The organism is Pararhizobium sp. DWP3-4 (genome assembly GCF_049898205.1).
Taxonomy (GTDB): Bacteria; Pseudomonadota; Alphaproteobacteria; order Rhizobiales; family Rhizobiaceae; genus Pararhizobium.
In genome coordinates this window covers 55,355-111,382 of record NZ_JAFCXF010000007.1, presented here as the reverse complement: position 1 = coordinate 111,382, position 56,028 = coordinate 55,355, and the positions used below count along the sequence as shown (strand labels likewise).

Here is a 56,028-nt window from a genome sequence, read left to right as displayed (position 1 = left end):
GCGCGGCGGCGTCAAGATGGGCGATTTCAAGATGGTCGATACCATGATCAAGGACGGCCTGACCGACGCTTTCTACGGCTATCATATGGGAACGACCGCCGAGAACGTCGCCAAGAAGTGGCAGCTTTCGCGTGAGGATCAGGACGTGTTTGCGCTGGGGTCGCAGAACAAGGCCGAGGCTGCTCAGAAGGCCGGACGTTTTGCCGACGAGATCATTCCCTTCATCGTCAAGGGCCGCAAGGGCGACGTCACCGTCGATCAGGACGAGTATATCCGTCATGGCGCAACGCTGGAATCGATGACGAAGCTTCGTCCGGCCTTCGACAAGGAAGGCACGGTCACCGCTGCCAACGCCTCGGGCTTGAACGACGGCGCCGCCGCAACGCTTTTGATGACCGAAGCGGAAGCCGGACGCCGTGGCATCCAGCCGCTTGCCCGCATCGTCTCCTGGGCAACGGCCGGTGTCGATCCGCAGATCATGGGTACCGGGCCGATCCCGGCTTCGCGCAAGGCGCTCGAAAAGGCCGGCTGGTCCGTTGCCGATCTCGAGCTTGTCGAGGCCAATGAGGCTTTCGCTGCCCAGGCCTGCGCCGTCAACAAGGATCTCGGCTGGGATACTTCCATCGTCAACGTCAATGGCGGCGCCATCGCCATCGGTCATCCGATCGGCGCTTCGGGCGCACGCGTGCTGAATACGCTTCTGTTCGAAATGAAGCGCCGCGGTGTCTCCAAGGGGCTGGCAACACTTTGCATCGGTGGCGGCATGGGGGTCGCCATGTGCGTCGAACGGCTATGACAATCAAACGTTAGTCGATCGCTCCGGCCCTCGGGCCGGAGCAAAATCCACGGCAAGAGCCTAAGCTGGGTTTGCGTCTCAAGGTGCATGCGCAAATACAAAACGAAAAACGGGGGGAAACCATGAGCAGAGTAGCATTGGTCACCGGTGGTTCACGCGGTATTGGCGCCGCGATATCCATCGCCTTGAAGGCAGCTGGATACAAGGTCGCTGCAAACTACGCCGGCAATGACGAAAAGGCCAAGGCCTTCACCGAGGTTACCGGGATTCCGACCTACAAATGGGACGTTTCCGACTACTCCGAATGCACCAAGGGTATTGCCCGGGTGGTGGATGAACTTGGCCCCGTTGAGGTTCTGGTCAACAATGCCGGCATCACCCGCGACGCCATGTTCCATAAGATGACGGCGGAAAGTTGGAATGCGGTTATCGACACCAACCTCACGGGCCTTTTCAATATGACTCATCCCATCTGGACCGGCATGCGTGACCGTAATTTCGGCCGCGTGATCAACATTTCTTCGATCAATGGGCAGAAAGGCCAGATGGGGCAGGTCAATTACTCCGCAGCAAAAGCTGGCGATCTCGGCTTCACCAAGGCTTTGGCCCAGGAAGGTGCGGCCAAGGGCATCACCGTCAACGCGATATGCCCCGGCTATATCGGTACGGAAATGGTGCGGGCCATCCCGGAGAAAGTGCTGACCGAGCGGATCATTCCCCAGATTCCCGTCGGCCGCCTTGGCGAACCGGAGGAGATTGCTCGTTGCGTCGTATTTTTGGCATCGGATGACGCCGGCTTCATCACTGGCTCGACCATTTCGGCCAATGGCGGTCAGTTTGTCGTCTGACGGAGGGGACTTCTTATTGCCAACGGCGCCGTCGATGGCGCCGTTTTCTTCTGCGGCAAAGGTTAACACGCGAGGCGAGAGCGGATGACGAAAGCACAGTTATCCACCATTCTGTATGGTTAACAATTTGATTTAACACGATATATCGCTGTGAACAAATGGGGAAACAGGTTGTGTCCGTGATTCGTCTCCGGTTTGTTCCCGCTTTGGCTGAGGTGTTAATGATGGTGCGTGACATCGCCTGAAACGGCTGCTCGCGCCGCCGGTCTCCGATGCTGTGAATGTGAGCAAAGCGAGAGTGCGCGGAGGATTTTTTCCGGGTTTCGAACCTGATCGGAATCTGGCGAACAAAGTGGCATCGTGCCCGGGCGGTTTTGTCTCTGCTTTGCCGTTCCTTGTGCTGAGGATACAGGCGGCAATGGAACGATCACTATTTGTATCTGTTTTGTTCTGGTGTCTATTTTAAAAACTACTAATATTTAGGGGTGTTTTGTTCTCATCGGGGCATGGACAATTTTTCCCGAAATTTCAGCTATCCGGATTCCGAATCTCAGATTCGTTCTGCTTGGCGCATGGCGTGCAATGTTCGTTTTTCGAGGGATTTGGCACTGAAAGTGTCGATTCAGCATCTGGTGCGAATCCGGCTTACGAAATCAACATTTAGCGGTGAACAAACCCTGAATCCGTTCGAGTCTTCCTTTCGTCGCTGATTCGTTCCACCGCTGTTCCAAATTCGGCACGCAAGGGGTGGAAATGCCGGTCAAAGGCCCCATTTGAATGTTTCATGGCCTCATGCCCCTTGCGTTTCTATTTTGGCGTGGGCATGTGTTCCGCGCCGGTTGAAACGGCTTTGAAACGCTGTGAATGGCCTTCGCAGATTGAAAGTGCGCAGGATCGATATAGTGCCTGACCAACCGATGATCTTGAGTGGCCGCGGCGTGATCGCGGTGCTCGGCCCCACCAATACTGGCAAGACGCATTACGCGATCGAGCGCATGGTTGCGCACGAAAGCGGCGTCATCGGCCTGCCGCTGCGCCTTTTGGCGCGCGAGGTCTATACGCGTGTCGTCGAAAAGGTTGGCGCCCACAATGTCGCGCTGATCACCGGCGAGGAAAAGATCACCCCGCATATGGCGCGCTTCTCGGTTTGCACCGTCGAAGCCATGCCGCGCGAGACCAAGGCCGCCTTTGTCGCTATCGACGAAGTGCAGCTGGCCGGAGATCTGGAGCGTGGTCATATCTTCACCGACCGGCTGATGCATCTACGCGGCCGCGTCGAGACGTTGCTGCTGGGTGCCGCGACCATGCGGCCTATCCTCGAACGTCTGCTCCCCGGCATCACCGTTGTCGAGCGCCCGCGCCTGTCGCAGCTTCTCTATGCCGGCTCCAAGAAGATCACCCGCCTGCCACAACGCACGGCGATCGTGGCGTTTTCGGCTGAAGAGGTCTATGCGATCGCCGAATTGATCCGCCGCCAGCGCGGCGGTGCGGCCGTCGTGCTCGGCGCCCTGTCGCCCCGGACGCGCAATGCACAGGTGGCGCTCTATCAGGCCGGCGATGTCGAATATCTGGTGGCGACCGATGCGATCGGCATGGGGCTCAACCTCGATGTCGATCACGTCGCCTTCGCGCAGGGACGCAAATATGACGGCTACCAGTTCCGCGATCTCAATCCCGGCGAACTGGCGCAGATTGCCGGACGCGCAGGCCGTCACCTGCGCGACGGGACGTTCGGGGTCACCTCGCGGGTCGAGCCGTTCGACAACGAACTGGTCCACCGGATCGAATCACATCAGTTCGATCCTGTTCGCGTGCTGCAATGGCGCTCCAAGTCGCTGAATTATGCCTCGATCCCCGCTCTCAAGAAGAGTTTGGATGCCGCTCCTGCCATCCATGGCCTCACGCGGGCCTTGCCGGCGGTCGATCAACAGGCTTTGGACTATCTTTCGCGCTATCCGGAGGTTACCAGTGTCGCAACCACACCGGAGCGTGTAGAGAAACTGTGGGAAGCCTGCGCGCTTCCCGACTACCGGCGTATTACGCCGGCGCAACATGCCGATCTGATTTCGACGATCTATGCCGATCTCGTCCGGCGTGGCACAGTGAATGAAGATTTCATGGCCGAACAGGTCCGCCGGGCGGACCATACGGATGGTGAAATCGACACATTGTCCGCGAGAATTGCACAAATAAGGACGTGGACCTATGTGTCCAACCGTCCAGGATGGCTTGCCGATCCGACACACTGGCAAGAAAAGACGCGGGAAATCGAAGATCGATTGTCTGACGCGTTACATGAAAGGTTGACGAAACGCTTTGTTGATCGCAGGACATCTGTGCTCATGAAGCGCCTGAGAGAGAATGCGATGTTGGAAGCTGAAATCAGTGTAAATGGCGATGTCTTCGTTGAAGGTCATCATGTGGGACAATTGGCCGGGTTCCGTTTCACGCTGGCGACAGTGGCCGATGGTCTTGACGCGCGCGCCGCTCAAGGGGCAGCCCAAAAGGCGTTGGCTCTTGAGTTTGAAGCGCGTGCCGCACGATTGCATGCGGCGGGCAATGCCGATCTGGCCTTGTCGTCGGATGGTCTCGTGCGCTGGCTCGGCGATCCCGTGGCCAAGCTGACAGCCAGCGACCATATCATGCGTCCGCGCGTGCTGTTGCTCGCCGACGAGCAGTTGCAGGGCAATGCCCGCGAGCATGTGCTCGCCCGCATCGAGCGCTTCGTCAATCATCACATCTCGACCGTGCTGAAGCCGCTCGACGATCTGTCGCGTGCCGAAGACCTCGAAGGTCTGGCCAAGGGTCTGGCTTTCCAGCTGGTGGAAAACCTTGGCGTGATGTTCCGTCGCGATGTCGCCGATGACGTCAAGTCGCTGGATCAGGAAGCGCGTGCCTCCATCCGCCGCCACGGCATCCGCTTCGGCGCCTATCACATTTTCATGCCGGCCCTTTTGAAGCCCGCTCCGGCGGAGCTCATCACACTGCTCTGGGCGCTGAAGAACGACGGTCTCGACAAGCCAGGCTATGGCGATTTGATCCCGGTTCTGGCCGCAGGCCGCACCTCGGTGGTTACCGACCCGACCTATGAACGTACTTTCTACAAGCTGGCCGGTTTCCGGTTCCTTGGAAAACGTGCTGTCCGCATCGACATCCTTGAGCGTCTGGCCGACCTAATCCGTCCGCTATTGCAGTGGAAGCCGGGTACGACGGCGCGTCCGGACGGTGCCTATGACGGCCGCCGCTTTACTGCGACGACGGCCATGCTGTCGATTCTGGGCGCGACACCGGATGATATGGAAGAGATCCTCAAGGGTCTTGGTTACCGTGCCGACGCCGTCAAGGTCGAGGAAGCCGCTGCTTTCCTCGCCGCACAGTCCGGATCTGCCGCACCGGCAACCGACGCTGCAGCGTCCGACGCACCGGCTGAAACCGCCGATCACGATGATGCGGACGCAGCGGCCGAAGAGCCTCATGCTGCTGAAGCGGCACCGGAGCAGGCAGCAGAGCCTGTTGCCGTTGTTGCGGAAGCCGATGCTCCCACAGAAACCGATGCGACAGCGACCGAACAGGTCGTCATTGCCGAGCAGGCTGGCGAGCTGGCCGAGCCGGTCGAAGCCAAGCCTGTTCTTCTGTGGCGCCCGGGCAGCCGCAACGACAACCAGCGTTCGGGTGGACGCCCGCAGGGTGATCGCCGTTCAGGCAACAATCGTGCGCCGCAGGGTGAAGCCCGCCGCGAAGGTGGCGAGCCGCGCCGCGAGGGCGAAGGCCGTCGCGAAGGCCGCGATGACAATCGCAAGCCGGGTGGCGGTGGCAGGCCTGACCGCAATCGCGGCCGTGACGGTGGCAAGCCCCAGGGCGGCCAGAGGAATGAGAAGGGCGACCGTCAGGATCGTCCCGATCGCAACGACCGCGGCGGAAAGCCGCAGGCCGCCAAGTTCGAAGCTCGTCCTCCGCGCAAGGAAAAGCCGATGGATCCGGATTCGCCTTTCGCCAAGCTCGCTGCTCTGAAGGAGCAGATGAAAAAATAAGGGCAGGTGACGGTATGGGTGGAAAACAGCCTCAGTCCCTGCCGGTTCTGCGCCAGCGTCTCGACAAATGGCTGTTCTTCACGCGCCTGCAAAAGTCTCGCTCGATCGCCCAGAAGGCGATCGAGTCCGGCGATATCCGGGTCAACGGCTCCCGCATCACCCAGCCATCCCATGCATTGAAAGCCGGCGATGTCGTCATCGTCTCGCTTGACCGGCACGACACCGTCGTGCGTGTTTTGCTTCCCGGTGTCCGGCGCGGACCCTATGAGGAGGCGCGGCTACTTTACGACGACCTGACGCCTGCGATCGTTCCCGGCGAAAAGCCGAATGCCTTCGAGCAGGCAACGCGGGAGCGTGGCAGCGGACGGCCGACCAAGAAGCAGCGCCGCGATGTCGATAGGCTGAAGCAGGATTGGCATCAGGAATAGCAAACAGGATTAGAAAACTGTCCCGCCGGGCGCCGGTTTCGCGCATGGATTATTCTTGCAAAGCCCCCGCAAAGCCTTTACCTCACGGGGTAAATGAGCAGCCGTGTTGCGTCACGAGAGACGTTGGCGGGCTGGGATCCCCGAACGGATGCGGATAAGCGGACCTCGCTTTTGGTTCCTGTCTGCTGCAACGTGAGAAATCGCTGGAGTACCTCATGACGTATGTCGTGACAGACAATTGCATACGCTGCAAATATACCGATTGCGTCGAAGTGTGCCCGGTGGACTGCTTCTATGAAGGCGAGAACTTTCTGGTCATTCATCCTGACGAGTGCATCGATTGCGGCGTCTGCGAGCCGGAATGTCCGGCGGGCGCCATCAAGCCGGATACCGAGCCGGGCCTGGACATGTGGCTGAAGGTCAACGCAGACTTCGCCACACAATGGCCCAATCTCACCGTCAAGCGTGATGAGATGCCGGAAGCCAAGGAAATGGACGGCGAAGAAGGCAAGTACGAAAAATACTTTTCGCCGAAGCCTGGTCAGGGCGACTGACGTCATAGGTTCCGGGTGGCCGGTTGATTCCCGGTTGCAAAAGATGGCGAAATTTGGGGAATCATGGCTTAACCATGTCCGTGACGGGCTGGTTGGCCTTGATGGCCGTTGTAAAGCAAATTATTGATTTCCGCAGTTTTTTATGATAGGGTCTAAAAACTGATCCACATCGTGGCACTTGCGTGTGCCCGAAAAACCATCACGAAAGCAAAAAAATCCCACTGCGCGGCTGACCCCAAATACGCAACTGCAGTTGCTTGTGTGTGATCGCCCCGCAGAAGATCGATTTGATGACCGTTGGAACGGATCAGCATGGAGTCACCCGACGGTGCCCCCGTCCATCCCGGGCCTGACTGACCCGGCCCCGGCTTATTGCCGGGAGCGTAACAGGGAGTTTTTGAAACGAATGACGACCCAGCAGAAAAAATCTTCAACACGCCATGGATTCAAGACCGGTGAATCGATCGTTTACCCAGCCCACGGCGTTGGACAAATTGTAGCAATTGAAGAACAGGTGGTTGCGGGCATGTCCCTCGAACTGTTTGTCATCGATTTCGAAAAGGACAAGATGCGTCTCAAGGTGCCGGTAGCAAAGGCCGTCTCCATTGGCATGCGCAAGCTCTCGGAGACCGATTTCGTCGAACGTGCATTGAAGGTCGTCCAGGGCAGGGCACGCGTCAAGCGGACCATGTGGTCCCGGCGTGCGCAGGAATATGATGCAAAGATCAATTCCGGTGACCTGATCTCGATCGCCGAAGTGGTTCGCGACCTCTATCGTGCTGAAAACCAGCCGGAGCAGTCCTATTCCGAACGTCAGCTTTACGAAGCTGCGCTTGACCGCATGGCGCGCGAAATCGCAGCCGTGAACAAGATGTCGGAAACCGAAGCTGTCCGTCTTGTCGAAACGAACCTCAACAAGGGTCCGAAGCGCGGCAAGGCCATCGAAGAAGACGAAGCGCAGGAAGAAGCCGCGTAAGCATTCTTCAAGCACTGCTTCCATCTCAAAAGCCCTGTCAGCAATGACGGGGCTTTTTTGTGTCTGCTGTCCGGCTCTTTGGCTACGCCCGGATAAGGCGGGTCCGAGGAGACTCTTTCCGTCGTCGTGATATGCTACCGCTTGAGGCGCCTTGCCGCGATCTGCCGGCACGGGAGGCGAAGGAGATGAACCGGCACGGGAGGAGAACATGCCTGCTACCGTTTCTCTACATCCATTGCTCGACAAGGGTGCGCTCAAGGGGGCGCCGGGCTTCACTGGCGGCGTTCTGGTCTGTGCGTGTACCGACAGGCCTGTAAGGGTCAAGGTCGAGGGCGACGTCGCCCACAATCACGCCTGTGGCTGTACCAAATGCTGGAAACCGGCCGGAGCGACCTTTTCGATCGTCGCCGTTGCCGCGCATGACAAGATTACCGTGCTTGAGAACGGCGACAAACTCGAAGTCGTCGACAAGACTGCGTTGATCCAGCGCCATGGCTGCAAGGGCTGTGGCGTCCATATGTACGGCCCTGTGGAGCGGGAACATCCTTTTCAGGGGCTGGACTTCATTCATCCCGAACGTTTTGAGAGCGATGGCTGGTCACCGCCCGGTTTCGCCGCCTTCGTCTCCTCTATCATCGAGTCCGGCACCGATCCTGCGGATATGCCCGCTATCCGCGCACGGCTGACCGAGCTGGGGCTCACGCCATCCGATTGCTTGAATAATGCCTTGATGGATTATATCGCCACCTGGACGGCGAAGAAGAGCGGCGTGCTCAAATCTTGATCCGCAAATGAAAAGGGCGCAGCGATCGATATCGCTGCGCCCTCTTTTATTTCGCTGGGAAGCGTCTGCTTATGCAGCGCCGCGCGACTTTTCGAAACGCTTGCGGTCGTTGCTATCGAGGTACATCTTGCGCAGGCGGATGTTCTTCGGCGTCACTTCTACCAGTTCGTCGTCCTGGATCCAGGACAGCGCGCGGTCGAGCGTCATGCGGATCGGCGGGGTCAGCTTGACAGCTTCGTCCTTGCCGGAGGCGCGCATATTGGTGAGCTTCTTGCCCTTCAGCACGTTGACTTCGAGATCGTTGTCACGCGTGTGGATACCGATGATCATGCCGGCATAGACCTTCTCGCCGACGTCGATGATCATCGGGCCGCGGTCTTCCAGGTTGAACATGGCGTAGGCGACGGATTCGCCAGCATCGTTGGAGAGCAGAACGCCCTGAACGCGGCCGCCGATATCGCCCTTGTAAGGCTGATATTCGTGGAACAGACGGTTCATGATGGCCGTGCCGCGCGTGTCTGTCATCAGTTCCGACTGGTAGCCGATCAGGCCACGGGTCGGAGCAAAAAACTTCAGACGAACGCGGTTGCCGCCGGAGGGACGCAGTTCGGCCATTTCAGCCTTGCGCTCGGACATCTTCTGGACGACGACGCCGGAATATTCCTCATCGACGTCGATGACGACTTCTTCGACCGGTTCCAGCATCTGGCCGGTGGCTTCGTCCTTGTGCATGACGACGCGCGGACGCGAAACGGCAAGCTCAAAACCTTCGCGGCGCATGGTTTCGATGAGAACGGCGAGCTGCAATTCGCCACGGCCGGAGACGTAGAACGAATCCTTGCCTTCGGCTTCCTCGATCTTCAGCGCGACGTTGCCTTCGGCTTCCTTGAGCAGGCGGTCACGAATGACGCGGCTCGTTACCTTGTCGCCTTCGGTGCCGGCAAGCGGGCTGTCGTTGACGATGAAGGACATGGTGACGGTCGGCGGATCGATCGGCTGGGCATGCAGCGCCTCGGTGACCGAGGGATCGCAGAACGTGTCGGCGACCGTGCCCTTGGACAGGCCGGCGATGGCGACGATGTCGCCCGCATGCGCTTCCTCGATCGGCGTACGCTCGATACCGCGGAAAGCGAGAATCTTCGAGATACGGCCGTTCTCAATCAGCTTGCCGTCCTGGCCAATAACCTTGACGGCCTGGTTTGGCTTGATCGAGCCGGAATGGATACGGCCGGTGATGATGCGGCCGAGGAAGGGGTTGGCTTCCAGGATCGTGCCGATCATGCGGAATGCGCCGTCTTCTTCGCCGACGCTCGGCTCTGGAACGTGCTTGAGAACGAGGTCGAGAAGCGGTGCGAGACCCTCTTCCTTCGGACCTTCCGGATTGAGGTTCATCCAGCCATTGCGGCCAGAACCGTAGAGGATCGGGAAGTCGAGCTGCTCGTCGGTTGCATCGAGATTGGCAAACAGGTCGAAGACTTCGTTGATGACTTCCTCGTGGCGGCCGTCCGGACGGTCGATCTTGTTGATCGCGACGATCGGGCGAAGGCCGACCTTCAGCGCCTTGGAGACGACGAACTTGGTCTGTGGCATCGGGCCTTCCGAGCTATCGACCAGAACGATCGCGCCGTCCACCATCGACAGGATACGCTCGACTTCACCGCCGAAGTCGGCGTGGCCGGGGGTGTCGACGATATTGATGCGAACGCCCTTCCACTCGATCGAGGTGGCCTTGGCCAGAATGGTGATGCCACGCTCTTTTTCGAGGTCGTTCGAATCCATCATGCGCTCGGTCGTGCGCTGGTTGTCGCGGAAGGAACCCGACTGCTTCAGAAGTTCGTCGACAAGCGTGGTTTTCCCATGGTCAACGTGTGCGATGATCGCGATGTTGCGCATTTTCATGTGTGAATACTCGGAGGTTTCGGGGCGTATGTGATGAACGCCGCATCTTCAATTGCGCGGCTCATACAGGTTTTTTTGCATTTGCGAAAGGGGGGAGGGCGGCAAAGTCTTGAGAGAGAGTGAATCCGGTGGTCGTTTCATACGGAATTGCCGATTGGGTCGAGCGTGATCTGCCAGAGTTCCTGATCGTCGCGATCCATCAGCCGGACCGTCATCTGCTCGGTCTGGCCGTTGATATCGACAAGGCCGAAGAACTGCAGGCCGGCAGACGGCGGCAGGTTCTGGTCTATGCCGCTGCCGGCCGCCTTGATGAAACGAACGTCCGGACCGAACGTCATATCCAGTTCCTTCGGTCCATAGGTGCCGGAATGCAGCGGACCGGAAACGAATTCCCAGAACGGCAGGAAGTCCTTGAAGGCGGCGCGGGAGGGGTCGTAGTGGTGGGCGGCAGTGTAATGCACATCCGCCGTCAGCCAGACGGTGTTCTGGATGGCATTGTCGCGGATGAAGGTGAGGATATCGGCGAATTCCTTTTCCCGGCCGGTGGGCTGGCCGTTGTCGCCATTGGCGATCGCATCGGAGCCCTGCCTGTTGGCGAAATCGTCCCAGACGACGAGCCCGATCGGCATGTCGCAGGCAATCACCTTCCACGTGGCTGTCGAGGCCGCCAGTTCCCGCTTCAGCCAGTCCGCCTGCCGCCAGCCGAACAGTTCGTTGCCGCCGCCCTGATTGGCTTCACGGTAGGAACGCAGATCGACGAAGAAAACATCGAGCAGCCGGCCATAGGGGATCTTGCGGAAGATGCGGCCGGGCTGGGCGGGAATGGCGCGGATCGGCGTCATCTCCTGAAAAGCCTGCATGGCGCGGGCCGCATAAACCGAGACGTCCTTGTCCGGATAGCGGTGATCGTCACGCAGATCGGTCGAGGGCGACCAGTTGTTCAAAACCTCATGATCATCCCACTGGTAGAAGGTCGGACACGTGGCATTCAGGGCGCGAACATGATCGTCGAGTAGATTGTATTTCCACTGGCCGCGATATTCCTCGAGCGTGCGCGCCACCTCGCGTTTTTCCGGCGTGACGATGCGGTTCTTCCAGATCGTGCCGTCGCGCAGCGGAATTTCGTCGGGGATGGGGTTGTCGGCATAGATCGTGTCGCCGGAATGGATGAAGAAATCCGGCTCGTGCAGCTGCATGGTCGAATAGGTCTTCATGCCGGTATCGTCGATGCCCCAGCCTTGGCCGGCGGTATCGCCCGACCAGACGAAACGCACCGAGCGGCGGCGCAAGGGTGCTGTGCGAAACCGGCCGATGACCGGTTCGGAAACGCTGTTGCTGTCGTAGAGATCGGTTGCGGTGAAGCGGTAGAAGATGTCCTGGTCCGGCAGCAGGTTGTTCAGCGCACATTTTACGGCGTAGTCGCTGCCCGGCAGCGCATCGATCAACGGCAAACGCACCGGAGAAGAAAAGCTCTCGGTCGTCGAATATTCGACAGCGATGCGCGACGGCCGGTCGGCCCGTGTCCAGATCATCCCGGATTTCGTATCGACATCACCGGACTGGACACCATGCGTGAAGGACGGCCTGCCGTAGCTTCGGGAATAAAAGGGCGTGGCGAGAACGGATGTGGCGGCAAACCCGGCGGCGCCTGCAGACAGCAGGAAGGAACGGCGGGTCAGCGTATCCTGTATATCGACCAAATCGGCCTCCGGTACCATCTCGGGAATCACGTGAAACCCGAGGCGGACCTTTGGCGAAAGCGATGTCAGTTCGTTTACAGTTGGATGAATCTATTCCAACGGTTTGGCGACAGTTCCGTGACGTGATGACATTCCGTGCTGTTTATTGACAATATTCAGCACAAGTATCATCCTGACGGCTGTAATTGTGAGATCAGCATGGCGTCGGAAAGCATTCATGTCCGGGTCACAGGCCCCTTGCAGGACCATGTCCAGCAGCAGATCGGCCAGGATGGCCTCTACGAAAACGCCAGCGAGTACATCCGCGCTCTGATCCGCCGTGATCTGCAAAGCCGGACAGAGGCCTGGGACTGGCTGCAAAAGAAACTGGAACCTGGCTTGAGGGCTGACGAAAACGAGTTTGTCGCCGTTTCGGCAGAAGACGTCATTCGCCGCAACACAAGCCGATAGGATGGCCGGATATCTGTTTTATCCTCCAGCCGATGCCGCACAGGATCGGATTTGGAGGGATACCGTCGTGCAGTGGGGTGAAGCGCAGGCGGTTACCTATATTACAGGCCTTCACACTCATCTGCAGACCCTGTCTGAGACCAAAGCCCTGTGGCGCCGTTTGCCAAGCGCTCTCGCAGTCCCGGCCGGTCTGAAAGTCCAGGCCTTCTTCAGCCGCTCCGAACGGCACTATCTGTTTTTCGCGAACTCCCGAGCGGCAAGATTGGGGTCATGGCCATCCTGCACGACCGGATGGATATCCCCGTGCGGCTGCACGAGGATATGAGCGGTATTGCCGACAAGTTCGAAGACCCGTAGCCGTTCAGGCGTCGGAGCCCGATAGTTCTTCCGTGACCGCCAGCCCCTTCTTCGCCAGCATCGCATCCGGACTTGGCAGTTTGCCGCGAAAAGCCTTGTAGGCATCTTCCGGATCGAGCGAGCCGCCGGTGGAATAGATGTGGTCCTTCAGCTTCTTGGCCATCGCCGTATCGAACGCATCGCCGGTTTCCTCAAACGCAGCGAAGGCATCGGCGTCGAGCACTTCCGACCACATGTAGGAATAGTAGCCGGCCGAATAGCCGCCGGCGAAGATGTGCTGGAAGTGCGGCGAGGCATGGCGCATGACCAGCGACTTCGGGATGCCGAGTTCGGCCAGGATTTCCGCTTGAACCGCCATCGGGTCGTCGATCGGGCCGCGGGTGTGGAATTCCATATCGACGATCGCCGATGAGGTGAATTCCACCGTGTTGAACCCGGCGTTGAAGGTGCGGGCGGCCAGAACCTTGTCGAGCAGCGCTTGCGGCATCGGCTCGCCGGTTTCGACATGCACGGCATATTGCTTGAGGATATCAGGCACCGTCAGCCAGTGTTCGTAGAGTTGCGAGGGCAGTTCGACGAAATCGCGGGAGACTGCAGTGCCGGAAACGGACGGGTAGGTGACATCCGACAGCATGCCATGCAGCGCGTGGCCGAATTCGTGGAACAACGTGCGGGCATCGTCGAGCGACAACAGAGCCGGCTTTCCTTCCGCCGGTTTTGCAAAGTTGCAGACATTGTAGATGATCGGCAGCTCGCCGGTCTTGCCGTTCTTCATCGGCAGCTTGTGCTGCGACTGGAACGCGCTCATCCAGGCGCCGGAGCGTTTCGAGCTGCGGGCAAAATAGTCGCCGAGGAAAAGGGCAACAAGCTTGTCGTTCGCATCGCGGATTTCAAAGACGCGGACGTCCGGGTGATAGGCGGCAATGCCCTTCTTCTCGACCGCACGAATGCCGAACAGCCGGTTGGCGACATCGAAGCAGGCCTCGATGATCTTTTCGAGCTGCAGATAGGGCTTCAGTTCGGCTTCGGAGAAGTTGAATTTTTGCGCGCGGATGCGCTCGGAGTAGAAGCGCCAGTCCCAGGGCATCACGTCGTGGTTCTTGCCATCCTCGGCGATCATTCTTGCGATATCGGCTTCTTCCTCGCGGGCGCGCTTCACGGCTTTTTCCCAGACAGCGCGCAAGAGATCGTTCACCGCAGCCGGTGTCTTTGCCATGGTGTTGTCGAGCTTCATTTCGGCGAAGTTGCCGTAGCCGAGCAGCTTGGCAACCTGGCTGCGTAGCGCCAGCGTTTCGCGGATGATGCCGCGATTGTCGGTTTCGCCGGGATTTTCGCCACGGGCAACCCAGGCCTTGAAGGCCTGTTCGCGCAGATCGCGGCGTTCCGAGAAGGTCAGGAAGGGCTCGATGATCGAGCGCGACAGGGTAACGGCATATTTGCCGTCTTCGCCGCGTTCGCGGGCGGCTGATGCCATGGCGTCCCTGAGGAAATCCGGCAGCCCTTCGAGTTCCGGGTCGTCCGTGAGAATCAGCGACCATTCCTTCTCATCGGCAAGGACGTTCTGGCCGAACTGGGTGCTGAGGCCGGCGAGCTTTTCGTTGATCCCGGCAAGGGTTTCCTGCTCGGGCTTCGGCAGCTTGGCACCGGATTTCACAAAACCCTTCCAATGGCGTTCCAGCACGCGCAATTGTTCGAGCGAGAGGCCGAGAGCCTCGCGCTTCTCCCACAGCTGATCGATCCGCTGAAACAGCGCTGCATTCATGCCGATCTTCGAATAGTGCCGCGACATTTTGGGCGAGATGTCCCGCTCCAGTGCCTGGATGGCGTCATTGGTATGCGCACCAGCCCGGTTCCAGAACAGCGACGAAACCCGTGACAATGCGTCACCGGCGGTCTCAAGGGTGACGATGGTGTTTTCGAAGGTGGCAGGCTGCGGATTATTGGCAATGGCGTCGATTTCGGTTTCGTGTCCGGCAAGGGCCGCCTCGAAGGACGCTGCAAAATCGTTATCGCTGACCGCCTCGAAGCGCGGCAGCCCATCCGGGCCGTTCCAATCGGTGATGGCAGGATTCAGCGCGGGGTTCGACGTCATAAGGCAGTCCTTTCGCATTCCGGTATGTCCCGCTTAAAGCAGGTACTGCCAAGCGTTGTCGGCAGCGATTGTGGAAATATCAAGATTGTCAGGTGGGCGCTGGCGGGCGGCCGGTCAAGGCTTGCGCAGTCCCAAAAGTCCAGGTGCCGCATGCCAGACGGCCTGCACGGCAAAGCCCATGAACAGCACGCCGGACAGGCGCACGATCGCCAGTTCGTGGCGGCGGTAGAAGCGCCGCACCACCGAGGCGCCGATGATGCCGATCAAAATGATATCTGCGACCAGGAATCCGAGGAAGGAAACGGCGAGCAGCGCCGGAAGTGCATGAAAATCGAGCGCGTTGGAGGAGCCGGCAAGAAGCGCCGTAAAGGTCGCCAGTGCAACCGGATAACCCTTCGGGTTGGTGAGGCCGAAGATCAGGCCGCGCCGGTAAGGACGCTCAACGGTTATCAGCGGCTGGTTTTCGCCACGCGGCTTGGCCCGCAGCGCGTTCCAGCCGATCCAGGCAAGGTAGAAGCCGCAGAGCATGCCGAGAATGTCGAACACCGTGCTGCCGATCGTCTTTGCGCCGACGATCGCGATGAGCGCCAGTGCCGACCACAGCAGGTCACCGGCCAGATGGCCGCCCATGAACATCGCGCCTGCCTTGCGGCCTTGTCCGGCTCCGATGCCGAGAAGGGCAAGAAAGGCAGGGCCGGGGATGAGAACGTAGAGAAGGGCGGCCAGAAAGGCGCCAAAAAGCAGGGTCTGCGTCATGGAATCTCCTCGCGCGTGAAAATCCATTCGACCTTGCGACGCTGATTCCGTCAAGATGCAGTTGGGCGGATGCGGACAGGGCCAGGCGGAGCCCTGCCGCGCGGAACAGAAAAGCTTATTTCGCTTCGGTTGCCTTCATGGCGTTGTCGAGATGCATGGAGCAGTCGTCGGTCTTGCCGTCTTTCATTGCCATCTTGGCGCTATCGACTTCCTTCATCGCCATCATCATGGAATCCTTCTTCATCGGATCGGTCATGCCCTTGGCCATTGCTTCTGTCTTCATGATCGACGCGTCATCGCAAGTCATCATGCCGGCGGCGAAAGTTGGAGCCGAAAGGCTGGCAATGATGGCTGTGGCGGCGAAAATTGTCTTAAGCATGGTCTCTCTCCCAGTGAGGCGGGAGCATGATTGCTCCCGCCGCGAACTCTGCTCCCAGGTTATGAACACGTTCAATTCACGCATGCGCGATGCACGGCGTTGTCATAACGCGTGCTTTTCATTGTTACTTTCGTGATCGATTTATTACCGACTGCGTATGGTTTACCGAAAATTTTCTTGAAACTTGCCGGTCTACCTTCCGCTTGATAAGTAAAGCTTACGATTAACCCGAAGGCGAATCCCCATGCCGGTCAGATTGGAAACCGATACGATCGGCATGCTGCTGACCGATGTGTCACGGTTGCTGCGCGGCGCGTTCGATCGCCGCATTACCGCGTCGGCTCTGGGGGTGACGCCGGGAGAGGCCCGGGCGCTGATCCAGGTGGCGGCGACAGAGGGCATCAAGCAGGCCGAGATCGCCATCAGGATGGGCATCGAGCCGATGACGCTCTCCACCTATCTCGACCGTCTCGAAGGACTAGGGCTTGTCGAGCGTGTTCCCGATCCTTGCGACCGCCGGGCGAAAAATGTCGTGGTGACCGACAAGGCGGATACGTTGCTTCTCGACATTCGCAGGGAGGTTCGTGACCTGATGGATCAGGTCACGCTCGGCCTCGATGCGGAGGGCCTTGAGGCGCTCAGGGCAAGCTTGAAGGGCCTGCGCGACAATCTCCAACAACTGGATCGCTGCGCGTCCTCTGACAAGAAAAGTGTCTCCGAATGAACCTGCGGATGAGCGAACGCCGGACCAGCGTGCTGGGCGCTTTGCTGGCGACCCTTGGGCCGATCTCCATGTCGATCTACACGCCGGCCATGCCCGAACTGGTTCAGGCTTTTGCCACCACGGAATCGATGATCAAGCTGACGCTGTCGGTTTATTTCGGCGGTTTCTCGGTGGCGCAGTTGATCGCAGGTCCGATGTCGGACGCGTTCGGCCGGAGGAAGGCAACACTTGCCTTCGTCGGCATCAATCTTCTGGGCAGCCTCGTCTGCGCCTTTGCGCCCACGGTTGATTGGCTGCTGGCCGGGCGGCTGATCCAGGGGATTGGCGCTTCCGTCGGGATCACCGTGGCGCGGGCCATCGTGCGGGATCAGTTCACCGGTGCCGAGGCATCCCGGATCATGAACCTGATCGGCATCATGCTGGCCATCGGCCCGGCCATGGCGCCGACAATCGGCGGGCTGGCGCTGGCGGCCTTCGGCTGGCAGGCGATCTTCTTCCTGCTGGTCGGTTTCGGGCTCATCGCCATTGCTGCCGTCATCGTCTTCATGCGCGAAACCACGGTGCCGGACCCGCGCCGCGCCCGGCCGGGTCCGCTTCTGTCGGCCTATGGCGAACTTATCCGCGATTCCCGCTTCGTCGCCGCTGCCATCGTGCTCGGCGGCTCGGTCGGCGCGCTCTATGCGCAGTCGACCATGCTGTCCTTCATTCTGATCGACAGGGTCGGGATGACACCGACGGGTTTCGGGATCGGTATGCTGATGCAGAGCGGTTGCTATTTTTCAGGTTCGGTCTGCCTCAAGCTGACGGCGGCAAAACTTGGCGGCGAATGTTCGGTTCGCGCCGGGCTTGCCCTTTGTGCGATCGGCGGGCTGCTGATCGCCCTGTCCGTCCATTTCATCGCGCCGACCTATCTGTCGGTGATGCTGCCGATTGCCTTTTCCGCCTTCGGCACCGCCTTCCTGACACCGCATATGACCACGGCGGCGCTGCATTCCTTCCCGCATATTGCCGGTTCGGCGTCGGCGATGATGGGGTTCATCCAGATGGCCGGCGGTTTTCTCGGCGGTCTTGCCGCTGCCCTTCTCGGCACGCCCTTCACTGCCTTCGGCATGATCATCCCGATGATGCTGTTTGCCTCGGTGGCCAGCTATGTCTGGTTTCTGCGTTCGACGCGGAGACTGGTGCTGGATACCGCGAAGCCGCCGGGCGAATAGGCAGAGTCTTGTTGCTTTAAGGCTGGACTTAGGCCGCTGACGAACGTCGCAAGCCGGCTCATCCTCGGGCTTGCCCCGAGGATCCAGGCTCCAGCACGCGCTTTGGAATCTGCAATTACGCAGGCCTGCGGCTGGATGCTCGGGTCAAGCCCGAGCATGACGGAGCGTGGGGTAACGGATACCCAAATGGACTTTGCCAGCGGACAGAGCCTGTCACAAGAAACAGGCTCTGTCGTCTCACAGGCTCTGCGGTCTACTTGTCGCGGTTGCGGGCGGCGAGCGTGCGCAGGCGCAGAGCGTTCAGCTTGATGAAGCCGGCGGCGTCCTTCTGGTCGTAGGCGCCTTGGTCGTCCTCGAAGGTGACCAGCTTGTCGGAATAGAGCGACTTGTTGCTTTCGCGGCCGGTGACCATGACATTGCCCTTGTAGAGCTTCAGCGTCACTTCGCCTTCGACATGCTCCTGGCTCTTGTCGATCAGCGCTTGCAGCATCTCGCGTTCCGGCGAGAACCAGAAGCCGTAATAGATCAGCTCGGCGTAGCGCGGCATGATGTCGTCCTTGAGGTGCGCTGCACCCCGGTCGAGCGTGATCGATTCGATGGCGCGGTGAGCAGCCAGAAGAATGGTGCCGCCCGGGGTCTCGTAGACGCCGCGCGACTTCATGCCGACGAAGCGGTTTTCGACGAGATCGAGCCGGCCGATGCCGTTGTCGCGGCCGAGCGCGTTGAGCGCGGTCAGGATCGAGGCCGGGCTCATTTCCTTGCCGTCGATCGAAACGGCGTCACCCTTGCGGAAGCCGACCTTGACGGTGGTTGCCACATCCGGTGCTTCTTCCGGCGAAATCGTGCGCATGTAGACATAGTTCGGGGCTTCGACGGCCGGATCTTCGAGAACCTTGCCCTCGGACGACGAGTGCAGCAGGTTGGCGTCGACCGAGAACGGCGCTTCGCCCATCTTGTCCTTGGCAACCGGGATCTGGTGCTGTTCGGCAAAGGCGAGCAGGTCGGTGCGGCTCTTGAACGACCAGTCGCGCCAGGGCGCAATGATCTTGATGTCGGGGTTCAGCGCATAGGCCGAGAGCTCGAAGCGAACCTGGTCGTTGCCCTTGCCGGTGGCGCCATGGGCGATGGCGTCAGCGCCGGTTTCGCGGGCGATGTCGATCAGGTGCTTGGAAATCAGCGGGCGGGCGATCGAGGTTCCGAGCAGGTAGACGCCTTCATAGACGGCATTGGCGCGGAACATCGGGAAAACAAAATCCTTGACGAACTCTTCGCGCACATCGCGGATGTAGATATCCTTGATGCCCATCATCTCGGCCTTCTTGCGGGCCGGCTCGAGCTCTTCGCCCTGGCCGAGATCGGCGGTGAAGGTGACGACTTCAGCGCCGAGTTCGGTCTGCAGCCATTTCAGGATGATCGACGTATCGAGACCGCCGGAATAGGCGAGAACGACCTTTTTCACTTGCTTTGCCATGTTTGTCTGTCCGTCTTGTCAGAGAAAACGCGGGCTTGCCCGAGAAAATGCGGGATCGCGCCCAAGAAAAATTCTGCGGCACTTTTAGCGAGATTGCCGTGCCACGCAACCCTTTCGGCCAGAGAATAGCGCACTTGTCGCCTCGTTGAGGTTTGAGGCTCGGGCAATTCGGCGTCGCCTTTCGACCACAAAGCAAAAAGCCCGCCGACCTCATGGGCAGCGGGCTTGATGGCGTTATAGCGGCGTCGAACAGCTATTGCCTAGTTGCACTGGCGGCGCGGTCCGTAATTCGGCTGGTATGTGTTGTCGGACGCCCGGTACGAGCGATACCGCGCATAGCAGGCCTGAGTGTGGGAGTTGCCATTGGAATAACGCGGCTGCGATGCGATTGCACCGCCGATAATCGCTCCGGCAGCCAAGCCGCCGATGATTGCAGCGGCATTGTTGTTCCGGTCGCGGCGGCGATAATCGTCCCGGTAATAGCCACGGCGATCGTCGCGGTGGATGCGATCCCATCTGTTATTCCGGTCACGGTCCCAGCCGTTGCCCTGGTGGCTCCTGCGAATGATCGTAGGTCCGCGATGGTCACCCACCTCGAGGATATCGGACTGCGCGGTCTGAGTTTTCATAGGCGTGCCTGGAAAGGCATTTGCGGGAGCGAAACTGGTCAGCGCTGTTACGGCTGAAATGAAGAGGACGGCTATTTTTCTCATGAATTCTTCCTTTTGTCGTGGCGGAAACGGCGGAGGCGAACATTCGTTCCGGTTGTATGCCATCACCATTTGGTGATGCGTGTATTCGGATGTCTTTCGACACCCGGTGGCTGGCGAAATGCCGAATTGCTTTCAGCCGCCATTTGGGACATTCAATAAGCGTGCATCGAACGAATGCGCGGCTTCACCGTCCCATAGGATTGAAAGATGGATTTCCTGCCGAGCCTGCCGACACTTCTGGCTTTCACTGCAGCGACGCTGCTTTTGGCGGCGACGCCGGGTCCCGACATGACGCTGTCGATCAGCCGGGCGCTGTCGCAGGGCAAGGCCGCTGCCTTTTTCATCGTGGTTGGAACCAGCCTTGGCTGCGTTGTACACACGCTACTCGTCGCTTTCGGCATCTCGGCGCTGATCACCGCCTCGCCGACAGCCTTCATGATCCTGAAGACCGGCGGTGCCGCCTATCTGTTCTGGTTGGCCGTGCAGGCGATCCGCTATGGATCGACGCTGACAGTCAAGAAGGTCGATGATACCGGCGCCTCGCCGCTGGCCAACATTTCCACCGGGCTCTGGGTCAACCTGCTTAATCCGAAGGTCATCATCTTCTTCATGACCTTCCTGCCGCAGTTCGTTACTGCGAATGATCCGGCCGTGACGCAGAAGCTCCTGTTCCTCGGCTTCTTCTTCATCGTCGCGGCCATGCCGGTCAATGTTCTGGTCATCCTGACCGCCGACGGCCTGTCTGGCTGGCTGCAGCGCCGCAAGAGCGTCATGCGCGGCATCGACTACACGTTTGCCGGTGTGTTCTCGATCTTCGCGGTAAAAATCCTGTTCACGCAGACGCGCTGACCAGAATCACCCGATCAGCAGCGCGTCATCATCCAGCGTCTGGCCGCGAATCTTGCGGAACATGGCGATGAGGTCTTCGACCTGCAGCGTCTTGCGGCTATCGCCGGAAACGTCGAGCACGACCTCGCCGCCATGCAGCATGATGGTGCGATGACCGAAATCGAGCGCCTGGCGCATCGAGTGAGTGACCATCAGCGCCGTCAGCTTGCGCTCGGACACGATCTTCTGGGTCAGGTTCATGATGAACTCGGCCATGCCGGGATCGAGTGCTGCCGTATGCTCGTCGAGCAGCAGCACTTCCGAGCCTGCAAGCGTTGCCATCACCAGCGAGACAGCTTGCCGCTGGCCGCCCGAAAGCAGGTCCATGCGGTCCCGCATGCGGTTTTCGAGGCCGAGGTTGAGTTCGGCGATGCGTTCGCGAAAATGTTCGCGGCGCTTGGGGCCAAGCGCCGGCGTCAGGCCCCGGCTTTCGCCGCGCCGCGCGGCAAGCGACAGGTTTTCCTCGATCGACAGGGCGCCACAGCTGCCCGCCAGCGGATCCTGAAAGACGCGGGCGACGAGGCCGGCACGGGCGGCGGTGCCCTTGCGGGTGACGTCGGTGTTGCCGATGGTTACCTGGCCTGCGGTCGGGATGACATCGCCGGCGAGCACGCCGAGTACGGTGGATTTTCCGGCACCATTGGAGCCGATGACGGTGACGAAGGTGCCTTCCTCGATGGTCAGGCTGACGCCGTTGAGCGCCTGCTTCTGCAGCGGCGTTCCCTTGCCGAAGATGACCTGGATATTGTCGAGCTTGATCATGCGGCACCTCCGCGGCGCAGGCGGGGAAGGACGAGGGCGACGGTGACGAGAGCCGCGGTGACCAGATTGAGGTCAGAGGCCTGCAGGCCGAGCATATCGGTGGAGAGCGCCAGCTGGATGGCGATACGGTAGAGGATCGAGCCCAGCACGCAGCCGATCAGCGCAATCAGGATGCCGCGCGCTCCAAGCAGGGTTTCGCCGATGATGACGGCAGCGAGACCGACGACGATTGTGCCGACGCCGGAGGTGACGTCGGCAAAGCCGTTGGTCTGAGCAAACAGCGCGCCGCCAAGCGCGACCAGCGCGTTGGACAGCGCCATGCCGAGGTAGATCTGGCGGCTGGTATCCACCCCTTGCGCCCTTGCCATGCGCGCATTGGCGCCGGTGGCCCGCATTGCCAGTCCGGCGTCGCTCTCAAGGAAGCGCCAGACGGCGATAACCGCGACAACGACGAGAAGCCCAATGAACAGCGGGCGAAGGTAAAAATCCCGAAGACCAAGGCCATAGAAGGGCGACAGCATCGTATCTGCATTGATCAGCGCGACATTCGGCTTGCCCATGACGCGCAGGTTGACCGAGAACAGCGCAATCATCGTCAGGATCGATGCGAGAAGATTGAGAATGCGGAAGCGGACGTTGAGGATGGCGGTGACGATGCCGGCGGCGGCGCCTGCGATCATGGCGACGCCCGAGGCGATCCATGGATTGACGCCGGCAATGATCAGCACGGCGGCAACGGCAGCACCCAGCGGAAACGAGCCGTCGACGGTCAGATCCGGAAAATCGAGCACGCGGAAGGCGAGGAAGACGCCGATGGCGACGAAGGCATAGACGAGCCCAAGCTCGACTGCTCCCCAGAAGGCAATTTGGCTCACCGCTGTCGGTCCTCTCTCAACGTCGTCAAGCCCGGTCCGGTAGCCGGGGCTTATTTTACAAATGAACCGCCCCCGTATGGAAGGAGGGCGGCTCAAAATCAATCAGATTGTGCAAATATAGGCGGCTTGGTCTTATTCGATGACGCGGGTGGCGCGGCTGAGAACGCTTTCAGGGAAGGTGACGCCCATCTTGACGGCAGAGCCCTTGTTGATGACCAGATCGGTACCGGCGGCAACCTTGACGGCGATGTCGCCCGGGTTTTCACCCTTCAGGATGCGAACGACGATGTCGCCGGTCTGCTTGCCGACATCATGATAGTTGAAGCCGAGGGCAGCAACGGCGCCACGCGAGACGGAGTCCGTGTCGGCGGTGAACAGCGGCAGCTTGGCTTCGACGGCCACGGCAACAGCGCCTTCAAGCGCCGAGATGATCGTGTTGTCGGTGGGCACGTAGATAACGTCGGCGCGGCCGACCAGCGCGCGGGCTGCGCCCTGGACTTCGGCCGACTTGGTGGCGGCCGATTCAACCACCGTCAGGCCAGCCTTTTCGGCTTCGGTCTTCAAGACGGCGAGCAGCGATACGGAGTTTGCCTCGCCGGAATTGTAGAGATAACCGATCGACTTCACGTTGGGCAGGATTTCCTTGATCAGCGCGACATGCTCGGCAACTGGCGACAGGTCGGAAAGACCGGTGACGTTGCCGCCTGGCTTGTCCATGTCCTTGATCAGCTGGGCGCCGAGCGGATCGGAAACAGCGGTGAAAACAATCGGAATGTCACGCGTCGAGGATACGACGGCCTGGGCCGACGGTGTCGAGATCGGCACGATAACATTCGGGGCTTCGCCGGCGAACTGGCGGGCGATCTGGGCTGCCGTTGCCGGGTTGCCCTGCGCGGATTCGTAGAGGAATTTGAGGTTCTCGCCTTCCTTGTAACCGGCAGCGGCCAGGGTTTCCTTGACGCCATCACGCACGGCATCGAGTGCCGGATGTTCGACGATCGCGGTGACCGCAACCGTGACATCTTCCGCCCGGGCGGGCAGGGTGAGGGCGACGGTTGCCGCCAAGGCGATGAGAAGTGAACGCATGGGTGTCCTCCAAGACTGATTTTTAGGCAGTCTTAGGAAGGCTCGACACGTAAATCAATCGAATTGCAGACCAGCATTCATCAAATTTGCTGATCAATCCTCGCCGTGATTGGCGATCATCATCGCTTCGAATGCCATGCGATCGACCTTGCGCATGCGCTCGGAGTCCGATTTCAGCTGGCCGCAGGCGGCGAGGATGTCGCGGCCGCGCGGCGTGCGGATCGGCGAGGCATAGCCGGCCGCGTTGATGAAATCGGCGAATTTCTCGATCTCTTCCCATTTCGAACACTGGTAGTTCGTACCCGGCCAAGGGTTGAACGGGATCAGGTTGATCTTGGCCGGAATGCCCTTCAGCAGGCGCACCAGTTCCTTGGCATCTTCCAGAGTGTCGTTGACGCCTTCGAGCATCACATATTCGAAAGTGATGCGACGGGCGTTCGACAGGCCGGGATAGTTGCGGCAGGCGTCGAGCAGGTCCTTCAGCGGATACTTTTTATTGATCGGCACCAGCATGTCGCGCAGATCGTCCTTCACCGCATGCAGCGAGATCGCGAGCATGACGCCGATTTCCTCGCCGGTGCGGAAGATTTCCGGAACGATGCCGGAGGTCGACAGCGTGACGCGGCGCTTCGACAGCGACAGGCCGTCGCCGTCGGTTGCGATCAGCAGCGCCGTCTTGACGTTCTCGAAATTGTAGAGCGGCTCGCCCATGCCCATCATCACCATGTTGGTGACCTTGCGGCCCTCATTGGGGACGACGGTGCCGGCCGGCGTGTCGCGGTCCGGGAAGTCGCCGAGACGGTCGCGAGCAAGCAGCAGCTGCGAGAGAATTTCCTCGGCCGTCAGGTTGCGCACCAGCTTCTGCGTGCCGGTATGACAGAAGGAACAGGTGAGCGTGCATCCGACCTGGCTGGAAACGCAAAGCGTGCCGCGTCCTTCCTCGGGAATATAGACGGTTTCGATTTCGACAGGACGGCCGGCACCGCGCGGCGGGAAGCGCAGCAGCCACTTGCGGGTGCCGTCGGTGGAGATCTGTTCTTCAACGATTTCAGGCCGGGCGATGGTGAAATGCTTCTTCAGCAGCTCGCGCATGTCCTTCGACACATTGGTCATGTGGTCGAAATCGGAAACGCCGCGCACATAGAGCCAGTTCCAGAGCTGGCTGGAGCGCATCTTGACCTGCTTTGCCGGAACGCCGACTTCGGCCAGCGCCTTGCCCATGTCTTCGCGCGAAAGCCCGATCAGCGTCGGCTTTTCTGCCATCATGGCTGGGCGGACGGGCGCCTTGACGGGGCGGTCCAGATCGAGTGCTTCAGTCGCGGCCATTCTCGCCATTTCCCATGTTTGCGATACGCAAGGTCCGTTCAAGCGCTTTTGCCTGCAGCCGGTCGCGTAAATGCTGAGATCAGAGTTCGTTTGCCGCGCATCGGGAACGTCAAAGATCCGCGCAGCTATCGTTGAGCGGGCCCTTAGCACGGTTTTCGCCCGGCGTCACCCTCCGGTGCTTCACGGCAGATCTGCAAAAAGACGAAGGCCTTAACGGGGAAAGGCCGGATGAACCGGCCTTTCGAAACAGGATTGAGGTCGTGTTCTGCTTACTTGCAGTTTTCGATCTGCTTCAGCGCAGCCGAAATGCCCGAGAGCGAATAGGAATAGGCCGTCGGCGTGCCCTTGCGCGACTTGGCGGCAACCGACATGGCCTTGCCGGTCTTCATCGCAGCTACGAGTGCCGGCTCTTCAGCGGCGTTCTCAACCCAGGCCGAGTTGCCCTTGGTGAACATCGTGAAGTTCTTGGCGTCAATGGTGACGACGACCTTCGAGCTTTCCTGAAGCGGATAGCCCATCATCGCCTGCGGTTCATAGGAGATGTTCTGGCCGGGGCGCTGCGACACGAGGAAAAAGACATCGCCGTGATCGACATTGGCCGGGCTCTTGTCCTTCGGAACGGAGAGCACATAGCAGACCTTGCCGGCGCCGGCCTGATAGGAATAGGCGCCCCAGGCGTTGAACTGCTGAATGCGGGTCGGCGACTGGGCCGAAGCAACGCCGGCAAATGCCAGCACGAGTGCGATTGCGAGGTTGAGCTTTCTTACAAACATCTTGTCCTGCCGGTTTCTTGCTGCCAAAGCCCGATCAGCATCAGCCGGGCAACGCATGGTCATGATTTCATTGATTTTGACTTAATTCAGGTTACCAAACCGTCAACATTCCCCGAATTCGCTACCTTTCCGCTTTAATACGGAACAAAGTACGAAGCAAACTTGGCTCAAGTTTCAGGTTGGCGGTAAAGCGGCCGAATGAAACAAGCGTGGGAACGGTGCCGGCGGGATATTGCCGAATTCCGTCTGCCCTGCACGTTTGGCTTGCCAGGCCACCGCCCGATCAGCCGACGCGTGCCCGGCGCCGTTTTATGTCACAAAGAATCAGGCAAGAGTTTGACCTTTGACAAAAGCGCTGTACCTGTTGTGAAATACTGCGAAAATCAGGCCGGAGGCGATCAAAAGCGGAATGAATGTTGAAGTCAGACAGCATTTCGCCGCCCTTGCAGTGGCCGTCGCACGCAATCGTGACCAGGCCGCTTTTTCGGAGCTCTTCGACTTTTTTGCCCCCCGGCTCAAATCTTTCCTAATGCGGCAGAATGCCAGCGTTGCGGAAGCGGAGGAGGTCGTGCAGGAGGTGATGGTCATCCTTTGGCAGAAGGCCCACCTTTACGACCCGAAAAAATCCTCGCTTTCCACCTGGCTTTTCCGCATCGCCCGCAATCGCCGCATCGATGCAGCCCGCAGGCAGCGTAACGGGACGCTTGACGTGCACGAACCGCTTCTCCTGCCTGCAGCGCCGCCAGCGCCGGATGATTTGATCGAAAGTGAAGATCGCGAACAGATCGTCCGGATTGCGCTGACACAACTGCCTGCCGAACAGGTCACCCTGATCCAGATGGCGTTTTTCTTCGGTCAATCGCACTCGGAGATTTCCGCAGCCACCGGCCTGCCGCTTGGAACCGTCAAGTCCCGCATCCGCCTCGCCTTCGGCAAGTTGCGAACGCTGCTCGAAGCAGGCGGTGTGGACAGTGCGTATTGATGTTGATCAGTCTGGGAGCTTGTCGCGCAAGGTCTCGTCCGCCTTGAGATAGTGCATTTCCTTGATCTGACCGCTGATGGCGGCAAAGGCTGCGGTCAAAACGGCGATGTCGTCGGAAAAGCCGACCATGGCCAGGACGTCGGGGATGAAATCGAACGGCATGACGAAATAGGCGAGTGCACCGAGCAGGATACCGCGCGTGCGCAGCGGCGTCGCCGGGTCCATGGCGCAGTAATAGGCGGCAACGACGTCGCGGCTGAACGGCACTTGCCGCATTGCCCGTTTCAGGGTTGGCCAGAAACGGCGCCGCACCTTGCGGGCCTTTGCCTCCTGCTCGCTTTCCTCGCCAGGCAGCAAAATCTCGCCGATCTTGATGTCATCCATCTTGTGTGTCCCATCCGTCATGGAAAATCATATGGTGAGCAAAGCCGGGATTTCAAATGCCCTATTTCAGGTGGTCGGGCATCCGGCCCGCCGCTGCCCTGTCCATCTTGGCCGCAAGCTTGAAGTCGAGTTCGGTCAATCCTTGCGAATCGTGCGTGGTGAGCGTCACGTCCACCTTGTTGTAGACATTGAACCATTCCGGATGATGGTTGAGCTTTTCGGCCGAGATCGCGCTTTCCGTCATGAAGCCGAAGGCTTCGACGAAGGTCTTGAAACGGAAGGCTTTCCAGATCGACAGCCCATCTTCGGCAAGTACCCAGCCCTCCATCTTCGAAAGGTTGTCGGCAACGGCCTCCTTGGCGAGCTTTTCCTGTTTCATGGCACAATCCCCTCCAGTTTTTTTGACAGCGGCAACCGGTATTTCCAGTTCCACAACGCGGGACCCGGAGATAGGTTCAACCTTTTCTCGGGCCCTGTTGGATAGCATGAAACCTGCCAGAATTCTGTTTGTCTGTCTCGGCAATATCTGCCGCTCTCCCTTGGCCGAGGGAATTCTACGGCATGTCGCAGGGGATGGTTTGGTGGATGTGGATTCGGCCGGTACCGGTGGCTGGCATATCGGCGATCCGCCGGATCGGCGCTCGATCGCGGTTGCACGCAAACATGGGATCGATATTGCCGGTCAGCGCTGCCGCAAGGTCCAAGCCGGTGATTTCGAAGCTTTCGATCTGATCTTTGCGATGGACCGAAGCAATCTGGCTCATCTGCGCGCGCTGGCACCGCCGGAGGTGCAGCATAAGCTGCACCTGTTTCTCGACTATACGCTAGGGACCACCCGCGATGTTCCCGACCCCTATTATGAAGGGCCGGAGGGCTTCGAGACCGTCTACAACATGCTCTTTGAGGGATGCACGTCGCTCACCGGCAGGCTCGACGAGCGCTCGTAGAGCGGGAAGACTTCCTCGGTGACATAAGGGCCGCCGCCAACCGAATCGCGCGACGACAGAAGCACGAAGCGGGAGACGGTGAAGGGGTTGGTATAGAAGCCGCCGCGGCCGGAGAGGTAGCTGACCACATCCTCGACCCGCGACGACCGCAACCGGCCAAGCGTTACATGCGGGGTGAATTTGCGCGGGTCGGCGGGCAGGCCGAGCCTTTGGCATATCCGCTCGATTTCGGCCTGGAGGGCATAGAGTTCCGGCGGATTGCTTACACCCGCCCAGACCGAATGCGGTTTCTTCGAGCCGAAGGCGCCAGTGCCGGTCAATTGCAGCTGGAATTCCGGGCGTTCGATGCGGTCCAGCCGGTCGACGATCTCGTCGGCAGTGCGGTTTTCGACGTCACCGATGAAGCGAAGAGTGATGTGGTAATTCTCCACATCGATCCAACGGGCACCGGGAAGACCACCACGCAACAATGAGAGGCTCATTGCGGCATTACGCGGTATCTCGAGGGCGGTGAAAAGTCTCGGCATAACGAGCTCCCCGAATCTCATGAAGATAACCCAGCGAATCATGCTTGCCATCTGGAAGCAATTATAATTTCGCACCTGCAATATTTATCCAACGCGATTAACAGGCGCTGAACAAGAAAATAATTCTGGATTGGTTAGCGTCAGCCCCCCGTTGAGAGTGATTGAAGGAAACGTTCAGCTGATGGCAGCATGCGTTCGACCATGACGCCGATGCCGTCGCCGTTCGGATGCATGCCGTCCTCGATCTTCAGCTTGGCATCTTCGACAACGCCGTCGAGGAAGAACGGATAGAGTTCAAGGCCGTTGGTCTTGGCAAGTTCCGGATAGATCGGGTTGAACCGCGCGGCATAATCGGCGCCCATGTTCGGCGGCGCCATCATGCCGACCAGAAGCACGGCGATGCCGCGCGACTTCAGCTTCTCGATCATGGCGACCAGGTTCTTGCGGCTTTCCTCGGGCGCGATGCCGCGCAGGGCATCGTTGGCGCCAAGTTCGAGAATGACGCCTTTGGTGCCATCCGGAACCGACCAGTCGATCCGCGCCAGACCGCCGGAAGTCGTGTCGCCGGAGACGCCGGCATTGCTGATCGTCACGTCGTGGCCCTTTTCGCGCAGGGCCTTTTCGAGCCGGGCCGGGAAGGCATCTTCGGCCGGCAGCTGGTAGCCGGCCATCAGGCTATCGCCGAAGCCGACGAGGCTGAGCGGCTCGGCGCGGCTGACCGCCGGCATGATCACAATTGCTGTGATCGCCAACAAAAATGTACAGAAACCTTTTATTCGCATGAACGTGCCCTTAAATCGGTAAAAGTCAGCCGTTCCGGCAACCTTCATATTGTACATATAGGACAGTTTCCTTTGGCAAAAACCATGATCGAACTGAAAAATGCGGATCTGACCCTCGGCCAGGCCGCTGCGTCCGTTCATGTGCTCAAGGGTATGGATCTGTCGATCGATGCAGGCGAGTCCGTCGGGATCGTCGGCCCGTCCGGATCCGGAAAATCCACGCTTTTGATGGTTCTGGCCGGGCTGGAGCGTCTCGACAGCGGCGAGATCGTCATCGACGGCACGCCACTGCACGGCTTGAGCGAAGACCGGGTGGCGGAATTCCGTGGCCGCAATATCGGCATCGTCTTCCAGTCGTTCCATCTGATCCCCAATATGACGGCGCTGGAAAACGTCGCCGTGCCGCTTGAGCTTGCCAATGTCCGCGACGCCTTCGAGATCGCCCGCCAGGAACTGATCTCCGTCGGCCTCGGTGAACGGCTGTCCCATTATCCCGGACAACTGTCGGGCGGCGAGCAGCAGCGCGTCGCCATTGCGCGGGCGCTGGCGCCGTCGCCAAAACTTCTGATCGCCGACGAGCCGACCGGTAATCTCGACGCCGAAACCGGCAAGCAGGTGGCCGATCTGATCTTTTCCAAGCAGGCCGAGCGCGACATGACGCTGGTTCTGGTCACCCATGACACGTCGCTTGCCGCCCGCTGCTCGCGCCAGGTGCGGGTCCGTTCCGGCGAGATCGTCTCCGGCGCCGGTCATGAACCATCGGTTTCCGCTTCGCTATCCAAGGTCGCGTCCGCATGAGCGCCGCTGCTTTCGGCGGTTTCCGTCTTGGACTGGCCTTACGCTTAGCGCTGCGCGAAATGCGCGGCGGTCTGCGAGGGTTCTACATTTTTCTCGCCTGCGTAGCGCTCGGAACGGCGGCGATCGCCGGGGTCAACTCGCTGTCGCAGTCGATCACCGGCTCGATCGCCAGCCAGGGGCGCGAGCTTCTCGCCGGTGACCTCCGCTTCGAGCTCAACAACCGCGTCGCAACCGACGAGGAAAAAGCGTTCATCGACAGCCTTGGCATGGTCTCTGTCTCGTCCGGTCTGCGCTCGATGGCGCGGCTGCCGGATGGCTCCAACCAGGCGCTGGTCGAGCTGAAAGCCGTTGATGGCGCCTATCCGCTCTACGGTACGTTCGATAGCGAACCGGCGGCACCGCTTGGTGATATGATCGCTGAAGACAATGGCGTTTACGAAGCGCTCGCCGCGCCGCTTTTGCTTGACCGCCTTGGCATCAAGACCGGCGATGAAATCCTGCTCGGGACTGCCCGCATTCGCGTGGCTGGAACCATCGTGCGCGAACCGGATGCCCTGTCGGACGGTTTTGGGTTTGCGCCGCGCCTGCTGATCTCGAAACAGGCGCTTGACGCCTCCGGTCTCGTGCAGACGGGAAGCCTGGTCGAGCATACCTACAAGGTGAAGGTCGCCGATAGCTCCAGCGTGCCGGCCTTGCGCAGGCAGGCGGAGGAAAAGTTTCCGCAGGCCGGATGGTCGGTGCGCACCAGCCAGAACGCCGCTCCGGCACTGACGGCGAATATTACCCGCTTTTCGCAGTTCCTCACCCTGGTCGGGCTGACGGCGCTGATCGTCGGCGGTGTCGGTGTGGCCAACGCCGTGCGCTCCTATCTCGACTCCAAACGCGGCGTCATCGCCACGTTCAAATGCGTCGGCGCGCCGGCCTCGATGGTCACGACCATCTATCTCATCCAGATCCTGCTGATTGCCTTTATCGGCATCGGCATCGGCCTTGTGCTCGGCGCGCTCATTCCGTTCATTGCGGCGCAATTCCTTGCGGGTGTGCTGCCGGTATCGACGGCGTTCCAGCTCTACCCGGGCGCACTCGGCCTTGCCGCCGTGTTCGGCCTTTTGAGCTCGCTCGCCTTTGCCCTCCTGCCGCTCGGTCATGCCCGCGAAGTTCCGGCGACCGCGCTGTTTCGCGAACAGGGGTTCGAGCGGGCGCGTCTGCCGTCCTGGCCTTATCTGGTGGCCGCTGCCCTTTGCCTCGGTGCTCTCGCAGGCCTTGCGATCCTTACGGCCTATGACCGGACGATCTCGCTGACCTTCCTCGGAGCCATCGCCTTTTCCTTCGTCGTGCTGCGCGGTGTCGCCATTCTGGTCGCCATGCTTGCCCGCCGGGCGCCGCGCGTCAGTTCGCCGGCACTCAGGCTTGCCATCGGCAATATTCATCGCCCTGGCGCGCTGACGCCCTCGGTGGTCCTGTCGCTCGGGCTTGGCCTGGCGCTTCTGGTGACGCTGGCGCTGATCGACGGCAACCTGCGCCGCGAATTGACCGGCAACCTACCGGAACGGGCGCCGAACTTCTTCTTCGTCGATATCCAGAGCGCCGAGGTCGAGGGTTTCCGTTCCCTGCTGCAAACAAGCCTGCCGGAGGGCAAGGTTATCGAGGTGCCGATGCTGCGTGGCCGTATCCTCGCCTTCAACGGCCAGGACGTCACCAAGATGAACGTTCCGGCTGCCGGTCAATGGGTCCTGCGCGGCGACCGGGGCATCACCTATGCCAAGAACAAGCCCGAAAATTCGACATTGACCGAGGGCGGCTGGTGGGCACCGGATTACACCGGCGAGCCGCTGGTGTCGTTTTCGTCGGAAGAGGCCGGTGAACTCGGCTTGAAGATCGGCGATAACGTCACCGTCAACGTGCTTGGCCGCAATCTCACCGCCCGGATCGCCAACTTCCGCAAGGTCGAGTGGGAATCCCTGTCGATCAATTTCGTCATGGTGTTCTCGCCCAACACCTTTGCCGGTGCGCCGCATGCCTGGCTGGCCACTGTGATCGATCCGGGTGCGACGGCGCAGGAGGAGGCAGCCACGCTCAAGGCCGTCACCAATGCTTACCCGACGATCACCAGTGTCCGGGTCAAGGACGCGCTTGATATCATCAACGTGCTGGTCGGCCAGTTGGCAACGGCCATCCGTGCCGCCGCTGCCGTGGCGCTGGTTGCATCGATCCTGGTGCTGGCCGGGGCGCTTGCGGCCGGCAACCGGGCACGCACCCATGATGCCGTCGTCTTGAAAACACTGGGCGCTACACGCTCGACGCTGATCCGCGCCTTCTGCTACGAATATGCCATCCTCGGGCTATCGACGGCGATCTTCGCGCTCTTTGCCGGCGGGGTCGCGGCCTGGTTCGTGGTCAGCAAAATCATGAGCTTGCCGTCGTCCTTCCTGCCGGACGTGGCGCTGATCACCATGGCTGTCGCTCTCGTCGTCACGGTCGGTTTCGGCCTGGCCGGCACCTGGCGGGTGCTCGGGCAGAAGGCTGCACCCGTCCTGCGCGAGCTCTGAGCGCCCAGTTAACCGTTAACGCTAACCCCCGAATGCCTGAGAATCCGCTTTTCGGCTGATTCTCAGGGCTGCCGGTCTTGTGTAAGTCATATTTCGACATCATATTCAGCACAGGCATGCTGGAGCCCCGCAGCGGCGCCTGGGTTAAGTGGCTGGCACCTTTCAAGGATGCGCCCTTACCGCCCGACACCGTAAACTTAACCGGGGCTTTTAAAGAGGAAACAATGGCTGATCTTAGAAACTACCAAACCCGAATGTCGCCTGCCGGCGCACAGGCGGGGGCCGTAATCGACGAAGGTCTGCGCACCTATATGCTCAAGGTGTACAACCTGATGGCCCTCGGTCTGGCAATCACCGGTATCGCTGCCTACGCTGCGTTTCAGTTCGCTTTTGCGGACGGACAACTGACGGCGTTCGGCCAGGCGATCTATGTGAGCCCGCTGAAGTGGGTGGTCATGCTCGCGCCGCTGGCTCTGGTGTTCTACATGAGCTTCCGCATCAACTCGATGAGCGTGTCGGCCGCGCAGACGACCTTCTGGGTCTATGCAGGCCTGATGGGCCTCTCGCTGTCGTCGATCTTCCTGATCTATACCGGCCAGAGCATCACCCAGACGTTCTTCGTCACGGCCGCTTCGTTCGGCGCTCTGTCGCTCTACGGCTACACCACCAAGCGTAGCCTGTCCGGCATGGGTTCATTCCTGATGATGGGTCTGTTCGGCCTGATCATCGCTTCGATCGTCAACATCTTCCTCGCCTCGTCGGCGCTTGAGTTTGCGATCTCGGCTATCGGTGTTCTGATCTTCGCAGGCCTTACCGCCTACGATACCCAGAAGATCAAGGAAATGTACTTCGAAGCAGACGGTGCCGAAGCCGCTGGCCGCAAGGCCATCATGGGCGCGCTGACGTTGTATCTCGACTTCATCAACCTGTTCCTGTTCATGCTGCGTTTCCTCGGAAACCGCAATTAATCCGGAACCGGATACTTCTGAAAAGGCGGCTTCGGCCGCCTTTTTTGTTGCCTGCATTTTGGCAAGGCCGCTCGCTTGAATGGTCGGATGCGATATGGCAGACGAGGGAACACTCTTCCCAGACAGGTCTGCCCATGTCCTTTATCCTGCGCGATGCGACCCCATCCGACATTCCCGCTATTACAGCGATCTATCGGGAATCCGTGCTGAACGGCGTCGCCTCCTATGAGATGACGGCGCCGGATGAATCTGAAATGGCCTCGCGCTTTTCGGTGATCACCGGCAACGGCTATCCCTATATCGCTGCGGTCGATGCGGACGGCATCCTCTTGGGTTACGCCTATGCCTCGGCATTCCGGACCCGCACGGCCTACCGTTTCCTGGTCGAGGATTCGATCTATCTGGCACCGGAGGCGCGGGGGCGTGGTGTGGGCAAGGCGCTGCTGGCTGAACTGATCCGGCTCTGCACAACGCTGGGCTTCCGCCAGATGGTCGCCGTCATCGGCGGCGCGCATCCAGCTTCGGTCGCCGTCCATCGTGCGGCCGGTTTCGAGCATGGCGGGCTTATGAAGGGCACGGGTTTCAAGCACGGACGCTGGCTCGATACGATCATCATGCAATTGCCGCTCGGCGAGGGGCTGACGACCGATCCGGAGCCGGGCGTCTACCCCGATACGCTCTACCGGGGCTAACTCAGGTCTTGATGACCTTCAGCATCTTGTCGAAGACTTTGAGAACCTGCTGTAGGTCATGGCCACGCTTCAGGATCATGCCGTGGGTATTGGCGACGCTGAAGGCGCCTTGCCTGGCAGACAGTTTCGGATTCTTTTCGATCCGGAACAGCGGCATCTCACCCGACCGCTTGAAAACCGAGAAGACGGCCTTGTCACGCAGATGGTCCATCGCATAGTCGCGCCATTCCCCTTCGCCAACCATACGGCCGTAGACCCGGAGGATCATGTCCAGCTCGCGGCGATGGAAGGTTATGGGAAGTTGGTCCTGATTGCTGCTGCGATATTCGTGCAGGTTAACAACCACATCGGACGATTTCTGCCTTTCGGAACGGGTCTCGCCTTGCGGCAAATCCGGCTGATCAGTCATCGGTACTCCGGCCTTATATTGTGACAGGACGGTTACAGTTTGCCTGACCTTGGCTGAAATGCAAGCCGCAAGGCCCGTCGAAATAGTGGGTGACTTTTTTCGGCGTGCCGCATTTTAAACAAACCGACGCCCCATTTGACAGGGAAACTCCCTATCGTTGGCGCGAGGGAGTCCTTCCGAGTGTCCGGCCTGCATGTGCGTTAAGGATTTTTCTGTCCTCAGCGGGTGCAGCAATGGAGTGGCTAGCCAAAGCGTCCTTCGGACGCGGTTACTCCACACGCCATATCGAGCGGGTGCTGTCTGCGCCTGCGAAATGTGGCCGGTTCGGTCCGGCATCTTCGAACCCTCAGCCCCAGCCCCTCGATGCTGCCGGGCCGAACCAGATCAAGCTTAGAAGTCTAGTCCGTCATTGAGCAGTATTTGCCATGACAGTTGTGGCACCAACGATGGCGCCGGGCGTTTCATTGTCTTTCATCTTCTGTAGAAGCACCGCACAGCCGCCGTTTTCGCCTTCGTTGAGGATGGACGCGGGCAACACGAAACTGGCAGGCTTGCCGTCCCACATGCCGATCGTCTGGATGTCGCGGACGGAGTGCCAATAGGAAATCGTCTTGCCGCTGTTTTCGCCCTTCTTGACATCGACGAGCTGCTGGCGATTGAAATAGACGACGACGACATTGGCCTTGCCTGTGCCGGCCCCGATCCTGATATCGATCTCGTCTTTGCGGACGCTGGCGGAGACTGGAACGGCAAGCCCGTCCCCCGTTGCCTTCATTGCCGACAAGCGATTGTTGATTCCGTCCAGATCGGCGCCGTTGATGTGGTCGCGGCCGTTGAGCACCGCCTGCGGCGTGTAGACACCACTACGGCCGAACATTTTCGCATAGGCATATTGCCGGGCAGTATTGTCCTTCGAGGCGAGCGTGTCGGCCCAGCCGAGATAGTTCCAGTAATCGACATGATAGGAGAGCGCCACGACTTTGCCGTCGTCGATCAGCGTTTTCAAAGCCGCGTCCGCCGGAGGGCAAGAGGAGCAGCCCTGGCTGGTGAACAGTTCCACGACGCCTGCCGGCTTTACCGCATCTTCGGCCATAGCCGGCATCGCCATGAGGCCAAGGCCAAAGGCGAGCATGATGCGGCGAACGGTGCTTGATCCAGACATCGGGACTTCCATTTCGAGGGTGTGGCATTTCAAGGTCGGCAGCTTAACCGTGTTGTACCGGCGTAAAGCCTCAGTCGGCATCCTTCATACGCTGCTCCTCTTTCAACGGAAAATCACGTTGGAGTGAGGCTTGAGGCTCCGGCGATCACAAAAAAACCGGGGCTTGTGAAAGCCCCGGTTTCGTTCATGTCAGCATTCGTGATGCCATCAGGCAGCGAGATCGCGCAGAACCGTTTGCAGGATGCCGCCATTGTTCATGTAGGTGACCTCATCGAGCGTATCGATGCGGCAGATCAGCGGAACGTCCTTCACCGTGCCGTCGGCATAGGTGATCCTGGCGACGCGCTTTTCACGCGGCTGGACATTGGCGAGACCGTCGATCGTGACGCTCTCGTCGCCCTTCAGGCCGAGCGATTCCCAGGTCGTGCCTTCCTCGAAGACGAAGGGCACGATGCCCATGCCGACGAGGTTGGAGCGGTGGATACGCTCGAACGACTGGGCGATCACGGCCTTGACGCCGAGAAGGTTGGTACCCTTGGCAGCCCAGTCACGCGACGAACCGTTGCCGTACTCGACGCCGGCGAAGATGACCAGCGGCACGCCTTCGGCCTTGTACTGCATGGCGGCGTCGTAGATCGACATCTCTTCCTTCGAAGGATAGTGGATCGTGTAGCCGCCTTCCTTGCCGTTCGGGCCCATCATGTGATTACGGATGCGGATATTGGCAAACGTGCCGCGCATCATCACTTCATGGTTGCCGCGGCGCGTGCCGTACTGGTTGAAGTCGGCAACGCCGACGCCGTGGTTGATCAGGTAGGCACCGGCAGGCGACGCTGCCTTGATCGATCCGGCCGGCGAGATGTGGTCGGTGGTGATCTTGTCGCCGAACAGGCCAAGGACGCGGGCGCCCTTGATGTCGGAGATGCCCGAACCGGTCTTGCCCATGCCGACGAAGTAGGGCGGGTTCTGCACATAGGTCGAGTTGTCGTCCCAGGCGTAGGTCTGGCCTTCCGGAATCTGGACGGCCTGCCAGTTGGCGTCGCCCTTGAACACGTCGGCATATTTCGATGCGTAGAGTGCGCGGGTGACGTATTTCAGGATGTATTCCTGGATTTCCTGCGAGGTCGGCCAGACGTCCTTGAGGAACACCGGCTGTCCATCGCTGCCGATGCCGAGCGGCTCGGTAGTGAGGTCCTTCTGGACCGTACCGGCGAGCGCATAGGCGACGACCAGCGGCGGCGAGGCGAGGTAGTTCGCCTGAACGTCCGGCGAGATGCGGCCTTCGAAGTTGCGGTTGCCCGAGAGAACTCCGGACATGATCAGGCCCTTCTCGTTGATCGTCTTCGAGATCGGTGCCGGCAGTGGGCCGGAATTGCCGATGCAGGTCGTGCAGCCGAAGCCGACGAGGTTGAAGCCGAGTGCATCCAGCGAATCCTGCAGTCCGGACTTGGACAGGTACTCACCGACAACCTGGCTTCCAGGTGCGAGCGATGTCTTGACCCAAGGGGCGGTCTTCAAGCCCTTGGCAACGGCGTTGCGGGCGAGAAGGCCGGCAGCGATCAGAACCGAGGGGTTGGACGTGTTGGTGCACGACGTGATGGCGGCAATCGCCACGTCGCCGTGACCGATATCGTAATCCGCGCCTTCGACGGCATAGCGCATGTCGAGCTGGCCCGGCTTCTTGTATTCGCCTTCGAGCGAGCCGGCGAAACCGGATGCGATGTTTTCCAGCGGGATGCGGCCTTCCGGACGCTTCGGGCCGGCCATGGCCGGAACAACCTGACCGAGATCGAGTTCGAGCGTGTCGGTGAAGACCAGATCGGAACCGTCATTGTCACGCCACATGCCCTGCGCCTTGGAATAGGCTTCGACCAGCGCGATGCGCTGTTCTTCGCGGCCGGACATGGTGAGGTAGTTGATGGTTTCGGAATCGACCGGGAAGAAGCCGCAGGTCGCGCCATATTCCGGACCCATGTTGCCGATCGTCGCGCGGTCGGCCAGCGTCATGTTGTCGAGGCCGGAACCGAAGAATTCGACGAACTTGGACACGACGCCCTTCTTGCGCAGCATCTGCACGACCATCAGCACGAGGTCGGTCGCGGTGACGCCTTCCTTGAGCTTGCCGGTCAGCTTGAAGCCGATGACTTCAGGCAGGAGCATGGAAACGGGCTGGCCGAGCATGGCCGCTTCCGCCTCGATACCACCGACGCCCCAGCCGAGAACGCCCAGGCCATTGATCATGGTCGTGTGGCTGTCGGTGCCGACGCAGGTATCCGGATAGGCGGTGATCTCGCCGTCTTCTTCCTTGGTCCAGACGGTCTGGCCGAGATACTCAAGATTCACCTGGTGACAGATACCGGTGCCCGGAGGAACCACGCGAAAATTCTTGAAGGCCTGCTGGCCCCATTTCAGGAAGCGGTAGCGCTCGCCGTTGCGCTCGTATTCGAGCTCGACATTGCGGGCGAAGGCCGTTGGCGTGCCGAATTCATCGACGATGACTGAGTGGTCGATGACCAGGTCGACGGGAACCAGGGGGTTGATCTTTTCCGGATCGCCACCGAGCGAAACCATCGCGTCGCGCATCGCGGCCAGATCGACGACGGCGGGAACGCCGGTGAAGTCCTGCATCAGCACGCGGGCCGGGCGGTAGGCGATTTCGTTTTCTTCGCGGCCCTTGTTGTTCAGCCAGTCGGCAACGGCCAGGATATTCTCCTTGGTGACCGTCCGGCCGTCTTCGAAGCGCAAGAGGTTCTCAAGCAGAACCTTCATCGAATAAGGAAGCTTTGAAACGCCGGCGAGGCCGTTTTCTTCCGCCTTCGGCAGGCTGTAATAGACGTAGTCTACGCCGTTGACGGAAAGCGTCGAACGACAATTGAAACTGTCTAGGGATTTGGACACTGGAATACCCCGTTCCGTTAGATCGCCAAAACGTGACGCACGAACGCCCGAACGCATTTAAAGCGCGATATGGGATGCGGGTACGGCCATTTCCGCTGTCCGTACGTGGAAATCATTCCAAGTTCGGCGCTAGGATGAAATTCACGCCGACCGCTGGCGTGTTGGGGCGGTTATAGATAATTTCTCCGGAACGTGCCAGACCATCCGTCCTCAATTTGAGACAATTTTTTTGCGCTGCGACGAACGTCGTAAAGGGAATGTGAATGCCGATCCGCCTGCGTGTCGAAGGACTCAGTGCAAAACGCGGTGAGGACCTGATTTTCCACGATATTTCGTTCGTTGTTGCGGCCGGAGAAGCCTTGGTCGTCACCGGTCCGAACGGTTCGGGCAAGTCGACATTGTTGCGCGTTCTGGCGGGGCTTCTGACGCCTGAATCCGGCACTGTCCGGCTGGACGATACATCAGCCGATATTGGCCATCCGCGCGAGCTCTGCCACTATCTCGGCCACCGCAACGCGATGAAGCACGAGCTGACCGTGGAAGAAAATCTCTCCTTCTGGAAATCCTTCATGGGTGATTCGGTTGATGGTTCCGGCATCGGCATCGAGGAGGCGGCGGAAGCACTCGGCCTTGGCGGAATTTCGCATCTTCCGTTCGGCTACCTCTCCGCGGGACAGCAGCGGCGCATGGCGATGGCCAAGCTGCTGGTCGCCTACCGGCCGGTCTGGGTCCTCGACGAGCCGACGGCCGCACTCGACGCGGCGGCGGACCGGCTGTTTGCGGGCCTGGTGGAGCGGCATCTGGAGGCAGGCGGTCTTGTCGTTGCGGCGACGCATCAGCCGCTGGGGGTGGCCGCGCGGGAATTGCGGATGACGGGGTTTGCGGGTGCATTTGCGGAGGTAGAGCTTTGATATCTCCAGCGCTTCGCCGCGTGGTTCCCCCTCATCCGGCCCTTCGGGCCACCTTCTCCCCGTGGGGGAGAAGAGGGAGCGCGCTGCGGCTGCGTCCATCCCAGCCATCTATTGAGACTAGAGTTTTCTATGTTGCATTGTGTTCGCCACAAACTGCCTCTTCTCCCCAGCGGGGAGAAGGTGGCCCGAAGGGCCGGATGAGGGAGCCTTCACCCAGCATTCAGGGGATATCCGCATGATCGCCCTCTTCCTCCGCGACCTCAAACTCTCTGTCCGCGCTGGCGGCGGCGCCCTGATCGGCGTGCTGTTTTTCATGACGGTCGTTGCCGTGGTTCCCTTTGCCGTCGGCCCCGATCTCAATCTCCTGTCCCGCATCGGCCCGGCAATTCTGTGGATCGGTGCGCTGCTCGCCTCGCTGCTTGGCCTCGACCGGCTGTTCCAGGCGGAGCGGGAGGATGGGTCGCTGGACCTGATGCTGATGCAGGAGGCGCCGCTGGTGCTGACGGTGCTGGTGAAATGCCTGGCGCACTGGACCGCGACCGGGCTGCCGCTGGTGGTTGCCGCACCGCTGCTCGGTCTGTTCATGAACATGGGCGAGGTCGCCATCGGCGCAACCATGCTGACGCTGCTGGTCGGCACCCCTGCCATCACCTTCATCGGCGCAACTGGCGCTGCCGTGGCGGTTACCCTGCCGCGCGGTGGATTGCTGGTGTCGATCCTCGTCCTGCCGCTGGCGATCCCGGTGCTGATCTTCGGCGTCAGTGCCGCCTATGCCGCCGTTCAGGACCCGGCGCCATTTCTGCCGCCCCTGCTGATCCTGATCGCGATCACGCTGTTCTTTGCGGTCATCGGCCCGCTGGCCGCCGCCTTGGCGCTCCGGTCTGCGTCGGACTAGAAATCGGGGGCAGAGCGTCACGCGCCCTTTTGAACGCGCGGCGCTCTGACGCAAATGTGATTGATGCCCCTTTATTGAAGAGAAGCGCGTTGCACGCTAAAGAACCATCATGAGCGAAAACAGTCTGGCCATTCGAAAATTCAGCGATCTTGCCAACCCGACCCGGTTTCTGGCCCTGGCGGCCCGTGTCCTGCCGTGGTTTGCCGGTTTGACGGTGCTGCTGTTTGCCGCTGGGCTCTATCTGTCCTTCACCACCGAAGGCGATTACCAGCAGGGCGAGACGGTGCGCATCATGTATGTGCATGTGCCGGCCGCCTGGCTGTCTATGATGTGTTATTCGGTGATGGCGGTTTCGGCGTTGGGAACGCTGGTCTGGCGCCATCCGCTGGCCGATGTCGCCGCCCGCGCCGCCGCACCGATTGGTGCCTCCTTCACTTTTCTGGCGCTGGTCACCGGTTCGCTCTGGGGCAAGCCGATGTGGGGCACCTGGTGGGTGTGGGACGCGCGTCTGACCTCGGTCTTCGTGCTGTTCCTGATGTATCTCGGGCTGATGGCGCTCAACCGTGCCATGGACGAACCCGGCAAGGCGGCCAAGGTTTCGGCCGTGCTGATCCTCGTCGGCTTCGTCAATATCCCGATCATCAAGTTCTCGGTCGAATGGTGGAACACGCTGCATCAGCCGGCAAGCGTATTGAGGCTCGGCGGCTCGGCGATTGATCCGGAATTCCTGCGGCCATTGCTGGTGATGGCGGTTGCCTTCACCATGCTGTTCTTCACCCTGCACATCGCCGCCATGCGCAACGAGATCTGGCGCCGCCGGGTGACCTCGATGCGCCGTCAGGCTGCCCGAAGTGCCGGCCGGGAGGTCTGAGCCGATGATGACCCACACCGCCTATGTTCTTGCCAGCTATGCCATCGCCGCTCTCACGGTGATTGCTCTCGTTTTCTGGGTGTGGACCGACGGGCGCGCCCGCCGCCGCGAATTGCAGACGTTGGAATCCGCCGGTATCCGCCGGCGTTCGGCGCAAGCCGGAGAGACACAATGAACATAGAGACCCCCATCACGCCCGAAGCCACCCGGCCGGGCAAGATGCGCATCGTCTTTGCGCTGCTGCCGCTGTTGATCTTTGCCGGGCTGGCCGTGATTTTCTGGAGCCAGCTCGATTCCGGCCGGGACATCAGCGAAATCCCGTCTGCGCTGATCGGCACAAAGGCACCATCACTCGATATGCCGTCCCTTGAGGGCGCGACGTTCAAAGGGGCTCCAATGCCGCCGCTGACCGATGCGGCGATCAAGGGCAAGTTGACGCTGGTCAATGTCTGGGCCTCCTGGTGTGTGCCCTGCCGCGAGGAAAACCCGATCATTCTCGAATTGGCCAAGGATTCCAGACTGACGGTGGTCGGGATCAACTACAAGGACCAAACCGGTAATGCGCTGCGGTTCCTCGGCGAGCTCGGCAATCCCTTTTCCGCCGTCGGCGTCGATCCACACGGCAAGGCGGCCATCGACTGGGGCGTCTACGGTATCCCGGAATCCTACCTGGTCGATGCGTCGGGCACGATCATCTACAAGCGGGTGGGGCCTTTCGATGAACGCAGCCTGAAGGAAGGTCTGTATCCGGCGATCGCAAAGGCGGCGGCGAAGTAGGCGTTTAGGCTTGGTTCTCTTCTCCCCAGCGGGGAGAAGGCGGCGCACAGCGCCGGATGAGGGGGCGGGTCGCTTCGGATTCGCGGAAAACCCCCCTCATTGCCTCACTGCGTTCGGCACTTCTCCCCGCGGGGGAGAAGAGGGAGATCGTGACGCGCTCACGCAATCCAAAGGTTCAACTGAGTGGGCGCGGGGAAATATTTCGCTTCAGTCCTGCTTTTCGAACTCTCTCAAAGCGCGCTTTGCCACGCCTTCACCGCGTCCAGCGGATAAACCAGCATCAGCACGTTCAAGGTCAGGTTATCGCGGATCAGCCAGCCGGTGAAAATCTCGAAGATGATGGCGATGGCGACGGTCACGGCGATTGGTGCGCGCCGGGCGAAGAAGAAGCCGAGCGCCATGAATACCGTATCCATCGCCGAGTTCAGGATGCTGTCGCCATAATAATCGAGGGAGATGGTGGCGGTGCGGTAGCGGTCGATGATGATGGGGGAGTTTTCGAGGATTTCCCAGCCGGATTCGATCACCAGCGCCAAAAGCAGCTTTGCCGCCAGTGGTTTGCCACGCAAGGTCAGGTGGGCCAGCCCGTAGAACAGGAAACCGTGGATGATGTGCGACGGGGTATACCAGTCGGCCAGATGCTGCGAATTGCCCGGACCGTTGGCATTGGGCTCGAACAGCTTGATGGTGCCGCACTCGCAGATCGGCGTGCGGCCCATCCAGTATTCGATGACGATCTGCAGGATGAAAACGCTAGCGCAGGCGGCAAGCCATAAGGTGGCGGCGCGCGATGAACGGCTTTCTGCCGGTACCAAAGTGGTCACTTCGGGGTATCCTGATCCAGCGAGTGCTTCATGATAACAGGCATCTGCGACAGGGTGAACAGCACCGTGATCGGCATCGTGCCCCAGACCTTGAAGGCGACCCAGAAATCGGTCGAGAAATTGCGCCAGACGACTTCGTTGAGGACGGCGAGGACCAGGAAGAAGATGCCCCAGCGAATGGTCAGCTTGCGCCAGCCTTCCTCGTCGAGCTTGAAGGCGGAATGGAAGACATAGCCGAGCAGCGACTTTCCAAACAGCAGGCCGCCGAGCAGAATGACACCGAACAGCGTATTTATGATGGTCGGCTTGATCTTGATGAACGTGTCATTCTGCAGCCAGAGAGTGAACGCGCCCATGATGAAGACGACGATGCCGGAAATCAGCGGCATCATCGGAAGGGTGCGGGTCAAAATCCAGGACGCGGTGAGCGCAATCGCGGTCGCGGCCATGAACAGGCCGGTGGCGATGAAGATCGGCCCGCCGAGTTCGGTCAGCGCCGGAAACTCCCGCGCCAGCCATTCGCCGCGCGAATTGGCGAAGAAGAAGACCACCAGCGGTCCAAGCTCCAGCACCATTTTCAGGAGCGGGCTGATTTCCTTGCGCGGCTTGACCGCCTCGATCGATGACATAGTGACGTCCTTAAAGCGGTTATCTTGCATGCCCGGTATGCGGGCTATTCGTCTCTGTCGTCGTCATCCTCGGGCTTGACCCGAGGATCTATCCACAGTGCGACGTATGATCGTCGGTATTTCAGCCCGGCGTCTGGGTCCTCGGGTCAAGCCCGAGGATGACGGAGTGCTGGGTGGCCCCTATAACATCAGCAAAAAGGCAAAATGATATCCGGGTCAATGGGGAATCCCGGCGATGGCTTCGGCGAAGTCCTTCGCCTCGAACGGTTCCAGATCGTCCACGCCCTCGCCAACGCCGATGAAATAGACCGGCAGCTTGTGCTTGGCGGAAATGGCGACGAGGATGCCGCCGCGGGCGGTGCCGTCGAGCTTGGTCATGATCAGGCCGTTGACGCCGGCAATATTGCGGAAGATCTCGACCTGGTTGAGCGCATTCTGGCCGGTGGTGGCGTCGAGCGTTTGCAGCACCGTGTGCGGCGCATCGGGATCGAGCTTGCCGAGCACGCGGACGATCTTTTCCAGTTCCGCCATCAGCTCCGTGCGGTTCTGCAGGCGGCCGGCGGTATCGATGATCAGTACGTCGCTCTTTTTCAGCCGTGCCTGTTCGAAGGCCTCGTAAGCCAAGCCCGCGGCATCGGCGCCGAGTTTCGACGAGACGATATCGGACTTGGTGCGCTCGGCCCAGATTTTCAGCTGTTCGATGGCAGCGGCGCGAAAAGTGTCGCCGGCGGCGAGCATGACCTTGAGGCCGGCGCCTGAAAGCTTGGCGGCGAGCTTGCCGATGGTGGTGGTCTTGCCGGTGCCATTGACACCGACGACGAGGATGACGTGCGGCTTGTGGCTGAGGTCGAGCTGCAGCGGCTTGGCAACAGGCGCCAGCACCTTGGTGATTTCGGCAGCCATGATACGGGAAACGTCCTCGCCGCTGACGTCCTTGCCATAACGCTCGGAGGCCAATGTGTCGGTGATGCGCAACGCCGTTTCGACCCCGAGATCGGCCTGGATCAACAGATCTTCCAGATCCTGCAAAGTCTCATCGTCCAGCTTGCGCTTGGTGAAGAGAGCAGTGATCTGGCCAGTCAGCTGCGACGACGTGCGGGAAAGACCTTGGCGCAGGCGCTGGAACCAGGTGAGTTTCTGCTTTGGTGCTTCGGGTTCTGGCTCGATCGCGCGGCCGGTGGCGAAGCCCTTGGGGAGGATGGGGGCTGCGGGTACTGCTTCGATGTCCGCGTTTGCGGAGCGTTCGTCACCCCCCTCTGCCCTGCCGGGCATCTCCCCCTCAAGGGGGGAGATCATGCTGGCCTCAGCCTCTGTCGATTCGTCGACTGAAAGAGATTGCTCTGAAGGAGCATCAGCCTCGATCTGATCTCCCCCCTTGAGGGGGAGATGTCCCGAAGGGACAGAGGGGGGTGTCGCGCTTTCCTCAGTCTCGGACGCCTCGGCTTCTGCCTCCAGCAGCGACAACGGGATCAGGCCGATATCGCCAATCTCTTCGACAGCAGGCAGAATGGCTGGAGTATCATCCACTTCTTCGGCGGAGGCATCATCCTCAGCCTCAAATTCCGGCGCATCGCGCGTATCAGCGGACGGCCCTCCCGCGGTGTCCATTTCTTGCGGCAAGACAGGATCTTCGGCGACAGGCAGATCTTCGGTACGGGAATGCGGCTCCAGCTCGGCTTCGATCGCCCGGGTTTCTTCGGGACTGAAGGTCGATTCCGCCTGGTCCATGACCGCATCGGCCGCTGGGGTGGCAGTTGGCTCGCCTTCGACCGGCTTGTCCTTACCGAACGTGAAGACCTTTTTCAGAAAGCTGAGCGCCATTTGAATTCCGTAAACTCAGGCCGCGTTGGCAGCCGTCAGTTGCATGTCGAGATACTTGCCGTTGTGGCCGGTGATGACAGCCTGCATGATAGCGCGCGGCGTCAGGCCGGGGACGGCGACAAGCGTGAAATTTTCCGTATGTGCCAAGCCATTGTTCTCGACGAGCAGGCTTTGCTGCGTTCCGATCATGCTGTCAAGATGGGCCTGATGCAGCTGAAGTCCAGTGGCGCGCAGCCGGGCGGCCCGTTCCTTGACCAGCGCACGGTCGATCTGCGGCATGCGGGCGGCGGGCGTTCCCTCGCGCGGTGAATAGGGAAAGACATGCAGATGGGCGATATTGGCCTCTTCGGCCAATCCCATCGCGTTCGCAAACATCTCTTCGGTCTCGGTCGGGAAACCGGCGATCATGTCAGCGCCAAAACTTGTTTCCGGCCGCAGGCGGCGCACATCCTCAATGAACGCCAAGGCATCGGTGCGGGAGTGCCGGCGCTTCATCCGCCTCAGGATCATGTCGTCCCCATGCTGCAGCGACAGGTGCAGATGCGGCATGAAGCGCGGCTCATCGGCGATCAGGTTCATCAGATGGCTGTCGGCCTCGATGCTGTCGATCGAGGAGAGGCGCAGGCGCAAAATCTCCGGCACCTGTTTCAGCAGCGTCTTGGCGAGCAGGCCAAGCGTCGGGGTGCTGGGCAGATCGCCGCCATAGCTGGTCGCATCGACGCCGGTCAGCACGATCTCGCGGTAGCCGCTCTCGGCCAGTTTGCGCGCCTGATCGACGACGGCGCCCATCGGCACCGAGCGGGAATTGCCGCGGCCATAGGGGATGATGCAGAAGGTGCAGCGGTGGTCGCAACCGTTCTGTACCTGAATGAAAGCGCGCACATGGCCCTCGATCAGCTTGACCATCTGCGGTGCCGTCTCGCGCACGCTCATGATGTCGTTGACGCGCAGCTTTTCTTCCGCCGAGACGCCGAAATCGGGCAGCGACCGGTAGGAGGCGCTTTTCAGCTTTTCCTCGTTGCCGAGCACGGCATCGACCTCGGGCATTTCAGAAAAGGTCTGCTTCTCGGTCTGGGCGGCACAACCGGTGACGATGATCCGGGCATGCGGGTTTTCGCGCCGGGCGCGGCGGATCGCCTGGCGGGCCTGGCGCACGGCCTCGCCGGTGACCGCGCAGGTATTGACGAGGATGGCGTTGTTCAGCCCCGCCTTCTCGGCCTGCGCCCGCATAACTTCGGATTCATAGGTGTTGAGCCGGCAGCCGAAGGTTATGACATCGACGCCGCTCAAAGTGCGGCGCTTTCCGTCTGCGGTTCGTCCTCGCGCGACCAGAGACCGGTGACGGGATCAACGGCTCCGGACCATTCCCATTCGGCCGGGCCGGTCATGACGACGTGGTCGTCGCTTTCGCGCCATTCGATTGTGAGAATGCCGGGCGGGGTGGCGCTGGCGACCGTGATGGCGACATTGCGGCCCGTGCGGCCCGTGCGGGCAGCCGAGACGGCGGCGGAACAGGCGGCCGATCCGCAGGCCAGCGTCAGGCCGGCGCCGCGTTCCCAGGTGCGGGTGGTCAGCGACGAAGGCGAGGTGACCTGGGCCAGGGTAATATTGGCACGCTCGGGAAACATCGGGTGGTTTTCGAGCAGCGGGCCAAAGCGCTCCAGATCGAACGACATGACATCGCGGTCCACCCAGAAGATCGCATGCGGATTGCCCATCGACATGACGGAAGGCGAATGCAGGATCGGGTCGTCGATCGGGCCGATCTGCAGCTCGATGCGGCTGGTGTCGTAAAATTCTTCTGACAGAGGGATCCTGTCCCATTCGAACACGGGCGTGCCCATGTCGACGGAGATGGTTCCATCCGCATGTTCCTGCGCATTCAGGATGCCGGCGACGGTCTGGAAGGTGAAAATCTTCTTGCCGGTTTCGGCCGAAAGCGCCTGGACGACGCAGCGCGTGCCGTTGCCGCAGGCCTGCGCCTTCGAGCCGTCGGAGTTGAGAATGTCGATCCAGGCGTCGGTGCCCTCAGCCTTCGGATCGTGGATCGCCATGATCTGGTCGAACTGGGTGTCCGGATGCCCGTTGAGCGCGATCGCGGCTTCAGGCGTCACCTTGTCCTTGCGGCCGCGCATATCGACAACCAGGATCTTGTTGCCAAGCCCGTTCATCCTTGCGAATTCGACCGTAGTGTTCATGACGTTCATTTCCTGCGTTTGTAGGGGTGTATATGGCGGAAATGGGTTGAAATTACCAGTGGGGCGTTACCCGCCCCTTGAGGCGGAGGTACAAGATATCAACACCTCAAGCCACGCCCGGAAAATCCGCCGTGGGTTTGCTTGCTTTCATTCACTTGGCCGGGGCGCTGGAAAGTGCCGAGACAAGTTAGTTTATATGACGCCTTCCAGCGCCCCGTTCAGTGTTCGCCGATGGGCAACTCCGGTTTCTCTGCGGGGATGGCGGCGCCCTTTTGATACGGGGTGGGCTGACGGTTTTCACCGCCGCGCCACGAAAGGCCTGTCTTTCAACACACCCGTCGCCGGTCCTCATGTGTGCCTCACAGGCACGCCCCGCCATTTTGCAGACGGGAGGGAAACCACTTTCTGACCATCCACCGGATAAAGGCTTACGTCTGTCCTTCACCCGGCACCGGCCCTGTCTCACCGCTACGCCTAGCGGTCTCGCCGATGACAGGACGGCAATGATGATGGCACAGGTTTTGGGGGCGGGGATGAACGGGGACGAAAAAATGTTGGAAGCTGCGTTGGCAGGTGTGGGTCGAGGCGTTGCAGTCCCGGCGGGCGCGGGTCATGCTGATTGCTGGCCACTGACGCTTCCGGAGACATGACATGCCCGAAACACCGTCCCTTCTTGCCGGAAAGTGCATGTGCGGCGCTGTCGAATATGTGGTCGGTGACGCCTTCGAATATGCGATGAACTGCCATTGTTCCAAGTGCCGGCGCACCACCGGGTCGGCCTTCAAGCCGATTGCCGGGATCAGGCGTGAGCGGTTTCAGCTCGTCAAGGGCGCGGAAGCGATATTGATCTACGGCAATCCCGATGAGACCCATGACGTGCATTGCGGCACCTGCGGGTCGCTGGTCTATTCGGTGGTGCGCGATGGCACTTACGCCCATGTCCCCATGGGCACGCTGGTGGATGCGCCGTCGATCCGGCCAACCGCGCATATTTTCGTCGGCTCGAAGGCGCCGTGGTACGAGATCACCGACGATCTGCCGCAGTATCGGGAATTTCCGGAGGGGTGATACGGATGCTCGTTTCGCACGGAGGTAGCCCAGCTTCGCCATCCCCGTCATAAGGGCGAGGAGGCGCTACATCGCAGGCACGTCGAACACCTCGCCCGCCCGCAGCGCCCGAAACCGCTCCGGCGCGACGCTCTGATCCTCCAAGGCAACCTCGAGCGCCCGGACCGGTGCTTCGATCGCCTCATCTGTCAGTTGCACCGTCCCGAAATGATGGCCTGCAGCATAGGCGGTGTTGCAGAGCTGCATGCCCTCAACGGCTTCCTTTGGGTTTTGATGCTGGGCCTTCATGAACCAGCGCGGTTCGTAAGCGCCGATCGGCAGGTTGGCGAGGCGGAAGGGGCCGTGTTTTACTGCGGCGGCCTTGTAGTTGATGCCGTCGTGAAAGCCGGTATCGCCGATATGGTAGATCTTTCCTGCTGGCGCCGAGATCACGAAGGCGGCCCAGAGCGCCATGCGGCGGTCGCGGGCATTGCGGGCCGACCAGTGATGGCAGGGCTCGCAGTCGATCGTGACGTCGTCCCGAAAGGAGATCTGCTCGCCCCAGTCCATGCCGGAAATTTTTGCATCGGGAACGGCGCGGTGGATGATCGTGTCATTGCCGAGCGGGGTGATGATGTGGGGACCATGCTCCGCGTGCAGCCGCTTCAAGGTGGCGAGATCGAGATGATCGTAGTGATTGTGGGTGACAACAACGATATCGATCGGCGGCAGATCGTTAAAAGCAATGCCGGGCGCGACCACGCGCTTGGGGCCGACGAAGGAAAACGGGCTGGTGCGCGGCGACCAGACGGGGTCGGTGAGGATATTGAGCCCGGCGACCTGGATCAGCAGCGTCGCATGGCCAACCATGGTGACTCGCAGGCCGTCGCCATCGACGCGATCGTCCGGTTTTGCCGGGGGGAAAGGACTGGGCGCGCTTATTGGCCAGGCCATGCGGCCGCCGCCGAATTGCCAGCGCATCAACTCGCGAAAGCCGAGCGGCGCTTCGCCCTCGGGGTTGAAGAAGACGGTGCCGTCGAAATGGTCGGAGATGGGGCCGGTATAATAGGGATTTCTGATCTGGCTCACTGTGGCGCTTTCATTGGACCGGCTTTGCTCCTTAACATGGGGGCCTGCCTTCATCCCTTCAATCCGTCGGTAGCACGCCGGTTTCGAAGCGATGGCCGCACCGCTCGAGCCGATTTCTGGCGCCGGAACGTCGTTTGGGCTATAACTGATTTCCAATGACAATCCGTTATAGGAGGGTGACATGGATAGGGAAGCAACCGTTCGCGGGCTCTTTGCAGCTTATCTCGCCAACCGGAAGGACGAGGTCTCCGACATGCTCACGGAGGATTTCACCTTTTCCAGTCCTCGCGACGACCATATCGACAAGGCGGCCTATTTCGAACGTTGCTGGCCGCAGCCGCCGGCCTTCCGTGCCATCCACATCGAACGCATTTCGCTGGAGGACAATGAAGCGCTAGTGCGCTACCGGGCTGAAAAGCAGGACGGCGGCGCGTTTCGCAATGTCGAGGTCATCCGGTTTCACGGAGATCGCATCGCTTCGGTTGAAGTCTATTTCGGCCGCGATGCCTGAAAGGCTTGCAGATGGGCGGCTGAAACGGTGAAATCGCCGCCTCGCCTTGACTTTCCCGGACATATCGTGTTTACCGCCCGCAATCTGCGACAAGAACAAGACTTGTAGCCACCGACCCGGACCCATTGCGGAGATCCCGGAGGTCAACACCCGATAGCGCGTTGCGCCCTCGGGTGCTTTTTGGCTTTGCGTCTTGTTTTCGTCAAGGAAAAGCACAACGTTTCGGGCATCGCGCATGTCCCTTTCGAGGCGAAGCCGAGAAAGTAAGGCATATGCGCAAACCAAAATCCGAAACGACAAGGATGAAGCGATGTTTGAAAGTCTCCAGGACCGCCTTGGGTCAATCCTGAATGGATTGACCGGCCGTGGCGCGCTGTCGGAAGCCGATGTAACGGCCGCCCTGCGCGAGGTTCGCCGTGCGCTCCTGGAAGCCGACGTCGCGCTCGAAGTCGTGCGTTCGTTCACCGACAAGGTGCGCGAAAAGGCTGTCGGTGCCGAAATCCTGAAGTCGATCAAGCCTGGCCAGATGGTCGTCAAGATCGTCCATGACGAGCTGATCAACATGCTCGGCTCCGAAGGCGTGCCGATCGATCTCAATGCCGCTGCCCCCGTCGTCATCATGATGGTCGGTCTGCAGGGCTCGGGTAAGACGACGACGACCGGCAAGATCGCCCTTCGCCTGAAGACGCGGGACAAGAAGAAGGTCCTGATGGCGTCGCTCGACACGCGCCGTCCGGCAGCGCAGGAACAGCTGCGCCAGCTCGGTGTCCAGACCGGCGTCGATACGCTGGCGATCATTGCCGGCCAGTCGCCGACCGATATCGCCGCGCGCGCAGTCCAAGCTGCCAAGCTCGGCGGCCATGACATCGTCATCCTCGACACCGCCGGCCGTACCCATATCGACGAGCCGCTGATGCTCGAGATGGCAGAGATCAAGCGCCGCTCCAACCCGCACGAAATCCTGCTGGTCGCCGATGCGCTGACCGGTCAGGACGCCGTCAATCTCGCCCGCAATTTCGACGAGCGCGTCGGCATTACCGGCCTCGTCCTGACCCGTATGGACGGCGACGGCCGCGGCGGTGCAGCCCTGTCGATGCGCGCCGTCACCGGCAAGCCGATCAAGCTGATCGGCGTCGGCGAAAAGATGGCGGAGCTGGAAGAGTTCCACCCGCGCCGCGTCGCCGACCGTATCCTCGGCATGGGCGACATCGTCTCGCTGGTCGAGAAGGCTGCCGAAAACATCGATGCCGAGAAGGCAGCGGCCATGGCCGCCAAGATGAAGACCGGCAAGTTCGATCTCAACGATCTCGCTGATCAGCTCGGCCAGATGCAGAAGATGGGCGGCATGGGCGGCATCATGGGCATGATGCCCGGGATGGCCGGCATGAAGGACAAGATGGCGTCTGCCGGTCTCGACGACAAGATGTTTGGCCGCCAGATGGCGATCATCTCGTCGATGACCAAGGCCGAGCGCGCCAACCCGGATATTCTCAAGCATTCCCGCAAGAAGCGCATCGCGGCCGGTTCCGGCACGGATGCGGCCGAAATCAACAAGCTGCTGAAAATGCACCGTTCCATGGCCGACATGATGAAAATGATGGGCGGCAAGGGCAAGGGCGGCATGATGAAGCAGATGATGGGTGGCCTTGCCGGCAAGATGGGCCTTGGTGGCATGGGCGGCGGAATGGGCGGCATGCCCGACCTGTCGAAGATGGACCCCAAGCAGCTCGAAGCCCTGCAGAAGCAGGCGGAGGCCGCTGGCCTCGGCAAGGGCGGCATGCCTGGGATGGGGGGCGGCGGCGGTTTGCCCGGTTTGGGCGGTGGCGGCCTGAAGCTGCCCGGTCTCGGTGGCGGATTCCCGGGGCTTCCCGGCCTGCCGAAGAAGAAGTGAGGACTGGACCGGTATGATTGATCCAGCAGTCAAACAGGAACTTTCGGGCTACCGCCAGTCGATCGACAATATCGACGCGGCGCTGGTGCACATGCTGGCCGAGCGTTTCCGCTGCACCAAGGCAGTGGGCGTGCTGAAGGCCAAATACAATTTGCCGCCGGCGGACCCGGCGCGCGAGGAATACCAGATCGAACGCCTTCGCCATCTGGCGCGGGATGCCAATCTGGATCCGGATTTCGCGGAGAAGTTCCTGAACTTCATCATCCACGAAGTCATCCGGCATCATGAAGCCATCGCTGCCGATCTCAAGGATTGATCAGCTTTAAAAATTACACAAAAAGGCCGCCAGAGGCGGTTTATATCTCAAGGAGTACATGACATGGCACTGAAAATTCGTCTCGCCCGCGGTGGTTCCAAGAAGCGCCCGTTCTACCAGATCGTTATTGCTGACGTGCGTTCGCCGCGCGACGGCCGTTTCCTGGAAAAGGTCGGCTCGTGGAACCCGATGCTCAAGAAGGAAGACGCAAAGCGCGTTGAACTGAACCTCGAGCGTATCCAGTATTGGATGTCGAATGGCGCGCTGCCGACCGACCGCGTCCTGCGCTTCCTCAACGAAGCCGGCGTTGCAACTCGCGAAGCACGCGTCAACCCGACCAAGGGCTTGCCGGGCAAGAAGGCTGTCGAGCGTATCGCCGAAGCCAAGCAGAAGGCTGAAGACGCAGCCGCTGCTGCAGCCGAATAAGCCAGGCAATAGCCTATTTCTGAAGCGGGCGGCGTTTTCATGCCGCCCGTTTTCGTTTATGCGAATGGCATGATCTGGAGAGTGACCCGGCAATGAGCAAACTCAAAAACCCTGTGCTGATGGGAACGATCGGCGGCGCGCAAGGGTTGCGCGGCGAAGTGCGCGTCAAGTCGTTTGCCGAGGAACCGACCGCGATCGGCGACTACGGCCATCTGCATGCCGAGGACGGACGCACGTTCGAGGTCCTGGAAGTGCGGGAGATGAAGAATGTCGTCGTCGTGCGGTTTCGCGGCGTCAACGACCGCAATGCGGCCGAAGCGCTGAACGGGCTGGAACTCTACGTCGAGCGCGACAACCTGCCGGACGACGATCTCGACGAGGACGAATTCTTCTATGCCGATCTCGAAGGTCTCGAAGCACTCGATGCGGACGGCAAAAGCTATGGCACCGTCACCGGCGTTTTTGATTTTGGCGCGGGCGATCTGCTCGAGCTGAAAGGCCCCGGCAAGCGGCCGGTGCTGATCCCTTTTACCGAATGGTCGGTGCTGGAAATCGATCTGGAAGCCGGCACGATGCTGGTCGATCCGCTCGCCGCCGGCCTCACCGACGACAAGGACGAGGACCCGACCAGCCAGTTCAAGCCGAAGGCGAAGTAAAACCTTGCCCTTCCGCGCCACCATTCTGACGCTCTATCCGGACATGTTTCCGGGGCATCTTGGCCATTCGCTGTCCGGCAAGGCGCTGGAGCGTGGGCACTGGGCGATCGATACGCTGCAGATCCGCGACTTTGCCGAGGACAGGCACCGCACGGTCGATGATACCCCGGCCGGTGGCGGAGCCGGCATGGTGCTGCGGGCCGATATTCTGGCGAAAGCCATCGATCATGCGTCTGATGGCGACGACCGTCCACGCCTGCTGATGAGCCCGCGTGGCAAACCGTTGACGCAGGAGCGGGTGCGCGAACTCGCCAGCGGCCCCGGCGCCATCATCGTCTGCGGCCGGTTCGAAGGTGTCGACCAGCGGGTGATCGACGGGCGGGAACTCGAAGAGGTTTCGATCGGCGATTATATTCTCTCCGGCGGGGAGCCCGCGGCGCTGATCCTGCTCGACGCCATCGTGCGCATCCTGCCCGGCGTCATGGGCAATGATCTTTCCGGCGTGCACGAAAGTTTCGAAGGCGGATTGCTTGAGCATCCGCATTACACGCGGCCGCCGGTGTTCGAAGGGCGGGAAATCCCGGCCGTGCTGACCTCTGGCCATCATGGCGATATCGCCAGGTGGCGCGAGGCTGAGGCGAGGCGGCTGACAGTTGAACGCAGGCCGGATCTCCTGAAGAAATAGGCCCTGTCCTGAGGCTTCATCATAAACGGCATGGCACGCTGGTTCAGCGCACCATGCTGTTTCCGGTTTACTCCGCCGCCTGGGGTAGCGCATCGCCGGTTGTGTCCAGCCTGCCACCGGCAAGGGTCTTCTGGCCAAGGGCGATGGTAACGACCACAGCCACGCCGGCCGCCACGGATAGCCAGAAGCCGTTCTGCGCGCCGAAATTGTCGACGACCCAGCCGGCCAGAAACGCGCCCAGGGCCATGCCGATGCCGATGCCGGTTGTCACCCAGGTGATGCCTTCCGTCAGCATTGATTCCGGCACCCGGCGCTCGATCAGGCCAAAGGCCGTGATGAAGGTGGGCGAGATGGCGATGCCGCTGACGAAGACGGCGAGAGCGAGAAAGGGAACTGTCCCGGCGATCAGCAACGGCAAGGCAGTGATGGCTAGGACACTGACGGCGATCAGCAGCTGCGTTTGCAGCGGCGTGCGCAGGTTCAAGGCGCCCATCACAAGGCCAACGACGAAGGATCCGATCGCGTAGACGCCGATGACCAAGCTGGCGGCGCCCGGTTGGCCTAGCTCCTTGGTCATGGCAACGGTGGTGACCTCGGCGGTTGCAAACATCGAGCCGACGAAGATCAGCGCCAGTGTGATGATCTGCACGGACCGCAGGCGAATGGCGGATGTCCGCACTGTTCCGGCTACACCCGGACGCACGGCCGGTTCGGTCGAGCGCTGCAGCGCAAAGGCTGCGGTTCCAATAGCCAAGAAAACCGTTGAGATCAGCATGCCAGCCTCGGGAAACAGCGAGACAGCCAGCCCGACCGACAGCGAGGCGCCGGCGATGTAAACCAGCTCATCGGCTGCCGATTCAAAGGCGAAGGCGGTGTTCAGCTCGGGGCGGCCGCGAAAGATTTCGGTCCAGCGCGCCCGCAGCATGGCCGGCATGCTGGGCATGGCGGCGGCAAGAAGGGCTGCAGCGAACAGGGTCCATTCCGGCCAGCCCTGGTTGGCCGACAGGATGAGGAGGGCAAAGGCGATTACCGAGACAACCGTGCTCGGCACAATGACAGCTGTTTGCCCGAACCGGTCCACCAGGCGCGAGACCTGCGGTGCGACGAGCGCGTTGGTGAGCGCGAAGGTTGCCGACACTGCGCCGGCGATCCAGTACTCGCCGCGTGTCTGCGACAGCATGGCGACAATCCCGATCGGTGCCATGGCAATCGGCAGGCGGGCGAAGAAACCGGCGGCGGAGAAACCTTTGGCCCCCGGCACGCTGAATATTTCCTTGTAAGGGTTGGACATGGAATGCTCCTACAATCATCCTGACAGACCACTTACATACGTGGCGTATGAAATAACATGGTTGCGTACGCGTCGTATGTCAATTAAAATACGAGGCGTATGTAAAAATAAATACGCTGCGTATGTGAATTAGGAGCTCTCAATGAGGATAATCAGGCCTCGCCCGGAAATGATCGCCGAGACGCGCGCCAAACTGCTGGCCGCTGCCCG

The 56,028-nt window shown here is 60.5% G+C and carries 56 protein-coding genes (2 of these 56 only partly in view); 30 read left to right on the top strand and 26 right to left on the bottom strand.

The window, feature by feature from the left end; all coding sequences use genetic code 11:
• From ACP7E6_RS18990 to gfa, 7 genes are all read left to right on the top strand, one after another.
• A protein-coding gene (locus ACP7E6_RS18990; protein WP_426231282.1) for an acetyl-CoA C-acetyltransferase crosses the window boundary here: on the top strand, positions 1–796 show its 3' portion. The gene continues 386 nt to the left of window position 1, outside the view; only the last 796 of its 1,182 coding nucleotides appear in the window; its start codon lies off the left edge, out of view; it ends in the stop codon at positions 794–796.
• Positions 797–918: 122 nt separating this feature from the next.
• A complete protein-coding gene (gene phbB / locus ACP7E6_RS18985; RefSeq protein ID WP_426231281.1) occupies positions 919–1,644 on the top strand; it encodes an acetoacetyl-CoA reductase in 726 nt (241 codons plus the stop codon).
• Between the two features lie 917 nt (positions 1,645–2,561).
• The gene (locus tag ACP7E6_RS18980) at positions 2,562–5,675 is read left to right on the top strand and encodes a helicase-related protein (protein WP_426231493.1); all 3,114 of its coding nucleotides are present in this window, start codon (positions 2,562–2,564) and stop codon (positions 5,673–5,675) included.
• Between the two features lie 14 nt (positions 5,676–5,689).
• A complete protein-coding gene (locus ACP7E6_RS18975) occupies positions 5,690–6,103 on the top strand; it encodes an RNA-binding S4 domain-containing protein (RefSeq protein ID WP_426231280.1) in 414 nt (137 codons plus the stop codon).
• A gap of 215 nt (positions 6,104–6,318) precedes the next feature.
• Positions 6,319–6,657, top strand: coding sequence for a ferredoxin FdxA (gene fdxA, locus ACP7E6_RS18970; protein ID WP_113241731.1), 339 nt, complete (start codon positions 6,319–6,321; stop codon positions 6,655–6,657).
• 406 nt (positions 6,658–7,063) lie between these two features.
• Positions 7,064–7,633 carry a CarD family transcriptional regulator gene (locus ACP7E6_RS18965; protein WP_426231492.1) on the top strand — a complete coding sequence of 190 codons (570 nt, stop codon included), beginning with the start codon at positions 7,064–7,066 and terminating at the stop codon, positions 7,631–7,633.
• A gap of 208 nt (positions 7,634–7,841) precedes the next feature.
• The gene (gfa, locus tag ACP7E6_RS18960; RefSeq protein ID WP_426231279.1) at positions 7,842–8,417 is read left to right on the top strand and encodes an S-(hydroxymethyl)glutathione synthase; all 576 of its coding nucleotides are present in this window, start codon (positions 7,842–7,844) and stop codon (positions 8,415–8,417) included.
• 69 nt (positions 8,418–8,486) lie between these two features.
• On the opposite strand, the gene typA is transcribed toward gfa, so the two are convergent.
• Together typA and ACP7E6_RS18950 are read right to left on the bottom strand one after the other, a co-directional pair.
• Entirely contained in the window at positions 8,487–10,316 is a 1,830-nt protein-coding gene (gene typA / locus ACP7E6_RS18955; RefSeq protein WP_426231278.1) for a translational GTPase TypA, read from the bottom strand.
• A 137-nt stretch (positions 10,317–10,453) separates the two neighbouring features.
• Positions 10,454–12,016, bottom strand: coding sequence for an alkaline phosphatase D family protein (locus ACP7E6_RS18950; protein ID WP_426231277.1), 1,563 nt, complete (start codon positions 12,014–12,016; stop codon positions 10,454–10,456).
• Between the two features lie 198 nt (positions 12,017–12,214).
• Between ACP7E6_RS18950 and ACP7E6_RS18945 the strand changes: the two genes are divergently transcribed.
• The gene (locus tag ACP7E6_RS18945) at positions 12,215–12,466 is read left to right on the top strand and encodes a ribbon-helix-helix domain-containing protein (RefSeq protein WP_426231276.1); all 252 of its coding nucleotides are present in this window, start codon (positions 12,215–12,217) and stop codon (positions 12,464–12,466) included.
• A gap of 361 nt (positions 12,467–12,827) precedes the next feature.
• Here ACP7E6_RS18945 and ACP7E6_RS18940 read toward each other — a convergent pair whose 3' ends face one another.
• The 3 genes from ACP7E6_RS18940 to ACP7E6_RS18930 form a co-directional block, all read right to left on the bottom strand.
• Positions 12,828–14,915 carry a M3 family metallopeptidase gene (locus ACP7E6_RS18940; RefSeq protein WP_426231275.1) on the bottom strand — a complete coding sequence of 696 codons (2,088 nt, stop codon included), beginning with the start codon at positions 14,913–14,915 and terminating at the stop codon, positions 12,828–12,830.
• Between the two features lie 114 nt (positions 14,916–15,029).
• Positions 15,030–15,671, bottom strand: a complete 642-nt coding sequence (locus ACP7E6_RS18935; protein WP_426231274.1) for a LysE family translocator — start codon at positions 15,669–15,671, stop codon at positions 15,030–15,032.
• Positions 15,672–15,786: 115 nt separating this feature from the next.
• A complete protein-coding gene (locus ACP7E6_RS18930) occupies positions 15,787–16,050 on the bottom strand; it encodes a hypothetical protein (RefSeq protein ID WP_426231273.1) in 264 nt (87 codons plus the stop codon).
• 244 nt (positions 16,051–16,294) lie between these two features.
• Here ACP7E6_RS18930 and ACP7E6_RS18925 point away from each other — a divergent pair, with 244 nt between their 5' ends.
• Both ACP7E6_RS18925 and ACP7E6_RS18920 read left to right on the top strand, forming a co-directional pair.
• A complete protein-coding gene (locus ACP7E6_RS18925) occupies positions 16,295–16,774 on the top strand; it encodes a MarR family winged helix-turn-helix transcriptional regulator (protein WP_426231272.1) in 480 nt (159 codons plus the stop codon).
• A gap of 8 nt (positions 16,775–16,782) precedes the next feature.
• The gene (locus ACP7E6_RS18920; RefSeq protein WP_426231271.1) at positions 16,783–17,988 is read left to right on the top strand and encodes a multidrug effflux MFS transporter; all 1,206 of its coding nucleotides are present in this window, start codon (positions 16,783–16,785) and stop codon (positions 17,986–17,988) included.
• 253 nt (positions 17,989–18,241) lie between these two features.
• Here the strand turns inward: ACP7E6_RS18920 and ACP7E6_RS18915 are convergent, their stop codons facing one another.
• Positions 18,242–19,459 carry an argininosuccinate synthase gene (locus ACP7E6_RS18915; protein WP_426231270.1) on the bottom strand — a complete coding sequence of 406 codons (1,218 nt, stop codon included), beginning with the start codon at positions 19,457–19,459 and terminating at the stop codon, positions 18,242–18,244.
• A gap of 260 nt (positions 19,460–19,719) precedes the next feature.
• Complete coding sequence (locus ACP7E6_RS18910) at positions 19,720–20,172, bottom strand: BA14K family protein (protein WP_426231269.1); 453 nt, start codon at positions 20,170–20,172, stop codon at positions 19,720–19,722.
• 207 nt (positions 20,173–20,379) lie between these two features.
• Between ACP7E6_RS18910 and ACP7E6_RS18905 the strand changes: the two genes are divergently transcribed.
• Positions 20,380–21,021, top strand: a complete 642-nt coding sequence (locus ACP7E6_RS18905) for a LysE family translocator (protein WP_426231268.1) — start codon at positions 20,380–20,382, stop codon at positions 21,019–21,021.
• A 6-nt stretch (positions 21,022–21,027) separates the two neighbouring features.
• Here the strand turns inward: ACP7E6_RS18905 and ACP7E6_RS18900 are convergent, their stop codons facing one another.
• The 5 genes from ACP7E6_RS18900 to ACP7E6_RS18880 all read right to left on the bottom strand — a co-directional run bounded on the left by ACP7E6_RS18900 (position 21,028) and on the right by ACP7E6_RS18880 (position 25,882).
• Positions 21,028–21,822: an ABC transporter ATP-binding protein gene (locus tag ACP7E6_RS18900; RefSeq protein WP_426231267.1), complete on the bottom strand. Its 795-nt coding sequence runs from the start codon at positions 21,820–21,822 to the stop codon at positions 21,028–21,030.
• Positions 21,819–22,697 carry an ABC transporter permease gene (locus tag ACP7E6_RS18895; RefSeq protein ID WP_426231266.1) on the bottom strand — a complete coding sequence of 293 codons (879 nt, stop codon included), beginning with the start codon at positions 22,695–22,697 and terminating at the stop codon, positions 21,819–21,821. Before ACP7E6_RS18895 ends, ACP7E6_RS18900 begins: the two co-directional genes overlap by 4 nt.
• Before the next feature lie 132 nt (positions 22,698–22,829).
• On the bottom strand, positions 22,830–23,783 hold the full coding sequence (locus ACP7E6_RS18890; RefSeq protein WP_426231265.1) for an ABC transporter substrate-binding protein: 954 nt from the start codon (positions 23,781–23,783) through the stop codon (positions 22,830–22,832).
• A gap of 93 nt (positions 23,784–23,876) precedes the next feature.
• Positions 23,877–25,049, bottom strand: coding sequence for a 23S rRNA (adenine(2503)-C(2))-methyltransferase RlmN (gene rlmN / locus ACP7E6_RS18885; protein WP_426231491.1), 1,173 nt, complete (start codon positions 25,047–25,049; stop codon positions 23,877–23,879).
• Positions 25,050–25,378: 329 nt separating this feature from the next.
• Positions 25,379–25,882, bottom strand: coding sequence for an invasion associated locus B family protein (locus tag ACP7E6_RS18880; RefSeq protein ID WP_113241799.1), 504 nt, complete (start codon positions 25,880–25,882; stop codon positions 25,379–25,381).
• Positions 25,883–26,291: 409 nt separating this feature from the next.
• Here ACP7E6_RS18880 and ACP7E6_RS18875 point away from each other — a divergent pair, with 409 nt between their 5' ends.
• Positions 26,292–26,864, top strand: coding sequence for a sigma-70 family RNA polymerase sigma factor (locus ACP7E6_RS18875; protein WP_426129813.1), 573 nt, complete (start codon positions 26,292–26,294; stop codon positions 26,862–26,864).
• A gap of 6 nt (positions 26,865–26,870) precedes the next feature.
• Here ACP7E6_RS18875 and ACP7E6_RS18870 read toward each other — a convergent pair whose 3' ends face one another.
• Together ACP7E6_RS18870 and ACP7E6_RS18865 are read right to left on the bottom strand one after the other, a co-directional pair.
• A complete protein-coding gene (locus tag ACP7E6_RS18870; RefSeq protein WP_426231264.1) occupies positions 26,871–27,248 on the bottom strand; it encodes a YkvA family protein in 378 nt (125 codons plus the stop codon).
• Between the two features lie 61 nt (positions 27,249–27,309).
• Entirely contained in the window at positions 27,310–27,627 is a 318-nt protein-coding gene (locus tag ACP7E6_RS18865; RefSeq protein WP_426231263.1) for a 4a-hydroxytetrahydrobiopterin dehydratase, read from the bottom strand.
• A 106-nt stretch (positions 27,628–27,733) separates the two neighbouring features.
• Here ACP7E6_RS18865 and ACP7E6_RS18860 point away from each other — a divergent pair, with 106 nt between their 5' ends.
• A complete protein-coding gene (locus ACP7E6_RS18860; protein ID WP_426231262.1) occupies positions 27,734–28,195 on the top strand; it encodes a low molecular weight protein-tyrosine-phosphatase in 462 nt (153 codons plus the stop codon).
• On the opposite strand, the gene thpR is transcribed toward ACP7E6_RS18860, so the two are convergent.
• The gene (gene thpR / locus ACP7E6_RS18855; protein ID WP_426129810.1) at positions 28,135–28,722 is read right to left on the bottom strand and encodes an RNA 2',3'-cyclic phosphodiesterase; all 588 of its coding nucleotides are present in this window, start codon (positions 28,720–28,722) and stop codon (positions 28,135–28,137) included. The genes ACP7E6_RS18860 and thpR overlap by 61 nt on opposite strands.
• A gap of 140 nt (positions 28,723–28,862) precedes the next feature.
• On the bottom strand, positions 28,863–29,504 hold the full coding sequence (locus tag ACP7E6_RS18850) for an arylesterase (protein ID WP_426231261.1): 642 nt from the start codon (positions 29,502–29,504) through the stop codon (positions 28,863–28,865).
• 72 nt (positions 29,505–29,576) lie between these two features.
• Here ACP7E6_RS18850 and ACP7E6_RS18845 point away from each other — a divergent pair, with 72 nt between their 5' ends.
• From ACP7E6_RS18845 to ACP7E6_RS18830, 4 genes are all read left to right on the top strand, one after another.
• Positions 29,577–30,302, top strand: a complete 726-nt coding sequence (locus ACP7E6_RS18845; RefSeq protein WP_426231260.1) for an ABC transporter ATP-binding protein — start codon at positions 29,577–29,579, stop codon at positions 30,300–30,302.
• Positions 30,299–32,851: an ABC transporter permease gene (locus ACP7E6_RS18840; protein WP_426231259.1), complete on the top strand. Its 2,553-nt coding sequence runs from the start codon at positions 30,299–30,301 to the stop codon at positions 32,849–32,851. Before ACP7E6_RS18845 ends, ACP7E6_RS18840 begins: the two co-directional genes overlap by 4 nt.
• Before the next feature lie 224 nt (positions 32,852–33,075).
• The gene (locus ACP7E6_RS18835; protein WP_426231258.1) at positions 33,076–33,819 is read left to right on the top strand and encodes a Bax inhibitor-1/YccA family protein; all 744 of its coding nucleotides are present in this window, start codon (positions 33,076–33,078) and stop codon (positions 33,817–33,819) included.
• A gap of 134 nt (positions 33,820–33,953) precedes the next feature.
• Positions 33,954–34,511, top strand: coding sequence for a GNAT family N-acetyltransferase (locus ACP7E6_RS18830; RefSeq protein WP_426231257.1), 558 nt, complete (start codon positions 33,954–33,956; stop codon positions 34,509–34,511).
• Position 34,512: 1 nt separating this feature from the next.
• On the opposite strand, the gene ACP7E6_RS18825 is transcribed toward ACP7E6_RS18830, so the two are convergent.
• The 3 genes from ACP7E6_RS18825 to acnA all read right to left on the bottom strand — a co-directional run bounded on the left by ACP7E6_RS18825 (position 34,513) and on the right by acnA (position 38,980).
• A complete protein-coding gene (locus ACP7E6_RS18825) occupies positions 34,513–34,920 on the bottom strand; it encodes a DUF2794 domain-containing protein (RefSeq protein WP_426231256.1) in 408 nt (135 codons plus the stop codon).
• A 406-nt stretch (positions 34,921–35,326) separates the two neighbouring features.
• Positions 35,327–36,082, bottom strand: coding sequence for a DUF1223 domain-containing protein (locus ACP7E6_RS18820; RefSeq protein WP_426231255.1), 756 nt, complete (start codon positions 36,080–36,082; stop codon positions 35,327–35,329).
• 207 nt (positions 36,083–36,289) lie between these two features.
• The gene (gene acnA / locus ACP7E6_RS18815; RefSeq protein WP_426231254.1) at positions 36,290–38,980 is read right to left on the bottom strand and encodes an aconitate hydratase AcnA; all 2,691 of its coding nucleotides are present in this window, start codon (positions 38,978–38,980) and stop codon (positions 36,290–36,292) included.
• 269 nt (positions 38,981–39,249) lie between these two features.
• Here acnA and ccmA point away from each other — a divergent pair, with 269 nt between their 5' ends.
• From ccmA to ACP7E6_RS18790, 5 genes are all read left to right on the top strand, one after another.
• Complete coding sequence (ccmA, locus tag ACP7E6_RS18810) at positions 39,250–39,891, top strand: heme ABC exporter ATP-binding protein CcmA (RefSeq protein ID WP_426231490.1); 642 nt, start codon at positions 39,250–39,252, stop codon at positions 39,889–39,891.
• A gap of 235 nt (positions 39,892–40,126) precedes the next feature.
• Positions 40,127–40,786, top strand: coding sequence for a heme exporter protein CcmB (ccmB, locus tag ACP7E6_RS18805; RefSeq protein ID WP_426231253.1), 660 nt, complete (start codon positions 40,127–40,129; stop codon positions 40,784–40,786).
• Positions 40,787–40,895: 109 nt separating this feature from the next.
• Positions 40,896–41,657 carry a heme ABC transporter permease gene (locus ACP7E6_RS18800; RefSeq protein ID WP_113316005.1) on the top strand — a complete coding sequence of 254 codons (762 nt, stop codon included), beginning with the start codon at positions 40,896–40,898 and terminating at the stop codon, positions 41,655–41,657.
• Between the two features lie 4 nt (positions 41,658–41,661).
• Positions 41,662–41,832, top strand: a complete 171-nt coding sequence (ccmD, locus tag ACP7E6_RS18795; RefSeq protein ID WP_426231252.1) for a heme exporter protein CcmD — start codon at positions 41,662–41,664, stop codon at positions 41,830–41,832.
• A complete protein-coding gene (locus ACP7E6_RS18790; RefSeq protein ID WP_426231251.1) occupies positions 41,829–42,434 on the top strand; it encodes a DsbE family thiol:disulfide interchange protein in 606 nt (201 codons plus the stop codon). The genes ccmD and ACP7E6_RS18790 overlap by 4 nt, the downstream gene beginning before the upstream one ends.
• 230 nt (positions 42,435–42,664) lie before the next feature.
• Here ACP7E6_RS18790 and ACP7E6_RS18785 read toward each other — a convergent pair whose 3' ends face one another.
• The 5 genes from ACP7E6_RS18785 to dapF all read right to left on the bottom strand — a co-directional run bounded on the left by ACP7E6_RS18785 (position 42,665) and on the right by dapF (position 47,906).
• Positions 42,665–43,258: a DUF2585 domain-containing protein gene (locus tag ACP7E6_RS18785; protein WP_426231250.1), complete on the bottom strand. Its 594-nt coding sequence runs from the start codon at positions 43,256–43,258 to the stop codon at positions 42,665–42,667.
• Complete coding sequence (locus ACP7E6_RS18780) at positions 43,255–43,887, bottom strand: septation protein A (RefSeq protein WP_426231249.1); 633 nt, start codon at positions 43,885–43,887, stop codon at positions 43,255–43,257. The genes ACP7E6_RS18785 and ACP7E6_RS18780 overlap by 4 nt, the downstream gene beginning before the upstream one ends.
• A 216-nt stretch (positions 43,888–44,103) precedes the next feature.
• Positions 44,104–45,708 (bottom strand): signal recognition particle-docking protein FtsY, encoded by a 1,605-nt coding sequence (ftsY, locus tag ACP7E6_RS18775; RefSeq protein ID WP_426231248.1) that lies wholly within the window; start codon positions 45,706–45,708, stop codon positions 44,104–44,106.
• A 15-nt stretch (positions 45,709–45,723) separates the two neighbouring features.
• On the bottom strand, positions 45,724–46,998 hold the full coding sequence (mtaB, locus tag ACP7E6_RS18770; RefSeq protein WP_426231247.1) for a tRNA (N(6)-L-threonylcarbamoyladenosine(37)-C(2))-methylthiotransferase MtaB: 1,275 nt from the start codon (positions 46,996–46,998) through the stop codon (positions 45,724–45,726).
• Positions 46,995–47,906 (bottom strand): diaminopimelate epimerase, encoded by a 912-nt coding sequence (gene dapF / locus ACP7E6_RS18765; RefSeq protein ID WP_426231246.1) that lies wholly within the window; start codon positions 47,904–47,906, stop codon positions 46,995–46,997. Before dapF ends, mtaB begins: the two co-directional genes overlap by 4 nt.
• 651 nt (positions 47,907–48,557) lie before the next feature.
• On the opposite strand from dapF, the gene ACP7E6_RS18760 reads away from it, so the two are divergent.
• Complete coding sequence (locus ACP7E6_RS18760) at positions 48,558–48,974, top strand: GFA family protein (protein ID WP_426231245.1); 417 nt, start codon at positions 48,558–48,560, stop codon at positions 48,972–48,974.
• Positions 48,975–49,040: 66 nt separating this feature from the next.
• Here ACP7E6_RS18760 and ACP7E6_RS18755 read toward each other — a convergent pair whose 3' ends face one another.
• Complete coding sequence (locus ACP7E6_RS18755; protein ID WP_426231244.1) at positions 49,041–50,042, bottom strand: MBL fold metallo-hydrolase; 1,002 nt, start codon at positions 50,040–50,042, stop codon at positions 49,041–49,043.
• A 181-nt stretch (positions 50,043–50,223) separates the two neighbouring features.
• Here ACP7E6_RS18755 and ACP7E6_RS18750 point away from each other — a divergent pair, with 181 nt between their 5' ends.
• From ACP7E6_RS18750 to trmD, 6 genes are all read left to right on the top strand, one after another.
• Positions 50,224–50,553 carry a nuclear transport factor 2 family protein gene (locus ACP7E6_RS18750; protein WP_426231243.1) on the top strand — a complete coding sequence of 110 codons (330 nt, stop codon included), beginning with the start codon at positions 50,224–50,226 and terminating at the stop codon, positions 50,551–50,553.
• Between the two features lie 310 nt (positions 50,554–50,863).
• Positions 50,864–52,444 carry a signal recognition particle protein gene (gene ffh / locus ACP7E6_RS18745; protein ID WP_426231242.1) on the top strand — a complete coding sequence of 527 codons (1,581 nt, stop codon included), beginning with the start codon at positions 50,864–50,866 and terminating at the stop codon, positions 52,442–52,444.
• Between the two features lie 13 nt (positions 52,445–52,457).
• On the top strand, positions 52,458–52,760 hold the full coding sequence (locus tag ACP7E6_RS18740) for a chorismate mutase (protein WP_037097220.1): 303 nt from the start codon (positions 52,458–52,460) through the stop codon (positions 52,758–52,760).
• Between the two features lie 63 nt (positions 52,761–52,823).
• Positions 52,824–53,186: a 30S ribosomal protein S16 gene (gene rpsP, locus ACP7E6_RS18735; RefSeq protein WP_113247035.1), complete on the top strand. Its 363-nt coding sequence runs from the start codon at positions 52,824–52,826 to the stop codon at positions 53,184–53,186.
• Between the two features lie 92 nt (positions 53,187–53,278).
• A complete protein-coding gene (gene rimM, locus ACP7E6_RS18730) occupies positions 53,279–53,842 on the top strand; it encodes a ribosome maturation factor RimM (RefSeq protein ID WP_426231241.1) in 564 nt (187 codons plus the stop codon).
• A gap of 4 nt (positions 53,843–53,846) precedes the next feature.
• Complete coding sequence (gene trmD / locus ACP7E6_RS18725) at positions 53,847–54,527, top strand: tRNA (guanosine(37)-N1)-methyltransferase TrmD (RefSeq protein ID WP_426231240.1); 681 nt, start codon at positions 53,847–53,849, stop codon at positions 54,525–54,527.
• Between the two features lie 67 nt (positions 54,528–54,594).
• Here trmD and ACP7E6_RS18720 read toward each other — a convergent pair whose 3' ends face one another.
• The gene (locus ACP7E6_RS18720) at positions 54,595–55,818 is read right to left on the bottom strand and encodes an MFS transporter (RefSeq protein WP_426231239.1); all 1,224 of its coding nucleotides are present in this window, start codon (positions 55,816–55,818) and stop codon (positions 54,595–54,597) included.
• Positions 55,819–55,966: 148 nt separating this feature from the next.
• Here ACP7E6_RS18720 and ACP7E6_RS18715 point away from each other — a divergent pair, with 148 nt between their 5' ends.
• Positions 55,967–56,028, top strand: partial view of a TetR/AcrR family transcriptional regulator gene (locus ACP7E6_RS18715; RefSeq protein ID WP_426231489.1) — the 5' portion only. 526 nt of this gene lie beyond the right edge of the window; the window shows 62 of its 588 coding nt (coding positions 1–62); the start codon lies at positions 55,967–55,969; the stop codon falls past the right edge of the window.

Bases quoted from the DNA above. Each gene is read 5' to 3' on its own strand.
- ACP7E6_RS18830 (WP_426231257.1), top strand. From the start codon at position 33,954: ATGTCCTTTATCCTGCGCGATGCGACCCCATCCGACATTCCCGCTATT.
- ACP7E6_RS18945 (WP_426231276.1), top strand. From the start codon at position 12,215: ATGGCGTCGGAAAGCATTCATGTCCGGGTCACAGGCCCCTTGCAGGAC.
- ACP7E6_RS18880 (WP_113241799.1), bottom strand. From the start codon at position 25,882: ATGTTTGTAAGAAAGCTCAACCTCGCAATCGCACTCGTGCTGGCATTT.
- ACP7E6_RS18870 (WP_426231264.1), bottom strand. From the start codon at position 27,248: ATGGATGACATCAAGATCGGCGAGATTTTGCTGCCTGGCGAGGAAAGC.
- ACP7E6_RS18835 (WP_426231258.1), top strand. From the start codon at position 33,076: ATGGCTGATCTTAGAAACTACCAAACCCGAATGTCGCCTGCCGGCGCA.
- ACP7E6_RS18840 (WP_426231259.1), top strand. From the start codon at position 30,299: ATGAGCGCCGCTGCTTTCGGCGGTTTCCGTCTTGGACTGGCCTTACGC.
- gfa (WP_426231279.1), top strand. From the start codon at position 7,842: ATGCCTGCTACCGTTTCTCTACATCCATTGCTCGACAAGGGTGCGCTC.
- ACP7E6_RS18750 (WP_426231243.1), top strand. From the start codon at position 50,224: ATGGATAGGGAAGCAACCGTTCGCGGGCTCTTTGCAGCTTATCTCGCC.
- ACP7E6_RS18820 (WP_426231255.1), bottom strand. From the start codon at position 36,082: ATGTCTGGATCAAGCACCGTTCGCCGCATCATGCTCGCCTTTGGCCTT.
- typA (WP_426231278.1), bottom strand. From the start codon at position 10,316: ATGAAAATGCGCAACATCGCGATCATCGCACACGTTGACCATGGGAAA.
- thpR (WP_426129810.1), bottom strand. From the start codon at position 28,722: ATGCCGAGACTTTTCACCGCCCTCGAGATACCGCGTAATGCCGCAATG.
- fdxA (WP_113241731.1), top strand. From the start codon at position 6,319: ATGACGTATGTCGTGACAGACAATTGCATACGCTGCAAATATACCGAT.
- ACP7E6_RS18825 (WP_426231256.1), bottom strand. From the start codon at position 34,920: ATGACTGATCAGCCGGATTTGCCGCAAGGCGAGACCCGTTCCGAAAGG.
- dapF (WP_426231246.1), bottom strand. From the start codon at position 47,906: ATGAACACTACGGTCGAATTCGCAAGGATGAACGGGCTTGGCAACAAG.
- ACP7E6_RS18890 (WP_426231265.1), bottom strand. From the start codon at position 23,783: ATGCGTTCACTTCTCATCGCCTTGGCGGCAACCGTCGCCCTCACCCTG.
- ACP7E6_RS18975 (WP_426231280.1), top strand. From the start codon at position 5,690: ATGGGTGGAAAACAGCCTCAGTCCCTGCCGGTTCTGCGCCAGCGTCTC.
- ACP7E6_RS18930 (WP_426231273.1), bottom strand. From the start codon at position 16,050: ATGCTTAAGACAATTTTCGCCGCCACAGCCATCATTGCCAGCCTTTCG.
- ACP7E6_RS18800 (WP_113316005.1), top strand. From the start codon at position 40,896: ATGAGCGAAAACAGTCTGGCCATTCGAAAATTCAGCGATCTTGCCAAC.
- ACP7E6_RS18915 (WP_426231270.1), bottom strand. From the start codon at position 19,459: ATGGCAAAGCAAGTGAAAAAGGTCGTTCTCGCCTATTCCGGCGGTCTC.
- ACP7E6_RS18900 (WP_426231267.1), bottom strand. From the start codon at position 21,822: ATGATCAAGCTCGACAATATCCAGGTCATCTTCGGCAAGGGAACGCCG.
- ACP7E6_RS18935 (WP_426231274.1), bottom strand. From the start codon at position 15,671: ATGACGCAGACCCTGCTTTTTGGCGCCTTTCTGGCCGCCCTTCTCTAC.
- ffh (WP_426231242.1), top strand. From the start codon at position 50,864: ATGTTTGAAAGTCTCCAGGACCGCCTTGGGTCAATCCTGAATGGATTG.
- rlmN (WP_426231491.1), bottom strand. From the start codon at position 25,049: ATGATGGCAGAAAAGCCGACGCTGATCGGGCTTTCGCGCGAAGACATG.
- ACP7E6_RS18850 (WP_426231261.1), bottom strand. From the start codon at position 29,504: ATGCGAATAAAAGGTTTCTGTACATTTTTGTTGGCGATCACAGCAATT.
- rpsP (WP_113247035.1), top strand. From the start codon at position 52,824: ATGGCACTGAAAATTCGTCTCGCCCGCGGTGGTTCCAAGAAGCGCCCG.
- ccmD (WP_426231252.1), top strand. From the start codon at position 41,662: ATGATGACCCACACCGCCTATGTTCTTGCCAGCTATGCCATCGCCGCT.
- ACP7E6_RS18720 (WP_426231239.1), bottom strand. From the start codon at position 55,818: ATGTCCAACCCTTACAAGGAAATATTCAGCGTGCCGGGGGCCAAAGGT.
- ACP7E6_RS18910 (WP_426231269.1), bottom strand. From the start codon at position 20,172: ATGAGAAAAATAGCCGTCCTCTTCATTTCAGCCGTAACAGCGCTGACC.
- ACP7E6_RS18905 (WP_426231268.1), top strand. From the start codon at position 20,380: ATGGATTTCCTGCCGAGCCTGCCGACACTTCTGGCTTTCACTGCAGCG.
- ACP7E6_RS18980 (WP_426231493.1), top strand. From the start codon at position 2,562: ATGATCTTGAGTGGCCGCGGCGTGATCGCGGTGCTCGGCCCCACCAAT.
- rimM (WP_426231241.1), top strand. From the start codon at position 53,279: ATGAGCAAACTCAAAAACCCTGTGCTGATGGGAACGATCGGCGGCGCG.
- ACP7E6_RS18780 (WP_426231249.1), bottom strand. From the start codon at position 43,887: ATGTCATCGATCGAGGCGGTCAAGCCGCGCAAGGAAATCAGCCCGCTC.
- ACP7E6_RS18860 (WP_426231262.1), top strand. From the start codon at position 27,734: ATGAAACCTGCCAGAATTCTGTTTGTCTGTCTCGGCAATATCTGCCGC.
- ccmB (WP_426231253.1), top strand. From the start codon at position 40,127: ATGATCGCCCTCTTCCTCCGCGACCTCAAACTCTCTGTCCGCGCTGGC.
- ACP7E6_RS18965 (WP_426231492.1), top strand. From the start codon at position 7,064: ATGACGACCCAGCAGAAAAAATCTTCAACACGCCATGGATTCAAGACC.
- ACP7E6_RS18925 (WP_426231272.1), top strand. From the start codon at position 16,295: ATGCCGGTCAGATTGGAAACCGATACGATCGGCATGCTGCTGACCGAT.
- phbB (WP_426231281.1), top strand. From the start codon at position 919: ATGAGCAGAGTAGCATTGGTCACCGGTGGTTCACGCGGTATTGGCGCC.
- ACP7E6_RS18760 (WP_426231245.1), top strand. From the start codon at position 48,558: ATGCCCGAAACACCGTCCCTTCTTGCCGGAAAGTGCATGTGCGGCGCT.
- ACP7E6_RS18920 (WP_426231271.1), top strand. From the start codon at position 16,783: ATGAGCGAACGCCGGACCAGCGTGCTGGGCGCTTTGCTGGCGACCCTT.
- ACP7E6_RS18875 (WP_426129813.1), top strand. From the start codon at position 26,292: ATGAATGTTGAAGTCAGACAGCATTTCGCCGCCCTTGCAGTGGCCGTC.
- ACP7E6_RS18865 (WP_426231263.1), bottom strand. From the start codon at position 27,627: ATGAAACAGGAAAAGCTCGCCAAGGAGGCCGTTGCCGACAACCTTTCG.
- ftsY (WP_426231248.1), bottom strand. From the start codon at position 45,708: ATGGCGCTCAGCTTTCTGAAAAAGGTCTTCACGTTCGGTAAGGACAAG.
- ACP7E6_RS18940 (WP_426231275.1), bottom strand. From the start codon at position 14,915: ATGACGTCGAACCCCGCGCTGAATCCTGCCATCACCGATTGGAACGGC.
- ACP7E6_RS18740 (WP_037097220.1), top strand. From the start codon at position 52,458: ATGATTGATCCAGCAGTCAAACAGGAACTTTCGGGCTACCGCCAGTCG.
- ACP7E6_RS18790 (WP_426231251.1), top strand. From the start codon at position 41,829: ATGAACATAGAGACCCCCATCACGCCCGAAGCCACCCGGCCGGGCAAG.